48 protein-coding genes and 1 pseudogene (1 of these 49 cut by a window edge) are annotated in these 57,061 nt (G+C 68.9%); 14 read left to right on the top strand and 35 right to left on the bottom strand.

The window, feature by feature from the left end:
- The 14 genes from tssC to ACTOWL_RS18195 all read right to left on the bottom strand — a co-directional run.
- Positions 1-1,164: the 5' portion of a type VI secretion system contractile sheath large subunit gene (gene tssC / locus ACTOWL_RS18260; RefSeq protein ID WP_441322689.1), read on the bottom strand. 327 nt of this gene lie to the left of the window's left edge; only the first 1,164 of its 1,491 coding nucleotides appear in the window; its start codon is at positions 1,162-1,164; its stop codon lies off the left edge, out of view.
- Between the two features lie 30 nt (positions 1,165-1,194).
- Positions 1,195-1,689, bottom strand: coding sequence for a type VI secretion system contractile sheath small subunit (tssB, locus tag ACTOWL_RS18255; protein WP_441322688.1), 495 nt, complete (start codon positions 1,687-1,689; stop codon positions 1,195-1,197).
- Between the two features lie 21 nt (positions 1,690-1,710).
- Positions 1,711-3,300 (bottom strand): type VI secretion system protein TssA, encoded by a 1,590-nt coding sequence (gene tssA / locus ACTOWL_RS18250; RefSeq protein WP_441322687.1) that lies wholly within the window; start codon positions 3,298-3,300, stop codon positions 1,711-1,713.
- A complete protein-coding gene (locus tag ACTOWL_RS18245) occupies positions 3,288-4,175 on the bottom strand; it encodes a serine/threonine-protein kinase (RefSeq protein ID WP_441322686.1) in 888 nt (295 codons plus the stop codon). Before ACTOWL_RS18245 ends, tssA begins: the two co-directional genes overlap by 13 nt.
- Positions 4,159-7,782, bottom strand: coding sequence for a type VI secretion system membrane subunit TssM (gene tssM, locus ACTOWL_RS18240; RefSeq protein ID WP_441322685.1), 3,624 nt, complete (start codon positions 7,780-7,782; stop codon positions 4,159-4,161). Before tssM ends, ACTOWL_RS18245 begins: the two co-directional genes overlap by 17 nt.
- On the bottom strand, positions 7,779-8,618 hold the full coding sequence (gene icmH, locus ACTOWL_RS18235) for a type IVB secretion system protein IcmH/DotU (RefSeq protein WP_441322684.1): 840 nt from the start codon (positions 8,616-8,618) through the stop codon (positions 7,779-7,781). Before icmH ends, tssM begins: the two co-directional genes overlap by 4 nt.
- 1 nt (position 8,619) lies before the next feature.
- The gene (tssK, locus tag ACTOWL_RS18230; RefSeq protein WP_441322683.1) at positions 8,620-9,942 is read right to left on the bottom strand and encodes a type VI secretion system baseplate subunit TssK; all 1,323 of its coding nucleotides are present in this window, start codon (positions 9,940-9,942) and stop codon (positions 8,620-8,622) included.
- Positions 9,943-9,954: 12 nt separating this feature from the next.
- Positions 9,955-10,434 carry a type VI secretion system lipoprotein TssJ gene (gene tssJ, locus ACTOWL_RS18225; protein ID WP_441322682.1) on the bottom strand — a complete coding sequence of 160 codons (480 nt, stop codon included), beginning with the start codon at positions 10,432-10,434 and terminating at the stop codon, positions 9,955-9,957.
- Positions 10,434-11,825, bottom strand: coding sequence for a type VI secretion system-associated FHA domain protein (locus tag ACTOWL_RS18220; protein ID WP_441322681.1), 1,392 nt, complete (start codon positions 11,823-11,825; stop codon positions 10,434-10,436). The genes tssJ and ACTOWL_RS18220 overlap by 1 nt, the downstream gene beginning before the upstream one ends.
- A 409-nt stretch (positions 11,826-12,234) precedes the next feature.
- Positions 12,235-13,143 (bottom strand): hypothetical protein, encoded by a 909-nt coding sequence (locus ACTOWL_RS18215; RefSeq protein WP_441322680.1) that lies wholly within the window; start codon positions 13,141-13,143, stop codon positions 12,235-12,237.
- Positions 13,140-13,748 (bottom strand): ABC transporter ATP-binding protein, encoded by a 609-nt coding sequence (locus ACTOWL_RS18210; protein ID WP_441322679.1) that lies wholly within the window; start codon positions 13,746-13,748, stop codon positions 13,140-13,142. Before ACTOWL_RS18210 ends, ACTOWL_RS18215 begins: the two co-directional genes overlap by 4 nt.
- A gap of 63 nt (positions 13,749-13,811) precedes the next feature.
- Positions 13,812-15,038, bottom strand: coding sequence for an ABC transporter permease (locus ACTOWL_RS18205; protein ID WP_441322678.1), 1,227 nt, complete (start codon positions 15,036-15,038; stop codon positions 13,812-13,814).
- A gap of 35 nt (positions 15,039-15,073) precedes the next feature.
- Entirely contained in the window at positions 15,074-16,912 is a 1,839-nt protein-coding gene (locus ACTOWL_RS18200) for a hypothetical protein (RefSeq protein WP_441322677.1), read from the bottom strand.
- Positions 16,913-16,965: 53 nt separating this feature from the next.
- On the bottom strand, positions 16,966-17,694 hold the full coding sequence (locus ACTOWL_RS18195; protein WP_441322676.1) for a hypothetical protein: 729 nt from the start codon (positions 17,692-17,694) through the stop codon (positions 16,966-16,968).
- A 325-nt stretch (positions 17,695-18,019) separates the two neighbouring features.
- Here ACTOWL_RS18195 and ACTOWL_RS18190 point away from each other — a divergent pair, with 325 nt between their 5' ends.
- A complete protein-coding gene (locus ACTOWL_RS18190; protein WP_441322675.1) occupies positions 18,020-18,472 on the top strand; it encodes a hypothetical protein in 453 nt (150 codons plus the stop codon).
- 27 nt (positions 18,473-18,499) lie between these two features.
- Here the strand turns inward: ACTOWL_RS18190 and ACTOWL_RS18185 are convergent, their stop codons facing one another.
- On the bottom strand, positions 18,500-19,516 hold the full coding sequence (locus ACTOWL_RS18185) for a helix-turn-helix domain-containing protein (protein ID WP_441322674.1): 1,017 nt from the start codon (positions 19,514-19,516) through the stop codon (positions 18,500-18,502).
- A gap of 359 nt (positions 19,517-19,875) precedes the next feature.
- Entirely contained in the window at positions 19,876-20,883 is a 1,008-nt protein-coding gene (locus ACTOWL_RS18180) for a helix-turn-helix domain-containing protein (protein WP_441322673.1), read from the bottom strand.
- A gap of 429 nt (positions 20,884-21,312) precedes the next feature.
- Here ACTOWL_RS18180 and ACTOWL_RS18175 point away from each other — a divergent pair, with 429 nt between their 5' ends.
- Positions 21,313-22,650 carry a spinster family MFS transporter gene (locus ACTOWL_RS18175; protein ID WP_441322672.1) on the top strand — a complete coding sequence of 446 codons (1,338 nt, stop codon included), beginning with the start codon at positions 21,313-21,315 and terminating at the stop codon, positions 22,648-22,650.
- 51 nt (positions 22,651-22,701) lie between these two features.
- Here the strand turns inward: ACTOWL_RS18175 and ACTOWL_RS18170 are convergent, their stop codons facing one another.
- Positions 22,702-23,580: a polysaccharide deacetylase family protein gene (locus ACTOWL_RS18170; protein ID WP_441322671.1), complete on the bottom strand. Its 879-nt coding sequence runs from the start codon at positions 23,578-23,580 to the stop codon at positions 22,702-22,704.
- 100 nt (positions 23,581-23,680) lie between these two features.
- On the opposite strand from ACTOWL_RS18170, the gene ACTOWL_RS18165 reads away from it, so the two are divergent.
- The 3 genes from ACTOWL_RS18165 to ACTOWL_RS18155 all read left to right on the top strand — a co-directional run bounded on the left by ACTOWL_RS18165 (position 23,681) and on the right by ACTOWL_RS18155 (position 25,525).
- Positions 23,681-24,577: a LysR family transcriptional regulator gene (locus ACTOWL_RS18165; RefSeq protein WP_441322670.1), complete on the top strand. Its 897-nt coding sequence runs from the start codon at positions 23,681-23,683 to the stop codon at positions 24,575-24,577.
- A gap of 95 nt (positions 24,578-24,672) precedes the next feature.
- Positions 24,673-24,978: a PadR family transcriptional regulator gene (locus ACTOWL_RS18160; protein ID WP_441322669.1), complete on the top strand. Its 306-nt coding sequence runs from the start codon at positions 24,673-24,675 to the stop codon at positions 24,976-24,978.
- Between the two features lie 34 nt (positions 24,979-25,012).
- Positions 25,013-25,525 (top strand): arsenate reductase ArsC, encoded by a 513-nt coding sequence (locus tag ACTOWL_RS18155; RefSeq protein WP_441322668.1) that lies wholly within the window; start codon positions 25,013-25,015, stop codon positions 25,523-25,525.
- Between the two features lie 74 nt (positions 25,526-25,599).
- Here ACTOWL_RS18155 and ACTOWL_RS18150 read toward each other — a convergent pair.
- Together ACTOWL_RS18150 and ACTOWL_RS18145 are read right to left on the bottom strand one after the other, a co-directional pair.
- Positions 25,600-25,692, bottom strand: a pseudogene (locus tag ACTOWL_RS18150) (hypothetical protein); the annotation flags it as partial.
- Positions 25,693-25,745: 53 nt separating this feature from the next.
- Positions 25,746-28,091, bottom strand: coding sequence for a calcium-binding protein (locus tag ACTOWL_RS18145; protein ID WP_441322667.1), 2,346 nt, complete (start codon positions 28,089-28,091; stop codon positions 25,746-25,748).
- A gap of 185 nt (positions 28,092-28,276) precedes the next feature.
- Here ACTOWL_RS18145 and ACTOWL_RS18140 point away from each other — a divergent pair, with 185 nt between their 5' ends.
- Positions 28,277-29,236 carry a hypothetical protein gene (locus ACTOWL_RS18140; protein ID WP_441322666.1) on the top strand — a complete coding sequence of 320 codons (960 nt, stop codon included), beginning with the start codon at positions 28,277-28,279 and terminating at the stop codon, positions 29,234-29,236.
- 106 nt (positions 29,237-29,342) lie between these two features.
- Here ACTOWL_RS18140 and ACTOWL_RS18135 read toward each other — a convergent pair whose 3' ends face one another.
- Positions 29,343-30,425 (bottom strand): transporter substrate-binding domain-containing protein, encoded by a 1,083-nt coding sequence (locus ACTOWL_RS18135; RefSeq protein WP_441322665.1) that lies wholly within the window; start codon positions 30,423-30,425, stop codon positions 29,343-29,345.
- A gap of 244 nt (positions 30,426-30,669) precedes the next feature.
- On the opposite strand from ACTOWL_RS18135, the gene ACTOWL_RS18130 reads away from it, so the two are divergent.
- The 4 genes from ACTOWL_RS18130 to ACTOWL_RS18115 all read left to right on the top strand — a co-directional run bounded on the left by ACTOWL_RS18130 (position 30,670) and on the right by ACTOWL_RS18115 (position 35,943).
- Positions 30,670-32,454, top strand: a complete 1,785-nt coding sequence (locus ACTOWL_RS18130; protein ID WP_441322664.1) for an adenylate/guanylate cyclase domain-containing protein — start codon at positions 30,670-30,672, stop codon at positions 32,452-32,454.
- Between the two features lie 136 nt (positions 32,455-32,590).
- A complete protein-coding gene (locus tag ACTOWL_RS18125) occupies positions 32,591-33,727 on the top strand; it encodes a lactonase family protein (protein WP_441322663.1) in 1,137 nt (378 codons plus the stop codon).
- 96 nt (positions 33,728-33,823) lie between these two features.
- Positions 33,824-35,086 (top strand): type IV toxin-antitoxin system AbiEi family antitoxin, encoded by a 1,263-nt coding sequence (locus ACTOWL_RS18120; RefSeq protein ID WP_441322662.1) that lies wholly within the window; start codon positions 33,824-33,826, stop codon positions 35,084-35,086.
- Positions 35,071-35,943, top strand: coding sequence for a hypothetical protein (locus tag ACTOWL_RS18115; protein WP_441322661.1), 873 nt, complete (start codon positions 35,071-35,073; stop codon positions 35,941-35,943). Before ACTOWL_RS18120 ends, ACTOWL_RS18115 begins: the two co-directional genes overlap by 16 nt.
- Before the next feature lie 216 nt (positions 35,944-36,159).
- On the opposite strand, the gene ACTOWL_RS18110 is transcribed toward ACTOWL_RS18115, so the two are convergent.
- Both ACTOWL_RS18110 and ACTOWL_RS18105 read right to left on the bottom strand, forming a co-directional pair.
- Complete coding sequence (locus tag ACTOWL_RS18110) at positions 36,160-36,345, bottom strand: efflux RND transporter permease subunit (protein WP_441322660.1); 186 nt, start codon at positions 36,343-36,345, stop codon at positions 36,160-36,162.
- 14 nt (positions 36,346-36,359) lie between these two features.
- On the bottom strand, positions 36,360-37,253 hold the full coding sequence (locus tag ACTOWL_RS18105; protein ID WP_441322659.1) for a LysR family transcriptional regulator: 894 nt from the start codon (positions 37,251-37,253) through the stop codon (positions 36,360-36,362).
- Between the two features lie 93 nt (positions 37,254-37,346).
- Here ACTOWL_RS18105 and ACTOWL_RS18100 point away from each other — a divergent pair, with 93 nt between their 5' ends.
- A complete protein-coding gene (locus ACTOWL_RS18100; RefSeq protein WP_441322658.1) occupies positions 37,347-38,330 on the top strand; it encodes an aldo/keto reductase in 984 nt (327 codons plus the stop codon).
- A 53-nt stretch (positions 38,331-38,383) separates the two neighbouring features.
- Here the strand turns inward: ACTOWL_RS18100 and ACTOWL_RS18095 are convergent, their stop codons facing one another.
- Both ACTOWL_RS18095 and ACTOWL_RS18090 read right to left on the bottom strand, forming a co-directional pair.
- On the bottom strand, positions 38,384-38,788 hold the full coding sequence (locus tag ACTOWL_RS18095; RefSeq protein WP_441322657.1) for a DoxX family protein: 405 nt from the start codon (positions 38,786-38,788) through the stop codon (positions 38,384-38,386).
- A gap of 66 nt (positions 38,789-38,854) precedes the next feature.
- The gene (locus ACTOWL_RS18090) at positions 38,855-39,082 is read right to left on the bottom strand and encodes a DUF4287 domain-containing protein (protein WP_441322656.1); all 228 of its coding nucleotides are present in this window, start codon (positions 39,080-39,082) and stop codon (positions 38,855-38,857) included.
- Between the two features lie 115 nt (positions 39,083-39,197).
- Here ACTOWL_RS18090 and ACTOWL_RS18085 point away from each other — a divergent pair, with 115 nt between their 5' ends.
- A complete protein-coding gene (locus ACTOWL_RS18085) occupies positions 39,198-40,091 on the top strand; it encodes a LysR family transcriptional regulator (protein WP_441322655.1) in 894 nt (297 codons plus the stop codon).
- Positions 40,092-40,119: 28 nt separating this feature from the next.
- Here the strand turns inward: ACTOWL_RS18085 and ACTOWL_RS18080 are convergent, their stop codons facing one another.
- The 3 genes from ACTOWL_RS18080 to ACTOWL_RS18070 are packed head-to-tail and all read right to left on the bottom strand — an operon-like array spanning position 40,120 to position 47,853.
- On the bottom strand, positions 40,120-43,392 hold the full coding sequence (locus ACTOWL_RS18080) for an efflux RND transporter permease subunit (protein WP_441322654.1): 3,273 nt from the start codon (positions 43,390-43,392) through the stop codon (positions 40,120-40,122).
- Positions 43,389-46,493 carry an MdtB/MuxB family multidrug efflux RND transporter permease subunit gene (locus tag ACTOWL_RS18075; protein WP_441322653.1) on the bottom strand — a complete coding sequence of 1,035 codons (3,105 nt, stop codon included), beginning with the start codon at positions 46,491-46,493 and terminating at the stop codon, positions 43,389-43,391. The genes ACTOWL_RS18080 and ACTOWL_RS18075 overlap by 4 nt, the downstream gene beginning before the upstream one ends.
- A gap of 31 nt (positions 46,494-46,524) precedes the next feature.
- Entirely contained in the window at positions 46,525-47,853 is a 1,329-nt protein-coding gene (locus ACTOWL_RS18070; RefSeq protein WP_441322652.1) for an MdtA/MuxA family multidrug efflux RND transporter periplasmic adaptor subunit, read from the bottom strand.
- A gap of 163 nt (positions 47,854-48,016) precedes the next feature.
- Between ACTOWL_RS18070 and ACTOWL_RS18065 the strand changes: the two genes are divergently transcribed.
- Positions 48,017-49,333: a hypothetical protein gene (locus ACTOWL_RS18065; protein ID WP_441322651.1), complete on the top strand. Its 1,317-nt coding sequence runs from the start codon at positions 48,017-48,019 to the stop codon at positions 49,331-49,333.
- Positions 49,334-49,336: 3 nt separating this feature from the next.
- Here the strand turns inward: ACTOWL_RS18065 and ACTOWL_RS18060 are convergent, their stop codons facing one another.
- From ACTOWL_RS18060 to ACTOWL_RS18040, 5 genes are all read right to left on the bottom strand, one after another.
- The gene (locus ACTOWL_RS18060) at positions 49,337-49,933 is read right to left on the bottom strand and encodes a hypothetical protein (protein ID WP_441322650.1); all 597 of its coding nucleotides are present in this window, start codon (positions 49,931-49,933) and stop codon (positions 49,337-49,339) included.
- Positions 49,930-50,511 (bottom strand): hypothetical protein, encoded by a 582-nt coding sequence (locus tag ACTOWL_RS18055; RefSeq protein WP_441322649.1) that lies wholly within the window; start codon positions 50,509-50,511, stop codon positions 49,930-49,932. The genes ACTOWL_RS18060 and ACTOWL_RS18055 overlap by 4 nt, the downstream gene beginning before the upstream one ends.
- Entirely contained in the window at positions 50,508-51,071 is a 564-nt protein-coding gene (locus ACTOWL_RS18050; protein WP_441322648.1) for a hypothetical protein, read from the bottom strand. Before ACTOWL_RS18050 ends, ACTOWL_RS18055 begins: the two co-directional genes overlap by 4 nt.
- A 117-nt stretch (positions 51,072-51,188) precedes the next feature.
- A complete protein-coding gene (locus ACTOWL_RS18045) occupies positions 51,189-53,297 on the bottom strand; it encodes a pyridoxamine 5'-phosphate oxidase family protein (protein WP_441322647.1) in 2,109 nt (702 codons plus the stop codon).
- A gap of 28 nt (positions 53,298-53,325) precedes the next feature.
- A complete protein-coding gene (locus tag ACTOWL_RS18040) occupies positions 53,326-53,955 on the bottom strand; it encodes a glutathione S-transferase family protein (protein WP_441322646.1) in 630 nt (209 codons plus the stop codon).
- 108 nt (positions 53,956-54,063) lie between these two features.
- Between ACTOWL_RS18040 and ACTOWL_RS18035 the strand changes: the two genes are divergently transcribed.
- Positions 54,064-54,966, top strand: a complete 903-nt coding sequence (locus tag ACTOWL_RS18035; RefSeq protein WP_441322645.1) for a LysR family transcriptional regulator — start codon at positions 54,064-54,066, stop codon at positions 54,964-54,966.
- Here the strand turns inward: ACTOWL_RS18035 and ACTOWL_RS18030 are convergent.
- The 3 genes from ACTOWL_RS18030 to ACTOWL_RS18020 form a co-directional block, all read right to left on the bottom strand.
- Positions 54,963-55,826 carry a DMT family transporter gene (locus ACTOWL_RS18030; protein ID WP_441322644.1) on the bottom strand — a complete coding sequence of 288 codons (864 nt, stop codon included), beginning with the start codon at positions 55,824-55,826 and terminating at the stop codon, positions 54,963-54,965. The genes ACTOWL_RS18035 and ACTOWL_RS18030 overlap by 4 nt on opposite strands.
- Positions 55,823-56,320, bottom strand: a complete 498-nt coding sequence (locus ACTOWL_RS18025; protein WP_441322643.1) for a MarR family winged helix-turn-helix transcriptional regulator — start codon at positions 56,318-56,320, stop codon at positions 55,823-55,825. Before ACTOWL_RS18025 ends, ACTOWL_RS18030 begins: the two co-directional genes overlap by 4 nt.
- Before the next feature lie 110 nt (positions 56,321-56,430).
- The gene (locus ACTOWL_RS18020) at positions 56,431-56,994 is read right to left on the bottom strand and encodes a class I SAM-dependent methyltransferase (protein WP_441322642.1); all 564 of its coding nucleotides are present in this window, start codon (positions 56,992-56,994) and stop codon (positions 56,431-56,433) included.
- Positions 56,995-57,061: the final 67 nt, after the last annotated feature.

Raw genomic sequence — 57,061 nt, 5'->3', positions numbered from 1 at the left:
CTTGTAGTTCAGCTCGGCCTGCTTCCCCTCCTGGTTGTTGCCGAAGAATTTCGGCTTCTGCGCCGAGTTCGCCGAGAAGAACGCCGCGTTGTCGCTGCCCTTGCGCATGGTCAGGGCGATGAAGCCCTGCTCGGCGAGCTCGTATTCGCGGCGATCGGAGATCAGCGTCTCGGTCGGGATCTTGGTTTCGGTCTGCCCCATCGCCTCGAAATTATAGGTCGGCAGATCCTCGACCGCGCCGCCGCTCTGCGGCCCGATGATGTTCGGCGTCCAGCGGTATTCGGCGAAGCTGTGGTTGAGATTGGCCGCGAAGGCGAAGGCGGCCTTGCCCCACAGGTAGTTGCCGGTCTCGCCGCCGGGGCTCTCCTCGAAGTTGAAGGTCTTCACCGGCACCGTCGACTGGCCGTAGGGCAGCCGCAGCAGGAAGCGCGGCAGGGTGAGCCCGACCGACCGGCTGTCCTCGCTCTCGCGGAAGGACCGCCACTTGGCGTATTTCGGCCCCTCGAAGATCGCCTCGAGATCCTTCAGGTTGGGCAGGCTCTCGAACTTGTCGACGCCGAAGAACTCCGGCGCGGCCGAGCCGATCAGCGGCGCGTGCGCCATGGCGCCGACCGCGGCGCCGAACTGCATCAGCTTGACGTCCTGCGCGCCCGGTCCGAACTGATAGTCGGTGATCACCGCCGCGAAGGGCTTGCCGCCGAACTGGCCGAATTCGTCGACATAGACGTGCTTGTAGAGGCCGGACTTCACGACCTCCGGCGCATCCTCGAAATCGGCCAGCAGATCGCCCTTCGAGACATTGAGCATCTCGATCCGGATGTTCTGGCGGAAATCCGTGCGGTCGACCAGGAACTTCAGGCTTCGCCAGCCGGATTCCAGCGTCTGGAAGCTCTCGTGATGCAGGATCTCGTTGAGCTGGGCGCTCATCGTCTGGTCGATCGCCACGATCAGGCGGTCGACGGCGCCGGTGTGGATGCGCTCTCCCGCATTGGCCGGCTTGACCAGCTCCGCCAGGAAGGCGGCGACGCCGCGGCGGGCATCCTCGTAGCCTTCGTCCGACGGTGTCAGCTTGGTCTCGGCCAGCACCTGGTCGAGCAGCGAATCCGTCACGGTCTGTGTGGCGCCCGCGTCGGGGGCGGCAGCGCCCTGGGTCGGATCGGACATTGTCTTATCCCTTTCTGAAAACGGCCGGCCTCACGCCTTGGGCGCGGCCTCGATTTCGGCCATCACCTGCTGGCGCAGGCTCTCATCCGCGAGGATGCGTTCGATGGTCTTGCGGAAGTTCGGAAGGTTGCCGAGCGGCCCTTTCAGCGAGACCAGGGCGGTCCGCAGTTCGAGCAGCTTCTGCATCTCCGGAACCTGTGCGGCGACCGCCTCGGGCTCGAGGTCCTTGAGCGTGCCGACGCGCAGGCTGAGCGCCAGATCGCCGGCGTCGGCATCCGGGTCCAGCCGGTTCTTGACCTTGAGGTCGAGGGTCAGGTTCTGGCTGCGCATGACATCGTTGAAGTTGTCCTTGTTGATGTCGGCGCGCTTGCGCTCGCCCAGCGGCGTCTCGTCCGCGCGCTGGGTGAAATCACCGATGACGAGCAGCTTGTGCGGGAGCTCGACCTCCTCGCGCGCATCGCCGGTCGCCGGCTTGTAGCGGATGTTGACCCGTTCCTTGGGGGCTACGGATGCTTCCTTGGCCATGTCGTCCTCCTTCGTTCACTCTCAGTTGCGTTGCCGTTTCGCCGTGCGCTGCGCCGCCATCGGGTCCGCCCGGGCGAGACGGGCGAACGCGGCCTGGGCGATGCCGGATCGCTCCGCCTCCGCCAGGGTTTTGGACAGTTCGGGGGCCGCCACGCAGCGGATGAGGGAGGTGGCGACCTCGGCCGCGGCGGCCGGCTCCCACGCCTCGAGCCCCTGTCGTTCGACCAGATCGTCGAGCTGGCGCAGGATCGGCAGGGCGACCGGAGCCGCCCCGGTCTCCAGGCACAGCCGGGCCAGGCCGAGCCGCCAGAAGAATCGCGCCCGGCCGTCCGGCGCCGCGGAACCGGCGTCGGCGAGGCCGGCGAGCGCCTCCTCCCCCTGCCCCGCCAGCGCCTTGCCGCGCGCCTCGACGAAGGCGGCGGTCCAGGGCGCGGCCTCGGCCCCGCCGCCATCGGCGCCGGCCGCGGCGGGCCGGATGGTTTCGAGCCAGCCGCGCGTTGCCGCGTCGGCGAAAGGCGTGCCGTCGGAAAAAGACAGGTCGGCCAGGCCCGGCAGGCGATCCAGCAGATCGATGACGCCGCGCGCCACCGCCCGGGCGCAGCCGGCATGGGCCGGCCCCATCTCGGCCAGGGCCGTCGCGGACAGGCGCTGCCCGTCCAGCCAGAACAGGCCGGAGCCCGAGCAGAACTTCTCCAGGGCCAGCACCAGTTCCGGACGGTTGCCGGCGCCGGCGAGCGCATCGAATTCGCTTCGCCGCATATCCGGCGGCGCGAGCAGCTCGGTCCGGCCGTCCCGAGCCGGCGGCAGCTCGGTCACGGCGAGCCAGGTCACGGCCCGCAGAAGCTGGTAAGCGCGCGGCTCGGCCGGGTGGGCCTCGAGCAGCTGCAGCGCCGTCGTCCGGATCCCGTCCCGCAAAGCGGACAGCACCCCCTCCGGGTCGCCGCCGGCGGCAGCCAGATCCGGCAGCACCGGACCTGATACTGGCCCCGGCGCCGGGGCCGCCGCGGTGGCGGCCGGGGCGGTGGCCGCCTGTTCCGCCCGCCGCTGGCGCTCCTCCGCCAGGCGGCGCTGGTCCGCGGCCAGGCTGCGCAGCGGGCGCAGCAGGTCGAGCAGCGCGGCGCCGGCGTCCGGCAGATGCTCGCCGAGGAAGCGGTCCAGCGCGTCGAGCTCCTCGAACGCCGCGATGACGGCGTCTCCCTGATCGGCAGAGACCTCGGCCGGCATCGCCCCCGCGGCCCGTCCGGCCAGCCATTCCAGGGCGCCGATGCGGGCCCGGGGGCGGGCCGGGAACAGGCCGTCCCAGAACTGCTCGACGGTGTCGCGCAGCACGGCCAGCCCGACCGCCAGCCCCTTCAGCCCCTCGGTCTCCTGCAACGCGAACACGAACCAGGTCAGGACGCCGAGATCCTTGGATCGGGTCGTGAGGATGGCCTGCGCCTGCCGCAGCACCTCCGGCCACTGGACCTCGGCGGGGCCGAGCCGTTCCAGCTTGCGGATCTCGGCGTCGAGCGCCTCATACTCCGCCTCGTAGCGGAATGCCTCCGGATTCGGCGCGTCCGGCGGCAGCGCCGCCGTCATGGCGGCAATCCTGGCGTCCTCTAGCCGCGCCATGACGAGAACCTCCGCAGCAGTCGGACGATCGGGAAATCGGCGAGCAGGGCGACGGCGAGGCCGCACGGATCGTCCGGCCGGGCGGTCCGATCGGCGGCGAGCGCGTCCTTCAACCAGGACCAGCCGGACCGCCCGACCCCCGCGGGCCGGATCGGGATCTCGCCCGGCAATGGCGGCCGGCCGGCGAAGGGGGGCTGGCCCGCCATCAGCTCATAGGCCACGACCGCCAGGCCATAGGTGTCGTCGGCCGGCATCGGCGGCTCGCCGCGCATCAGTTGCGGCGAGGCATAGGCCGGGGTGACGATGCGGTCCGGCGCGGCCCCCGACCCGCCGCTCGGCACCCAGCCGGTGGGACGGGCCGTGCCGAAGTCGATCAGCCGGGCGACGCCATCGTCGCCGCACAGCAGGTTGCCGGGCTTCACGTCGGCATGGACGAAGCCTCGGTGATGCATGAAGGCCAAGGCCTCCGCCGCGCCCCCGAGCAGATGGCCGATCCCGATGGGGGAGATCGGTCGCCGCGACCGGCGGGACCCATGGTCGAGACCGCGTCCCGGAATCATCTCCATCACCAGGAACGGGAGACCCTCCACCGACCCCGAATCCTCCAGGCGCGGGATGTATCGGTGCCGGAGCGCCAGCAGCGTCTCGCCTTCGATCTTCAACGCGTTCCGCTCGGCCCGGTCATCGACGAGTTCCGGACGCAGGACCTTGATCGCGAGCCGCGGCACCGCCTCCGCCCGCAGTTCGAGCCGCCGATCGTCCGCCGCATACACGATGGCCGTCCGGCCGTGGCCGACGATCCGCAGCAGCCGGTACCGCCCTTGCAGCACGGCCCCGGGTGCGAAGGGCAATGTCTGGCTAGAGCCGCGGGACACAGCGAAATCCTTCGAAATCCCGGTTGGAGAACGGATTGGCGACGCTGCCGGCGCGCAGCGTGTAGCTGACCTTGGTGTCGTTGATCTGGAAGGTCAGCTTCAGGCGGTCGCCACCGCCGGTCGCCGCCGGCTGCGCGGTCCGCAGCAGGCGGAACAGTGCCCATGGCCCGGATGCCTGGGTCCCCGGCGTCTGGCCGTCGGTCATCGACAGGGTCAGGGAGGCGCCGTCGGAGCCGTCCGCGGACGGCCACTGGAACGCACCTTGCCTGGGCGGCTCGTGGCGGTAGGTCAGCGATGTCGGCCCGACGGTGAGGGCCGCCGACAACACGCGCGGATCGAGATAGCTTGGCGTCAGGGTGAAGGCCACCGAGAGGTTGCCGTTCGTGTCGAAGAACAGGTCGCGGATGCGCCGCGCCCGATTGATCTGGGACAGCGCGTCCCGCGACAGGTCGAGCGTCAGCCCGCCCTGGGACGTCAGGGTCAGGGTGCCGTCCCGTCCCGGGGTGGTGAAGGCCGCGAGGTTGTCCGCGACGAAGGTGTCCATGATGCCGCGCGGGGCAAAGACATCGGCGAAATCGCGGAGGCCCACATCCAGCGTCGTCGGATCACCCGGATCGGCGAACGGGAAGCGCCGCGAGATCGACTGCTCGCAGACCGGCGCGACCGATTTCGACCAGACCGCCTGGATGCGGCTGCGCGTCAACTGCAGCAGCACGTCCCAGATGTTCTGGTACAGGCTGCGGATGATGCCGTCGACCGGTCGCGGCAGGGACACGGCCTGCACCCGCAGACCGATCAGCGGGTCGCCCCCCTGGCCGGAGATGACCTTTGCCGCCACCTGCTGGGCGGCCGCATCGGGATCCTGCGCCGACGCGATGCCCGACATGACGCCGTAGGCCGCGGTCAGGCTGTCCTGAATGCGCAGGACCGGCGCCCGGCCGTCGCGGCTGGCGATCAGCCCCTGCAGGGTCGCGAAGGGGGTGCGGATCGCGTCGCCCGGCCATGCCTGGGTGCCGAGCGGATTGCCGGCCGGCTGTGAACCGACGCTTGCCAGAACGGTCTGCGCCGCGCCGGCTGCCGCCGGCCCGGCCGCCGGCACGGCCCCTTCGACCGCATTCGTCACCTGGCCCAGGATCGACGCTTCCGGCGCCGGTGCCGGCACCGGAAGGTCGGTGTGGGTCGTCACCAGCTGGATGAACTGCACCAGCGGCGAATCCGGTCCGGCCAGGGTCTGCAGGCCGCTCACGATGCTGGGCAGGTCGGGCAGCTCACGCAGGGCCATCTGCCCGACGATCGACTGCCAGGCCTTCACGTAGTCGCGGACATAGGCATCGGTCACCCGCGCGAGGATCTCGGCGCGCTCCGCCGCATCCCCGCCGTCGGTGTGCCCCAGCACCCAATCGGTCTCACCGGCGTTCCGCACCAGTCGCGGCGCCTGCGGCACGAAGATCTTGTAGAAGCCGTCGCGCGTGTAGAAGCCCGGCACCGACACGGGAAGGCCGGCCTGGGATCGCAGCATCAGCAGCTGCGAGCCGGCAGGGCCGAGCGCCTCGACCACATCGATCGGACTGGCATCGCTGCTGTTCAGGGCGAGGTTGCGGAGCTGGGCGTAGATCCGATCGGCATCGGGGCGCTGCCGCAGCAAGGAGCGCGCATTGCTGATCAGGGCCTGGTCCAGGCTGACCGGCACCGGCATCAGGTCGAGCAGGCTGGTGAAGTGGTCGAGCGCCGCCTCCCTGCGCTCCGGATCCAGGCCGTAGGCCGCATTGATGACCCCTGCGCCCCAGGCCGAGACATCCTGCCTGGCGTAGTGTTCCGGCTCGCCCATCATGAGATAGACGGCCAGCAGCGACCGGATGGTGCCGGCATCCGAGCCCGCGGAGACGGCCTGGCGAAGCTGGCCGCTGAGCTGGGCGAGGACCGCCGGCAGGTACTGGCTGGTGAGAATCCGCGAATAGGCGCTGCGGGCCGCATCCCGCGTGCCGGCGATGATGCCCAGGGGGCTGAAGCCGACGAATCTCTCGATCGCGACGCCGCTGGGATTCAGCATGGACACTTGTCGGGCTTCGTCCAGAAGTGGCTGCTGACCCGCCATCCCGCTCGAAGGCGCTAGGCTCCGCTCGAGCGCCAGCTCCCTTGCCGCGCCCTGGAGGAAGAGCTCGAGACGAGCCCGGTGGGCGGCGCTTTCGGTGAACCAGAGAAGGCAGGATGCGACGAGCCCGGTCAGGCAGGCGATATAGCCGGCGGCATGCATCATCGCCATCCGCCGCTCGACCTTCGGGTTGCGGTCGGCAAGACCCGCCTCGGGGAAGATGCAGTCGCGGAACAGGCCGGTGACGAAATAGCTTCGATCGGATTCGCCGCTGCCGGCCTGGCGGCGGCCTTCCGCCGGTTGGAGGCTCAGCCCCATCGGCCGGGAGAAGCGGCTGCCCCAACCATCCACCAACCGGCTGTCGGCGGGTTCGGGCCCGCCGGAGGCCGTGAAGAAGACGCCCCGAAGCATGGGTGAGCGGTCGCGCCGGCCCGAGCGCACGAGTTCGACGGTGAAGGCAACCGCCGCCGCTGCCGCCGCCGAAAGCTGTTCCGGCAGCCCGACGATCAACGCCCGCCGGGCCGGATCACGCTCGGTCGCCGCGACGAACGGCACCAGCCGCGAGACCGCGTTCAGGCTGGCCGACAGCTCGCGCAGGAGCAGGGTTCCGACATCCGCGGCGGGGGCCCGATCGCGGTCGACGGGCAGCAGGGTTCCGACCGCGCGGGCCCGCTGGGTCTCGTCCAGCGACCAGAACGTCTCCTCGAATCCGGGGAGATGGTCGCATTTGCTGACGACGACATAGATCGGCAGCCGGGCGGAGAAGGCCCGCATCGCGTCCTGCAGCCTGGCGCGCAGATTGGCCGCCAGCCGCGCGCCGCGGCCGGTCAGCAGCGTATCGACGTCGACCACGACCACGATCGCATCCAGCGGCCGGCGCGGCCTGTGCTTGGACAGGAAGGCCAGCAGGCCATTCCAGGTCGCCGCCCCCGCCTCCTGCGCCTCCGACTGCTGGTCGTCGCTGCCCGCAGTGGTGATCAGCAGCCCGTCCTCGGCGAACCACCATCGGGTCCGGCGGCCGCTGACCTGCATGTTGAGGCCGCCGGTTCCGAGGCGATCCTCGATCGGCATGCGCAGACCGGATCGCGCCACCAGCGACGACTTTCCGGCCGATTGCGGGCCGATCAGCAGGTAGAACGGCAACGCGTAGAGGAAATCCTGGGCCAGGCCTCCGCCGATCTTCTCGGACCGCAGCAGCTCGAAGGTCCTGTCGAACTGCTCCTGCATCTCCGTCTGTTCGGCCAGGTTCGTGCCGTCCGGGGAGGCCGCCTGGTCCCGTTTCAGGGAATCCAGCATCCGGGCGTTGTTGCGCCGCCGGCGCCAGAACGAGATCGCCTCGATCGCAAGCCAGATCGAAATGACGGCCGCGATCGCCAGCAGACGCGCGCCGACGCCGGCCAGGACGGCGCCAAGCAGCTGCGCCCCGAAGAACCAGATCAGCAGGCAGGCCGCGACGATGCCGACGAGGACCCCCAACCGACGCATCGACAGCATCGATCGCATGAGCGACATCATGGCGAGGCCGCTCCCGGCGATGGCGAGGCGACCGCGTCGAACTGCTGCGCGACGGCGTCCGCGCTGTGCTTCAGCTCATAGTCGAGCCAGGCGAACACCACCGCGGACAGCAGCACGCACAGCAGCGCGACCGACCAGACCGGAACGTAGCGCAGCAGCCGGCGGGCGCGGGTGACCGGCTGCCTGGCTGGTTCCGGGAAGGCCGGCTTCTGGCCATAATGCGGCCGCAGGGTCTCGAACAGCCGCTCGCGCAGGGCGTCGACGCTGGCGGTGCCGTCCCGTTCGAGCCGGAACTTGCCCTGGAAGCCCAGCACCAGGACCATGTGGAAGAGCTGCAGCAGGCCGTCGGTGCGGTTCGGCGCCGCCAAGGCGCGCTCGATGAAGGTGAAGACCTTCTCGCCGCCCCAGGTCTCGCCGTGGAAGATGCTGAGCAGGCTGCGCAGGGCCCAGCCGGACTCCGCGCCCCAGCCGGTGGTGACGACGGCTTCGTCGATCGCGGTGCACAGCGTGTACCGTGCGATGGCGATCTGCCGGGCATCGAGGCCCGCCGACAGCGCGGCCTGCTCGAAGGCCCTGATCTGCTCGGCAGCCGCCTCCTTCAGCCGCTCCGGCCGCTCCGCCACGGCCCCTGCGGCAAGCCGCCAGAGCATGGCCAGCAGCGGCCAGGCATGGACCAGGAAGGGTCCTGCGCCGGCGGGTGGCGGGGGGGATGCCTCGGCCGCGCGCTCGCCGCCGCCGCCGGCCGCGACCGGTGGCAGGCGGCGCGTGGATCCCGCTTCCGCCGCCCCGCCGCCGCGGTCGTCGAACAGGGGAAATGTCCGCGCCGTGTCTGCCATCTCAGCCCAGCCGTATCGCCCAGAACTCGAGCACGAGCCCTGGGAATTCACTGCCGATATGCAGGACGAAGGCCGGCGACTGCTGGAGCTGGCGCCACAGGTCCGAGGTCCGGTCCAGTTCGAAATAGACGGAGCCCGAACGATAGGGGATTTCGCGGGGCGCGACCGGCATCGGCCGCAGCGCTATGCCCGGCAGCTGCAGATTGACGAGGTCGCGGATGGCCTCGGCCGGACCGATCTTCGCCTGCGCCGGCAGGCTGCTGCGCAGCTGCTCCGGATCCACCGAAGCGGACACGACCAGCACGAAGGTCGCACCGGACAGCAGCGGGCGGTCGGTGATCGGCGACACCCACACGCCCTGCCCGCGGGGCTGCAGCGGCAGCGAGATCGCGGTGTCGGTGGACAGCTGGCTGATCAGGTCGCGGATCACCTCGGCGAGGGCGGCGAGGCACGGGCCGGGGTCGTCGTGCCGCCAGTCCGGCAGAGGAGGCGGCCGGCGGCCGGTCCGCGAGAAGGTCGCGAGCGCGCCGGCCAGGCGCAGCGCCTCGTGATACAGCGCATGCGGGCCCAGCTCCACCGAGCGGGCGAGCGAGGCGAAGACCGGCTCATGGCCGTTGATCAGCTGCAGGAGCGTGAAGTCGACCATGGTCGCGACCCCGAATCCGGCCCGGGCCGGATCGACGCGCCGCGAGAGGCTGTTGCCGTGGCCGGACAGCATGCCTTCGATCTCGCGGGCGAAGGCGACGAAACGGGGATGCGCCCCGAGCCTGAGGGAAGGCGGCACGAAGCTGGCATCGATCAACACCCGGCCCGCCGGATCCACCCGATCGATCCGCAGCAGCGGCAGGCACACCAGCTCGTCTTCCGGGTCGCCGTCCAGGATCAGCCGCAGGGTCGGAACGCCGATGGCGATCTGGGCGGGCTGGCTCTCCCCCGTCGTGTTGCGCACCGGCTGCTGCTTCAGCCGGAACCGCGAAGCGGCCGTGCCGACCTCCAGCTCGTCCGCGGCGCGGGCGGGGATCGCCAGCTTGACCACGCGGTTGGCGGTTTCGGCAGGGATCGTGATCGGGGCCGGCCTGTCGTCCTTGGCCGGGATGTCGATCGGCACGCCGTCCGGCAGGATGGCGCGGCAGCTCTCGATCCCGATCTTGCCGAGCGGCAGGAGGGAGCCGTCGAGTTCGAGCGCGGCAACCCCCCAGGAGAAGGGGCTGACACCGCCGATCCGGTCCTCGATCATGGCCTCCAGCCAGCGCTGCAGCTGCTGCAGGTGCTGAGGCCGGACGAGCTGGCCTTCGAACCAGAGGGGTCTTGCGCGGAGTGACACGGGCGTTGCGCCTCAGAAAAGACCGAAGAAGAAGCCGCCCGACGGCCCCTTGGCGACCGTCAGGGACGATGGCGCCAGGTTGACCTGGATCGGGTTGTCGTCTTCCGCTTCGACCGGGAGCGTGCCGCGCCACTGCGTTCCCTGTGGCGTGCGGAACCCCGCGACGACGCCGACGAAGCCGGTCCCGGCTTCCGCGGTCCGGTCCACGGTGACCGTCTGTCCCGGGAGCACCTCGACCTCTTTGCGGCCGAGCAGATCCGCCCCCAGCGTCGTCGTGTCGTTGTAGAAGAGACCGTCGAAGGTCGCCGCGTTGAAGGCATCGGCGGATTTCAGCTCGTAGATCCTGACCACGGTCGGCGACGGCTGGTTCTCGGAATTCGGATTGAGCTGTTCGGAAGCGGCCAGGGTCAGGGCCACCTGGGTCGGCGACGACCCGCATCCCGCCATCGTCGCCCCGACCGCGACGGCGATGCAGAGGCCGACGGCGCGCATCACAGCTCCTCCCCGTCGACGCCGCGGTAGGTCGGGCGATGCGAAGTGCCGCGCAGGCGCTCGGCAAGCTCTCTCTGGAACACGGCCTCCGCGAGATCGACGAGCTCGCTCTCCATGGCGCTGAACAGGTGCCAGAGCTCGGCTCGGCGAGAGCGTGGCCGGCGCGATCGCAGCGTCGCGCCGAATCGCTTTTCGATCGAACTGGCGGCAATGCTCTGCGCCATGCGGCGGATGCCGGACCGGACTGCGGCCCCGTAAGCCTGGTCGCGCTCCGCAATCCGGACGAAGACGTCGCGCACCGCGTCGTCCAGCGGCAGCATGCCATCGGGGCGGCCATTGATGTATCGGCGGAGGTTGCCGTGACCGCCGGCGAAGGGATTGCGCACAGCCCCCTCTTCACCGCTCGAGGTGCGCAGCACCGCGGCGAAGCTGTCCGATGCCTCGCGGAGCGCCGCCCCGAACTCGGCCATGACGGCCACGAGATCGTCGGGACGGAGCGACCTCGGGAGGATGCCGAGGCCGTGCCAGAATGCGGCCAGGGCTTCGATCGACAGGTCCGCCCGGCTCACCACCGCCTGCGCGGTGGGCATGTCCGGGGCAGCCAGGAGGGCCGAGTCACGTGACGGGTCCGCGGGCCATGACAAGGGCGGCATGCCCGCCGCGGGCGGGGCCTCGGCCGGGTTGGGCCGGACAGGTGCCTCGGCCCCGGGGAACGCCTCTGCCGCATGCGCATCCCGCGCATGGAAAGGGCCACCGATCGATGTCGCGTACGGGTTGTCGCCGAAGAAGCGATCGGCAGATCGATCCCCGGCGGCATTCGTCGTCGAGGTCGGCGGCACCGGCGCGCCGGTGCCGCCGATGAGATCGGAGATAAGGGCTCCAAGCGGGTCGGAGTACAGAGGCTGCATGGTCTTCGTGGCCTCCGGTTGCGGGCCGGCGCGGGAGCCGAGTCCGAGATCGGACAGAGGGTCTCCCGTCCATCGCATGGTGGTGTCGGTCCCGTGCTCGGCCGCGGCGCCCGGCGCGTCCGCCGGCAGGGGAACCGGCGCCTCGGTCGAGGACCGGCGGACCGCGACCGCAATATCGAAGAGCCCGACCCGGAGAGTGTCGCCGTCGGCCAGGCGCTGGCGCTGGCCATGTTCCATCCGCGCCATGCTGCCGTTCAGGAACGTGCCGTTCGTGCTCTGATCGGACAGCCAGAACGCACCCTTGGCGTAATCGATGCGGGCATGCCGCGATGATATGAACTGGTCCGCGTCGTCGATCGCCACCTCACATCCGCGATCGCGCCCGATCCAGCCGCCGGCGGGGCCGATCTCGAAGGTCCGCGGCCGGTCCCAGCCCGGTGTGGTGACCGTCAGGGTCAGACGATCGCCGGACGTCACGTCCATGGCGCCACACTCCCGCGGCTTCCGGCGTCGCTCCTCGGGGAGGCGGAGCCGATCCGCGGCCGGGGTTTCGAGGCCAAGAGTCCAGTCAGTATCCCACGGCCCGGTTCGATCGAAATTTCGCCCAGCGCCCGGCCGCTCCGGACCGTGATCGAATGCAGGAACAGTCGCGTCGTCGTTTCGATTTCACCGCTCAGAGCATTCACCGCCCTTGTCTCCATCGTCGTGCGGCCGGGTGCTTCGGTTTTGCCCGGGCACTCCTGCGGTTCTTCATGACGACGGCCGCAGTCGTGATGTTGTATCTGCTGGCGGCCGATCATGTTTTGCCGGGAATCTCAAACCGGTGTGCAGGTCGTCTCAATGCTTCGGCGCACGCGCCCGCCGGAGCCCATGAGCGCGCCGCAGGCAGCGGTCAGTGCGGCGGCATCGGGATGAAGACCGGCGGCGTTCCGGAGAAGTTCGACCGGCGCCGGATCGCTTCGTCGTCGGCGCCTTGCGGCTTGAGATAGACGTAGAAGCGGTTGTCGCGCTCGACGATGTCGTCCTTCGGCTCGCCGCTGCGGCTGATCAGCATGTCGTTCTCGATCCGCACATGCATGTAGCCGGGGATGAGCTCGGCCCAATCCTCGGCATCGGCCTGAAACAGCACCTGGACCTGCCGCGCGTCGTCGAGCCGAACGACGCCCCAGCCGGACCCGCTCGCGGCCTGCGCCGGGACCTCCTGCCAGGTCAGGCCCGACTGCACGAACACGCGCATCGGATTGAGCATCGCGTAAAGCGGGCCGTCCGGGTTCAGGTTCTGCATGTTGACCGTGGCGCGGTAGGATTTGCCGTCGGGCTCATAGCGGATCTCGGTGAGCTCGGCGAAAAGCCCGGCAAAGGCTGCATTCTCGAGCTCGAGCGCCGCGCGTTCGCGCAGCTCGGTGGCGTGCAGCTGGTATCGGCCGACACCGAAATCCGCCAGGAAGCCGAAACCGATCGCGACCAGCACCCAGAGCAGGATCTTGGACTCGCCCCAGCCGAGCCCGCGCCCAAGCCCCCTCCGCTTCGTCGCCGGGCCTTGCCCGCGGCGGGACGGCGTCGTCCGCCGGATGCGGTCGCGCAGGTCGCCGGCCGACACCGCCGACGGCCGGCCGCGGCGGTTCGCATCGGCATTGCCGACCAGGCCGCCGGCGCCGACCGGCGCCTCCTCCCCATCGGCCGTCTCCGTCGCGGCCAGGGTCTGCCACAGGCTGACGATCAGCTCGTCCTTCTGCGCGTCGGTGAGGCGGCCGAGATCAGGAAGTCGCGGCAGGCGCTGCTCGGCAGGGCGGCCGGTCACGGCACGAGCCTTCCGTCGGCGACCTGGACCACCTCTTCCGCCCCGGCGGCGAGCGCGAGGCTGTGCGTGACCAGCACAAGCGTGGCCCCGTGCCGGCGGGCGGCGCCGAGGAGGTGCGACATGACCTCCCGCTCCGTCTGTTCGTCGAGGTCGGAGGTCGGTTCGTCGGCCAGCAGCAGCATGGGGTCGTTGATGAGCGCCCGGGCGATCACCGCGCGGCGCTGCTCGCCGGCCGATATCTCGGATGGGTAGGCGTCGGCATGATCGGCCAGGCCGACGGCGTCCAGCAGCTCGGCGGCACGGCCATGGGGGTCGACGGCCGTGGACCGGCGGGCGAGCAAGGCGGGCAGCGCGACGTTGTCGATCAGGCGCAGCGTCGGCAGCAGGCTGGCGAACTGGAAGACATATCCGATCCGCTGGCTGCGGAAGTGTGCCAATGCGTCGTCGCGGAGCGACCAGATGTCGGTGCCGTCGATCCGGATGCCGCCGGCGGTCGGACGGCTCAGCCCGCCGATCATCGCCAGCAGCGATGATTTGCCGGAGCCCGACCGGCCGATCACCGCCGCATACCGTCCGGCGGCGATGTCGAGATCGATGCCGCGCACCGCTTCGACCGGCCCCCGCTCGGAGCGATAGGTCTTCCCGACGGCCCGGCAGCTCAGCATCGCTCAGCCCTCGCCGCGGATCAGCTCATAGGCATCATGCCGGCTGGCACGCCATGCGGGGGCCAGCGCGCCGATCCCCCCGATGACGGCCGCGGCGGCGATGCAGCCGATCGCGATCGCGACCGTCGTCGCGGTGTCGAGCCACAGGAAGGGGATGCCGATCTCCCTGAGGGAATAGACCAGGGAGCGTTCGAAGGCGCGCAGCAGCAGCACCCCCATCGCCACGCCGATGGCGCTGCCCGCGGCGGTCGCGACCATCGCCTCGATCAGCATCATGCCGACGATCTGCCCCCGCCGCGCCCCGATCGCCTTGAGGAGGCCGAGCTCGCGGCGCCGCTCGGCGACGATCGCGGAGAACAGCACGCTGACCATGATCGCCGTGCTGGCGAACATGATCGCGACCAAAGCGAGGGTGCCGCCGAACAGGGAGGTCAGGCCCTGCCGGATTCCCGTCAGCATGGCGTCGCCGACCACCACCTTGATGCCCGGGAGCCGCGACAGCAGCGCGAAGCGGATCTGAAGCTCCGTCGCGCCGGGCGCGAGCTCGACCAGAAAGCCCGAAACCTTTCCGGGATCGAGCACCGGCGGCACCGCGCCGGTGCTCGCGCGGATGGCGGGGGCGAGCGCGAGCAGGCTCGACGACGGCATGAAGATGCCCCGCTCATGGGTGCCGACGCCGGTGCGCGCGAGCTTCGCCCAGACGCGGAAGGGCTCGCCGAACAGCACCACCTCGGAGCCGAGGGGCAGGTCCCGCGCCGCGCCGAAGATCACGTCGCCCGGCTGCATCGGACGGCCGAGACGATCGGAGATCCACGGCTGGACGGTGAAGTCGCGGTCGGGATCGAAGCCGATCAGGTCGACGCTGTCGTCATGGCCGGTGAGGCCGGATCGGTCGGTGCGGAATATCCGCTGCGGCGCAATGCGGGCGATGCCGGCGAGGTTCGAACGGTCGAGCAGGCCGGCATCGAGCGTCAGGTCGGTCGGCTCGACCGTCAGCAGGGCGGCCGTGATGTTGGCGAGCGTGCCCTCCTGGACCACCATGAGGTCGGCGCCGAGCCGGCTGAACCCGATGGCGGTGCTGGTGCCGATGCTGCGCATCAGCACCGCGCCGGTGAACACGATCGCACTGCTGATCGCGACCGCCGCCAGGAGCAGGGCCGTGCGTGTCTTGCGCCGGCCGAGATTCTGCAGGGCGAGGCCGACGAGAAGATGGCTCGGTCGGACCGGCATGGCGCATCAGGTCCGCTTCGATCGGGGACGGCCCGTCACAGCGTGCATGACCGGGTGTGCTTCATGTGCGCGAGCTCCGTCGGGATGATCACGCAATCGTGATGCCCGCCGGTGCTCGGCAGGATGCCGATCAGGGAATCGGTGGCCGTGTCGATCACGGCGATGCCGCTCGACAGCCGCTGGAAGCCGCTGAACGGCACCAGGACGTATTTGCCGTCATAGGTCAGGGCCGGGGTCTGCAGATCGGGTCCGATGCCCTGGATCTCCTTCAGGATCGTCCAGGTCTCGGTGTCGACCACCATGACGCCGCTCGCGGCCGGGGCCGGGTGCAGCACCGACAGGTACAGCTTCTTGGAATCGAGCGAGAACACCATGTGGAAGGGATTCGGATACTTGCCCTTCCACAGCGGATCCTCGACATGCGCGATCTTCTTCCATTGGCGCGGATCGGGGTCGGCGCAGGAGAACACCGAGCAGTTGTTCTCCCTGAGGTTGTTCATCATGCACAGGAAGCGCCCGTCGGGCGAGAATCCGATCTCGTGGCCGGGCGAATGGATCTTGTCGAACGTCACCTCCCAGTGGTCGTCGTCACGCTTCACCATCGGGTACTGGTCCTGGGAATCCTTGTTGAACTGCAGGAAGGCGATCGGCTCGAAGCCGTTCTCGGCGTCGAGGATGGCGATGCCGCCGCAGAGGCGGACGACCGTCGCCGCCCAGCGGCCGCTCGGATGCCAGATCGTGCCGTCGGCGCCGGTCAGGCCCAGCGCATCGTCGCCGGGCAGCGTTCCCTCCTCGACGAAGAGCTCGCCCATCGGCACCATCTCCCATTCGATCTTCTGGCCCTTGGTGCCGAGATAGTCGTATTTGCCGGTGCCTTGGTCCGGATAGATCTTCGAGATCTTGAGGATGCCGCCATCCTGCCAGGCGCGCGACAGCATCGTCGAGTTCGGGATCCAGTCGAATTTCAGGGCCGCCTTGACCCGCGAGGTGTTGCGGTCGAAGCAGGCGGCGATGTCCTTCTGCCCGTCGGTGACGAAATAGGACTGGGCGTCCTTCGGATTGACGGTGACGTGGACCCCCAGCCCGAGGCCGGTCGCCTCCGACACGTTCTCCATGAGCTGCATCTGCGCGCCGTCGTAGCGGACGCGGTAGATGTTGAAGCCCGGCGCCGGCTCGGTGATGTTGGTCGGAATGCCGTAGATCAGGCAGTTCTTCCCGCCCTGGGTGCTGTTGACGAATTCGAAGCCGTTGTAGGGATCGGCGCTGGGGAAGGCGCAGAGATGGTGGGAGATCGGGTTGTAGTCGCCGTAGTTCCAATACCAGATCGAGGCCAGCACCCGGTTGCTGTTCAGATCGAGAGCATAGGTGCCGCCGCCCAGCTTGGTCGGCAGCAGGGCGATCCATTTGCCCAGGCTGCTGCCGCGGATGTCGGCCCTGGAATCGATCAGCTCGCGGACGATCGGCTGGCTCTGCGCGTCGGCGGCGGCTGCGTTGGCCTGGCCCCCGGCCGGACCAGCGGCGGCGCCGTTTCCTCCGGCCTGCATGGCGGCGTAGCCGAGCGCCGCCGCCTCGCCGGCGATCGCGGTCCCGATGGCGACCTTCAGCATGCTGCGGCGGCCGACCTGCGGCGCCGGCTCGGCCGGCGCGGCTGCGGCCTCGGCCCGGGCCGCCAGGGCGCGGGCCTGCTTCTGGCGCAGATAGTCCTGGAAGACCTCGTGGTCGGATCTGGCGACGTCGGCGCGGCGGTCGATGAACGCGTCGATCTGCGATCGCGTCTCGGCGATCGGGGGCCTGGTCGCGTCCGCTTCTGGCGGGGACGACAGGCCGACCTTGTCGGTGTCCGGCGCGGATTTGGGTGTCTCGAACTCGTCCATCTTCCCCTCGCTTCGCATTTACGTGCCGCGGCCATGCAGGGACCGCGGCGCCTTCAATCGGTCTGGGCCCGATCCATCGGAGACCTCGTCGCTTCCGCCCGGCCGGCACCCCGCCTGGGCCCGCCGACCTTGCGCCCGGCCTCGGCCAGCAGGACGTCCTTGGCCAGGTTGATCTTGGCGGCGAGATAGTTGGAGCCGCCGCGGTCGGGATGCACCAGTTGCACCAGACGGCGATGGGCGGCGCGGATCGAGGCCGCTTTCGCGCCCGGCTCGAGCCCGAGAATCGCGCAGGCCTCCTCGACATCCATCATCGCGGCCGACGGCGTCGGAGGGGCCGGCCTGGCCTGCCGCCGGCGGTCGTCGACCCGGGCGCCGCGCCCCGCACCGCCGGCATGGGCCAGATAGTCCTCCAGCACGATCGTGGCGCGGCGCACGAGCTCCGGATCCGGCGGCGGGCCGAGTTCGCCCATCATCGGCCGGCCGGGAGGCTGGGCCGGGTCGCCTTCCAGCCACATCGGCCGGAACACCGCACGCGGGAGAATCGAGCGCCAGCCGAAGACGCTCGGCACGATCAGCATGCCGGCGCCGAACAGCATCGCCAGCACCCATTCCTGATAGACCAGCGACACCGCCAGCCCGGGGACCGAGGCGACGACGAACAGGAACAGCAGCCATCGGCCGACCCGGATCAACGACCGCGGGTCGGCATGGGTCCAGTTGTCGGCGAGCGTGAGCACGGATACGACAACGGACACGCCGATCGCGATCGAACTCAGGATCATCGCGACATCCATGTCCAACGGTCCTTGTCGGGGCGGGGCCGGACGCGTCGTGAAATCGGAGTTCCCAAGTGCCTCTCCTCGTGTCCCAAGACCCAGTTCTTCACGACAGAGCGACGTCTCTTATAGGAGTCGGGGCAGGGCCGGACTTTGCTTGGAATCTCAAAGTCATTGATAGGGCGTCTCAGCTTTCGGGCCGGCCCTTGAAGTGCGGCTGCCCTTCAATTTATTGATGAGTCGCACCGCATCGGCGAAAGGGCCAAGCGGTCTTCCGGGCGCAGAAAAGGCAATTTATGTGTCGGATCGGATGGAACGACGGAGCCTCCCGATGAGGATCAATGTCCGATTGGCCGCCGCCCTCGCCCTTGCCGCCGCCGGGCTGGCGGCAGGCCTCGCGACAGGCGGCGACGCCTCCGGCGGATTCGGCACCGCCCGCCCGCCGGCCACGGCGTCGAGCGACGGAGCCGCCCCGGAAGCCCTCTCGGACCGGCTGGCGGAGATCCGGCGATCACTCGCCATCCGCCCGGACCAGGAGGCCGCCTGGCAGGACTACGCCGACGCCATGCGCTATCTCGACCAGGCGACGCAAGACTTCGAGCAGCGGCAGGCGGAAGGCGGCGCGCAGGACGATCGGATGGAGCGCAGCCGCCACGCGCTGCTTCTCGGCGCCGCGATCGGCGATCTCCAGAAAAACCTGTCGCCGGACCAGTTCGCCCGGGCCCGCCGCCTGACGGAGGATCTGGCGAGTTCGGTCACATGCGTGGGGCTGAGGGGTATCTAGCGGACCCGACCGGCGGCCTTCGGCCCCTCAGGCGATCCGCCGCGCATCGGCCCGGGCGACGCGCCAGTCCCCCGGCGGCACGCCGAACTGCCGCTTGAACGCCTTGCCGAAGGCCGACAGGTCGGTATAGCCGCAGTCGAATGCGATCATGGCGATCGGCTCGTTCGACAAGGTCTCGAGCAGCTGGCTGGCGCGACGCAGCCGGGCCTCCCGCAGGCAGTCGCCCACCGTTTGATCCCTTTGGGCGAAGATCCGGTACAGGCGGGCGCGAGAGCAGCCCACACCCGCGGCAATCCTATCGGCGGTCAGATCGTAGTGCCCCAGATTCGCCTCGATGTACCGCCGGGTCGCGGTGAACACGGCGTCATCGAGCGCTTCACCGTCAGCGACGCCCCGGGGATTCAGCCGCGACAGAAGCGTCAATGCCATGTCGCTCGCAGCCCGCATTGCGGCCATGCTTTCGGCCGGGGGGAGATGCTCGCCATGCGAGGCCATCGTGTTGAGATGAGCTTGCAGGATCGGCGAGAGCCCATGGTTCGGGAGAAACCGCATGGCCTGTCCGCGCGGCACTGCATCGCCGCCCATGGCCGCGGTCACGACCGAGCGGGGCAGCGCGAGATAGCTGAGGTCGTGACTCGTCGCAGACGAGACGGACGAGATGGCGGGTCGATCGCTATCAAACAGCATGAGACCACTTCGCGCATCCAAGATCGCGGTGTCGTCGTTTCCATGCCTGTAGTGGAGAACGCCCTGATGCACGGTAACCAGCGTTATGATGTCGGAGCCTCGCTTGCCGAACGTGCAGATCATCGGATTGGCATGGAGATTTGTGAATGCAATGCCGTTGTGGTCAGCGGCCCTGAGCATCTTGCCTCGAAAATCATTCGCCCATTCCGAACGATCTCGATCGACAAGTACGGCCATGAACTGGGTTCTCCAGTAGTCGAACCGCTCCTTCGCTGGGATGGAGAGGATGTCAAGGCTGCTGAAAGGATGAGGGCGCACCGTCGGCCGATGAGAATCTTGTTGAACCTTCCTGTCCATGGATGTTGGCCTTCGTTGTCTTCTTCGCCCAAACGTCATTTTTTCTTGCAATAAAAATTTCTATTTCTGCTCGCACCTCGTGTTGTAACGATCAAAGAAAGACTGCCAAAGGATGTGACAAGTTCCGCCAGTTGAGCCGCGCTGCCGCAAGATGACAATCGGCCGTTCGGCCGGCCATTGCGACACCTCGGACAGCACAAAGAGGGCTGGATATCCGAGTAGGATAATTTACCATATTATTCATCATTTCATTAGACAAGATGTGCCTCTGGCGCCGGGCCGCATCCAGCCCAGCGCGAAACGAGCGGGGATTGTGCGATGCCCAACTCGGCTTGATCGGATCTGCTGCCTCCGGCCCCTCAGGCGATCAGCCGCGCATCGGCCCTGGCGACGCGCCAGTCCCCCGGCGGCACGCCGAACTGCCGCTTGAACGCCTTGCCGAAGGCCGACAGGTCGGTGTAGCCGCAGTCGAACGCGATCAAGGCGATCGATTCCGTTGGCAAGGTCTCGAGCAGCCTGCTGGCGCGACGCAGCCGGGCCTCCCGCAGGCAATCACCCACCGTCTGATTCCGTTGGGCGAAGATCCGGTACAGGCGGGCGCGAGAGCAGCCCACACCCGCGGCAATCCTCTCGGCGGTCAGATCATGGTGCCCCAGATTCGCCTCGATATACCGCCGGGTCGCGGTGAACATCGCGTCATCGAGCCCTTCACCATCAGCGATGCCCCGAGGATGAAGCCGCGACAGAAGCGTCAAGGCCATGTCGCACGCCGCCTGTACGGCGGCCACGCTTTCGGCCGGCGCAAGATGCTCGCCATGCGAGGCCATCGCGTCGAGCTGGGCACGCAGGATCGGGGCGAGGCCCTGGTTCGGGAGCAGCCGCATCGCCTTGCCGCGCGGCGTCGGGTCGGCCCCCATGGCCGCGGTCACCACCGCGCGAGGCAGCGCCAGATAGGTGAGGTCGTACCGTGTCGAACTGGTGATGGCGGGGCGATCGCAATCAAACAGGATGAGGCCGCTTCCAGCATCCATGGTCGCCGTGTCGTCGTTTCCCTGCCTGACGCCGAGTGTGCCTCGACGCACCGTGCCCAGCAGGATGAGCCCCGAGTCCCGCTTGCCGAACGTACAGATCAGCGGATCGGCCCGAAGGTTGGCGAATGTAATTCCATTGTAGTCGGTGGAACTGATCATCTCGCCTTGAAAATCACTCGCCCATTCCGACCGGTCGCGATCGATAATCGAGCCCAGGAAAAGATGCCGCCAATAGTCGAACCGATCCTTTTGGGGGATCGCTGACGTTGCCAGATTGTTGAAGGGATGCGGACGAACGGCCGGTCGATGGGGTTCGCGCTGCGAGTTCCGATCCATGATCGTTGACGTTTGCTGTCTTTGTTAAGCAGACATCGGCTGGTCGCCAGAAACAGGGCCAGATTCTCGGTCACTCACAGACGACAGCAGAGAGCGCGCAGCAAAAGGCATGGCAGGCTCCTGGTCGGCTCCGCGCCTCGGACCCGACGCCTCCAGCAGCCGGCGAAGCCCGGCTGCTACAGGAAGATGATCCGCCGTCCGGTCCTGTCGCGATGCCGGGCCGTGTTGGTGTTATCGTCCGACAACCTACGATATTATGTGTCGTTTGTTCGGGCAAGGCGCATGTCTGAGCGTCGGCATCGGCATCCCGGTTCAGGCCTTGCTCGATGCTCGCGATCACCACGTCCATCCTTGCAGATGTGAACGGACGGAATTCAGACCTAGGCGACTCCTGCCGCAAGCCGGAGGCGTCGACGATGCGAGGCCCCGATGCAAGACCAGATGGTCGCGAACGCTTGGCGTGTGCTGGCGCTGCTCTTCCTGGCGAATCTCCTCAATTTCTTCGATCGCGTCCTTCCGGTGATCGTGTCCGAGCCGATCAGGCACGAATGGGGATTGAGCGATACCCAGCTCGGCTTGATCGGGACGGCTTTCACCGTCGTCTACGCGATTGCCGGAGTGCCGCTCGGCCGTTGGGCCGACAGCGGCTCCCGCAAGGCGATCATGGGGCACGGGCTCGTTCTCTGGAGCCTTTTGACAGGAGCGACCGGCCTTGCCTGGAACTACACGTCGTTTTTGTTGGTTCGCCTGGGCGTCGGCATCGGAGAGGCCTGCTATACGCCGGCGGCGACATCCCTGATCGGGGATCTGTTTCCGTCCGACAAACGGTCCCGCGCGATCGGGATCTTCATGCTCGGGTTGCCCATCGGCCTGGCCCTGGCGCTCTTCTCGACCGGGGCGATGGTGCAGGCCTTCGGGTCCTGGCGCGCTCCCTTCTTCATCGCCGTGGTGCCCGGACTCGCCGTGGCCGCCCTGATCTTCTGCATCAAGGAGCCGCACCGCGGCGCGGCCGAATCGTGGCGGCCGCAAGGCGATCCGGGCCACCGCCCCATCCGCAGGATCCTCCGCATCCGCACGATGTGGTGGATCATCCTCGCCGGGGTCGCGGCCAATTTTTCGGCCGCCGCCGCGAACAGCTTTCTGGTCCCGATGCTTCAGCGCTATTTCGGATTGCCCTTGGGAGACGCGGCCATGGCGACCGGCGTGATGGTCGGGTTGACCGGCCTGGTGGGATTGACCGCCGGCGGGTGGGCTGCCGACAAGATCCATCAGCGCGCGCCGAGCGGACGGCTGGTCGCCGGCGTCGTCAGCCTCTCCCTCGGCGCGGCCGCGACCTGGTGCGCCCTGGCCCTGGGCCCGACGGAGGTTGGAATGTTCACGGCGATCTTCAGCATCGGCTGGCTGCTGCAATACGGTTTCTTCGTCTCGGCCTACCCGGCGATCCACGATGTCGTGGAGCCACGGCTCCGCGGCACCGCGATGGCGCTGTATTTTGCGGTGAACTATCTGCTGGGTGGAGCGGCGGGGCCGTTCGTCACCGGCTATGTCTCGGATCGTTACGCCGAAGCTGCGATGGCATCGGCGAAGGCGCAGACGATGACGGAGCAATTCAAAGGGATCGGTCTGCACGACGCCATGTATCTGGTCCCCGCGTCGCTGCTTCTCTCGGCCCTTGCGCTGCTGCTCGCGGCATGGAGCTTCCGGGCGGACGCGGCGACGATGATGCAGTCTGCAGGTGCTCCGCCAGCAGCGCCTGATCCGATCTGACATATCCCGGCGTCAGCCTTCGAACGTCAGCAAAGGCGACAAACCTGCCGCTCATATCCCTCCGTAGTTCGTCCGGTACCAGTCGGCGATCTCGCTGCCGGTGGCGAGCCAGACCTCGTCATGCGCGGCGATATGGGCGAGCGCTGCGGAAAAATGCCGGGCCCGGTGCGGGTGGCCGATCAGGAACGGGTGCAGGGCGATGCCCATCACCCGGCCGGTCGCGGCGCCGTCCTCGTACAGGACGTCGAACTGGTCGCGGATCGTCTGTGCGAACTGCTCGCCGGTCTGGCCCTGGAACAGGAAGGCGTTGAAGTCGTTGATCTCGATCGAATAGGGCAGCGACAGCATCGCGCCGGACGTCACCCGCATCGGATAGGGCTGCTCGTCATTGACCCAGTTGGCGACGTAGTCGATGCCGGCCTCGGCCAACAGGTCGAGCGTGCGGTGCGATTCCGTCAGCGCCGGGCTGAGCCAGCCGCGCGGCCGCCGGCCGGTGGCCTGCTCGATGGTCTCGACCACGCTGCGGACGATCCGCCGCTCCTCCGCCTCCGGCTGGGCGTGGATCAGGGTCGAGTTGGTCTCGCCATGGCCCATCCATTCCCAGCCCAGCGCCTGCCCGGCCTCGATGATGCGGGGGTAGTGCCGAGCGACATCGGAGTTGAGCGCCACCGTGCCCTTGACGCCGTGCTTCTCCATCACCTCCATCAGCCGCCAGATGCCGACCCGGACGCCGTAGTCGCGCCAGGAGTGGTTGAGCACGTCGGGGACCAGGTTGGCGGTGTGCGGGTTGATCGAGCTCGACGGCCGGTCGAACAGGAAATGCTCGATGTTCGGGGTGACCCACACCGCCACGCGGGCGCCGTTCAGCCAGCGCAAGGGCGGACGGTCGACGATGGCGGAATACGGGAACCGATCGTGCTGCTGCGGCATGTCTGCCTCCTTGTGTCCGTCACTGCCGACAAGGTAAGACCGCCGTGTATTCCGGAGAATTAAGCTATAGTTCTGGACACTTAGGATCTAAATGTCCGGAATGACGATGCGGCACACCGACAGCCTGGGCGCGCTCGACGCCTTCGTCCGCGCCGCCGAGGCGCGCAGCTTCACCGCGGCGGGGCGGCAGCTCGGAATCTCCTCCTCCGCCGTCGGCAAGGCGGTGGCGCGGCTGGAAGAGCGGCTGGGCGTGCGCCTGCTGCACCGCTCGACCCGCTCGGTGACACTGACGCCGGAGGGGGCGCTGTTCCTGGAGCGCTGCCGGCGGATCTTCAGCGAGATCGAGACCGCCGAGACCGAGCTGGCGCAGACCCAGGGCGCGCCGCGCGGCCGGCTGCGCGTCAGCCTGCCGCTGGCCGGCATGCTGATGATGCCGACCCTCGGCGCCTTCATGCGGGCCTATCCCGAGATCGAGCTGGACCTCGACTTCACCGACCGGCTGGTCGATGTGATCGAGGAGGGCTTCGATGCGGTGATCCGCGCCGGCGAGGTGAGCGATTCCCGGCTGATGAGCCGGTTCCTGGGCGGGTTCCGGCTGCAGCTGGTGGCCGCGCCCTTCTATCTCGCGCGCCGCGGCGTGCCGCGGAGCCCGGAGGATCTGGCCGGCCATGCCTGCCTGCAGCATCGCTTCGCCACCAGCGGCAAGTTCGAGCCCTGGCCGCTGCGCGGCGGGGCCAAGGAGATCGCGCTGCCGAGCATGGCGGTGGCGAACACGATCGAGCCGCTGATCGCCCTGGCCGAGCAGGGCTTGGGCATCGCCTGCCTGCCGGATTTCGCCATCCGCCGGCAGATCGCCGAGGGAAGGCTGGCGGTGGTGCTCAAGGACCACACCGAGCATGAGGGCATGTTCCGCCTGCTGTGGCCGTCCAGCCGCTACCCCTCGCCCAAGCTGCGGGTCTTCGTCGACTTCCTGGCGAAAAACCTGTTCCCGACATAGGGTCAGCCCGTTGACTCTTGTCCCACGAGCCTTAAGCTCGGATCTCGATATCGAAGTTCGATTGCGTGACTCCGAGCACCAGATGAACAGCGAGCATGGAGCACCAAGACCTGCTGAGCGGCCTGATCCGGCTGCACGTCCTGCACCACGCGGTCGAGGGCGAGCTCTACGGTCAGTGGATGATCGAGGAACTGGCGCACCACGGCTACAAGCTCAGCCCCGGCACGCTGTATCCGATGCTCCGAGCCATGGAAAAGAAGGGCTACCTGGTCTCGCGCGAGCATCGCGTCGGCCGGTCGATCCGGCGCGTCTATTCGGCAACGCCGCTGGGCCGCGAGGCCCTGGTGATGGCCAGGGGCAAGGTTCGGGAGCTGATCGGTGAGCTGATGGAGCACGACTGACCGTTCAGCCACCAACTTCGAGAGGGGGGCGGTGATGTCTGAGAAAGTCTACGGCGTGCTGTTCCTGTCGCGTCGGAATTCGGCGCGGAGCATCCTGGCCGAGGCCATCCTGAACAAGGAGGGCAAGGGCCGGTTCCGCGGTTACAGCGCGGCCGTGGAGCCGGCCTCGGCGCTCGATCCGCACACGATCGCCCTGTTGCGGCAGGCCGGATTCCCGGTCGAAGGCCTACGGCCGAAGCATGTCCGCGAGTTTGCGGACCCGGCCGCACGGCCGCTCGACTTCGTGTTCACGCTCAGCGACACCGCCGCCGGGGAGAAACAGCCGGAGTGGCCCGGTCACCCCGTCACCGCGCATTGGAGCAATTCGGATCCGGTCCTGGCGACCGGTGCGGAATGGGAGCGATTGCAGGTCTTCGTTCGCGTGCTCGGCGAACTCGAACGAAGGCTCCGCATCTTCATGAGCCTGCCCTTCGACACGCTCGATCGGATGAGCCTGCAGACTCGCGTCGACGAGATCGGCCGAAACCGGTCCTCGGAAGGGAACTGAGGGACGAAACTTCGTCGATCGGGTTCGCTGCGCGCAAAGCCGACAAGACTGGAGCGTGACGCCCTGCCCCGCCCCTAAGACTTGCCGAACCAGCGCTGGCGCAGCTCCTCGTAGCTGCCGTCCTGGCGCATCGACAGCAGAGCGGCGTCGACATCGCGGCGCAGGTCGCTGTCGTTGCGGCACCCACGCGGCGTTGATCATGTCGGCCTGATGCCGGCCGCTACAGCACGAAATCGGCGGCCGCCAGGGCAATGGCGCCGGTCAGCTGGATGTGGAAGTCGGAGGCGCCGTCGCCGTTGACGTCGCCGGCGATGGTGGTGACGCCCGCCACCTGGCTGTAGCGCAGCTGGCCGGCGACGCCGGTGTAGAGGCCCGAGCCGATGAAGGCGAAGGCCTGATTGCCAGCGACGGCAGTGTTGGAGTCGATCACCGACAGGTCGATGCGGTCGCCCTGGGCACGGGTGAAATCGGTGATCCGGTCGGCATTGGCCCCGACCACGCTCTGGGCGGCGCTGCCATAGACGAAACGGTCGGCCCCGGCGCCACCGGTCAGCGTATCCTTGCCGTCGACTCCGGTAAGCACGTCGTTGCCGTTCCACCCCTGCAGGACATTGGCGCCGGCGTTGCCGTAGAGGCTGTCGCTGGTCTGGCTGCCGGAGACGTTCTCGATTCCCACCAGGGTGTCGCCCTGGGCCTCGCCGCCGCTGCCGGTGCCGGCCGTCAGGTTGACCGACACCCCGACCGAGCCGGTGTAGTAGCTGGCGGTGTCGACGCCGTCGCCGCCATTCAGGGAATCTGCCCCGGCCTCGCCGCGAAGGATGTCATTGCCGGCGCCGCCTTTGATCGCGTCGTTGCCGTCTTTGCCATTGAGGTTGTCGTCGCCGTCGCCGCCGTCGAGCGTATCGGTGCCCTTGCCACCGTCGAGGGTGTCGGCGCCAGCCGCCCCGTTCAGGGCGTCGTTGCCGTTGTTGCCATTGATCACGTCGTTGCCGCCGGCCCCGGTGATGGTGTCCCACCCCGACCCGGCATTGTAGGTCATCCGCTCCATGTTGATCGCGCGGTTGCCGTCGCTGCCGGTGGCACCGTTCAGGGTGAAGACGACCCCGACGGTGATGAGGCTGCGATCGGCGGTCAGCGTGTCGGTGCCCGCGCCGCCATCGACCATGTTGACCCCGACGCCGGTGCCGACGGTGATGTCGTCGTCGCCGTCGCCGCCGTTCAGGATATCGTCGCCGTCGCCGCCGCTGATCCTGTCATTGCCGCCCAGGCCGGAGATCGTGTCGCTGCCGGCCTCGCCAGAGAGAGTTTCGGCGCTGGCCCCGCCGATGATGGTGTCGTCACCGTTGCCGCCGGTGGCCACGCCGCCGTCGCCGGTCTCGATCCGGTCGTCGCCGTTGCCGCCGTTGAGGATGTCGACCCCAGCGGCCCCGCGCAGCACGTCGTTGCCATCATTGCCGTCGATCCTGTCGTCGCCGCCGACGCTGGTGATGGTGTCGTTGCCCGACCCGGCATTGTAGACCATCCGCTCGATGTTGATCGCGCGGCTGCCGTCGCTGCCGGCGGCGCCGTTCAGGGTGAAGACGACCCCGGTGACGGTGCTGCCGCGGTCGACGGTCAGCGTGTCGATGCCGGTGCCACCATCGACGAAGTCGACCCCGAGGCCGGTGATGATCTGGTCGTCGCCATTGCCGCCATCGATGGTGTCGTCGCCATTGCCGCCATCGAGGCTGTCGTTGCCGTCGCCGGCATTGATGGTGTCGTTGCCGTCGCCGCCACTGATGGTGTCGTTGCCGGCGCCGCCATTGCCAATATCGTTGCCCGCCTCGCCACTGAGGGTGTCGGCGCCAGCCATCCCATTCGCGACGTCGTTGCCTTCAAGGCCGATGATCCTGTCGTCGCCACCGGCCCCGGTGGTGGTGTCGTCGCCCTTTGAGGCAAAGTAGTCCAGCCGCTCGACGTTGATCGTGCTGCTGCCGTCGCTGCCGGGGCCGCCGTTCAAGGTGAAGCTGACCCCTGTGGTGGCCGAGGAGCGACTGGCGAAGAGCACGTCGGTGCCGGCGCCGCCATCGATGGTAAAGACCCCGATGCCGGCGTGGATTTCGTCGTCGCCATTGCCGCCATTGAGGGTGCCGTTGCCCTCGCGGCCATTGCAAATGTCGTTGCCGTCGCCGCCATTGATGGTGTCGTCGCCCGCACCGCCATTGAGATTGTCGTTGCCGGCCGCCCCGGTCAGTGTGTCGTTGCCGTCATTGCCGAGGAGCGTGTCCTCGCGATCGCCCCCGGTGAGGATGTCGTTCCCCGATCCGGCAAAGAAGGACACCTGCTCGATGTTGATCGTGCGGTTGCCGTCGATGCCGGCGGCGCCGTTCAGGGTGAAGACGTACGTGACGGTTTCGCCCCAGCGACTGAACTCCACTGTGTCGAAGCCGGCTCCGCCATCGATGAAGTCGGCTCCCTCGAAGCTGGTGATGGTGTCGTTGCCGGCGAACCCTTCGATGACGTCGGCGCCGTTGAAGAAGGTGTCCATCAGGGTGTCGTCGCCTTGTGTGCCCTGTATGTTGGCCATGACCGTGCCTCCCCTTTCAAACCACGTGATTCGCCCGCCGATCCCGGCAGGACTTCATCAATTCAAAAACATTCCTCACAGAAAACCGGTTCTGGGCGTATAGAATTTTATGTCTTTTCCTGGAAAACCTGCCCTGGAAAATCGCAGTCGCCGTTGGCGGCAGGGCCATTGGAGGAAGGGAGGGTGTGGCGCGGGATATCGATCGGAAGCTGCGAGTGACGGCTGCTGTCCTGGGCGCGGTGACGGCCAAGGACCTCGCGGCAGCGTTCCGTCGCGCCAACCCGGTGACGTCGTTCGATGTCGATCGTGCCCACAAATGGATCCAGGGGCGTGCCCGCCCCCGCGAGTCCCGGCTTTACGAGGACTGGGCGAAAGTCGTGGATCTCGATCGCCCCGGAGCCTGGATCGCCGATTGCGAGCTCGACGACTTCATCGAGGTCATCTGCGCCCGGCACAATTGCGACCGCGACATGCTGGAGCGGCGGCTCGAATCGTCACGGCGTCCGACTGCAGGGCAGCGGCAGGAGCGGAACCCGTCGCTCGCAGGGACCTACGCCTGCTACTCGCATGCCTGGTCGCCCTATTTTCGCGGCCAGATCGTCCGGGGAGAATTCTCGATCGCGCAGCAGCAGGGCTCGCAGGGGCTTCTCGCGTGCTATTCGGAGCGCCTGCCGACCAGCCGATTGCATCTTGAAGGCCCGCTGGAGGTGACAGGACGGGCCATGCACCTCGACCTGCGCGAAACCGACGGCAATGCGCATATGCTGTTCTGCCTGTTCTCGCCGACGCCGCCGGCGAGCGTGCTGGCCGGCTTCATGTGCGGCGCGACGATCATCGATCCCGACGCACAGCCATCGGTGACCCGAATGGTGATGGTCCGGCTTCCAGGACCGAGCATGCGGCTGCGCTCCGCGACTGCGTACCTGCCGCCTCAGACCTCGGTTGCCGCCGATCTGGCTTCACTGGGCCTGCCGATTCCGAATCTGGCCGCGGTCGACCACGGCGTCGGCGGGTTTCTGGCGGGTAACCAGAGTGGCGGGCTCGACCAGGTCGACTCACATTCCTACAGAGCGTTGATCGACCTGTTCAATCCGATCTGGCTCGCCGGCGCGACAGCGATGCGGGGGCGTGTCGGAGAGGCCTAGTTTCCGGGCGCAGTGGCCAGCGCGGAAACGTCGGGTTTTGGGGCAACCCGGCAGATCGGCGAAGGTCCGCTTCCGGACCGGACGCGGTCGGCGCCCTGCCCCGCCCCTACGACTTGCCGAACCAGCGCTGGCGCAGCTCCTCGTAGCTGCCGTCCTGACGCATCGACAGCAGGGCGGCGTCGACGTCGCGGCGCAGGTCGCTGTCGTTGCGGAAGACGAAGCCGTAATCCTCGGGCTGGAACACCGTCCCGACCAGGCCGGCGCGCCCCAGCCCCTCATGCGCGGCGATGTATTGCAGCACCGGCGCGTCGTAGACCACGGCGTCGACCTGGTCGTCCATCAGGGCCGCATAGGCGTCCTGGGCATTGGCGAAGGTCACGGGCTGGATGTTGGCGGTGCCGAGATAGCGGGCCGAGGTGGTGCCGCCGACGGTGCCGACCGCCTTGCCCGGCAGGTCGCCGGGGCCGTTGATCTCCTGCCGGATCTGCTGGACCGTCAGGCTGGCCGTCAGCGTCGCCGTGTAGAAGGCGACGAAGACCACGCCGGTGAACATCCACAGCACCGCGACCCCGCGGGACAGCCAGTGGCGCGGCATCGCATCCGCCTGGGTGGCCAGGGTGCCGAGGCCCCAGAAGAAGGCCTGGAGGATCCCGGGGAAATACCGCGTCGTGCCGATCAGGCCGTCCGGCTGCCCGCGTTCGATGAACCAGACGATATGCGCCGGGATGATCGTCAGCAGCCCGGCGATGCCGAGCCAGACCAGCACCGCCGGCGACAGCAGCAGGTGCAGCAGGCTGCCGAAGGCGGTGGCCTCGCGCCCCGGCCGCTCGCTGCGCGTCAGGATGCCGAGGCCGGCATTCAGGATCGGCTGCGAGAAGTCGTAATCGGTGATGCGCTCGGCGGTGATCGAGATCGCGCCGACGCCGACATCGGCCGTCCGGCCGGACACCGCGGCGAGCTGGGCCTGGACGCTGGGCACCACGGTGAACTCGGTGGTCCAGCGGCGGCGGCTGGCGATCGCGTTCCAGAGATCGATGCTGAAGCCGCTGAGCTGGCCGTTGGTCTGTTCGACCATCGGCGGGATCACGCGCACCGCCACCGGCACCACCCGCTGCGGCTCCTGGGCCGCGGCCGGCAGGGCCAGGGCCGCCGCCGCCATGATCGTCAACACCCATTGCCTTGCCGACACCGCGTTTGCTCCCCGGGACGCCGAGACTGCATCCTGGCGGCGGCGCCGGCCCTGGGCCCAATGCCTTCGCGTCATGGTGCCAGATCGCCGGCACATGGTGGGGTCGGACCGGACCACCCCTGATCGGGCCATCGACGACTCAATGTTCAAGGGTCAAAGGGATTTGAGGCGTATGCTGCATATGAATTTATGGCAGCGGCGTCCGTCGGCTTGCTGCCTCTGAGGGAGGGGTGGAGCTGACCCCATGAGCGACCATCGCAAGCTGGCGGCGATCCTGGCCGCCGACGTGGTCGGCTTCAGCCGGCTCGCCGGGGCGGACGAAGACCGCACATTGGCGCGGCTGCGCGCCTTGCGCAGCGACCTGATCGATCCGACGATCGCCGTGCACCAGGGGCGCGTGGTCAAGCGGACGGGCGACGGGTCGCTGGTCGAGTTCCGCAGCGTCGTCGACGCCGTGCGCTGCGCGATCGAGGTGCAGCGCGCCATGGTCGAGCGCAATGCCGGCGTGCCGGAGGACCGGCAGATCGTGTTCCGGATCGGCGTCCATCTCGGGGACGTCGTCGAGGAGAGCGACGGCGACCTGATGGGCGACGGGGTGAACATCGCCTCGCGGCTGCAGAGCGTTGCCGCGCCCGGCGCCATCTGCCTGTCCGAGGACGCCTATCGCCAGGTCAAGGCGCGGCTCGACCTTTCGGTCAGCGATCTCGGCAGCACGCAGCTCAAGAACATCGCCGACCCGATGCGGATCTACTCGCTGCAGGTCGGCGCCACCCCGGGCGCCGATCCCGCGCCGCAACCCAGGCCGGCCGCGCCCGCCGCGGCGGCGCCGCTGTCGGGGAAGCCGTCGATCGCGGTGCTGCCCTTCACCAACATGTCGGGCGATCCGGAACAGGAATACTTCGTCGACGGCATGGTCGAGGACATCATCACCGCCCTGTCGCGCTTCAACCAGCTGGCGGTGATCGCGCGCAATTCGACCTTCATCTACAAGGGCCGGGCGGTCGATGTGCGCCAGGTGGCCCGCGAGCTGGGCGTGCGCTACGTGCTCGAAGGCGGGGTCCGCAAATCCAGCAACCGGCTGCGCATCACCGGCCAGCTGATCGACGCGGCGACCGGCGCCCATCTGTGGGCGGAGCGGTTCGACGGCGACCTGCAGGATGTGTTCGATCTGCAGGACAAGATCACCGCCAGCGTCGTCGGCGCGATCGAACCGACGGTGCTGAAGGCGGAGATCGAGCGCGCGCGCCGCAAGCCGACCGAGAATCTCGACGCCTATGATCTCTATCTCCGGGCGCTGCCGCATGTGTACGCCATGCGCCCGGACGAGAACCTGCTGGGCTATGGCCTGCTGACCCAGGCGATCGATCTCGAGCCGACCTTCGCCCCGGCGCTGGCCCATGCCGCGTGGTGCCTGGAGCAGCGGCTGTCGCGGGCGTGGCCGGCCGTCGGCGCCGACGATCTGGGGACCGCCATCGCGCTGGCCCGCCGGGCCGCCGCCGCCGGCAGCGACGATCCGCTGGCGGTGGTCCTGGCCGGCTTCGTCCTGGTGATGGCGGGGCGGGACTATGGCGCCGGTCTCGACAGCGTGCGCCGCGCGGTCGAGCGGAACCCCGGTTCGGGGCAGGTCAACTTCCTCGCCGCCACCGCGCTGGTCTGCGGCGGCGATCCCGAGGCCGGCGTGGCGCTGGCGGAGCGGGCCATGACGCTGGGTCCGCTGGATCCCGGCTATTTCATGTTCCTGACGGTTGCCGGGCTGGCCCATCTGTTCAGCGGCCGCCCCGCCGAGGCCCTGGAGCTGGCGCAACGGTCGGCCGCTCTCAATCCCGGCTGGGACACGGCGTACTGGGCCCTGGTCCCCGCCTATGTCCAGCTCGACCGGCTGCCGGAGGCGCAGGCGGCGCTCGGCAAGTATCTCCCCTTGGCACCCGGCATGACCGTTTCGGCGCTGCGGGAGTGTCTGCCGCTCAGGGACGCCGCGTCCCGGGACATGGTTCTCGACGGTTTCCGGAAGGCCGGCCTGCCGAAGTGAGCCGGCCCTGTGGCGGATCGATGCGCAGGCCGCATCGATCGATACCCGCTTCGGCTTGGACGGCGCGGTCGGGTCCATAGACCCTGCCGAGGGTGAAAGAGGCACCGAGGTGCCCGTCGCCTCTCGGGGAGGGATCATGCACAGTACGTTGCGGCTGCTGGCAGGAGTGTTCGTCATGGCGTCATCGCTCACCGCATCCGGCGCGGCGCCGGCTGCCGCGAAATCCTTCGTCTATGTCTCCAATGCGGATGACGGGGACATCGACGGCTACGCCCCGGACCAGGCGACCGGCGCGCTGACGTCGCTCGGCAAGACCCCGGCCAGGATGAAGGTGATGCCGATGACGGTCAGCCCGGACAAGCGGCATCTCTACGCCGTGGTCCGGTCGGAGCCTTTCGCGGTCCTGACCTATGCCATCGATCCCGCCAGCGGCGCGCTGCGGCAACAGGCGACCGCGCCGCTGCCCGACAGCATGGCCTATGTGTCGACCGACGCCACCGGCCGCTTCCTGTTCACCGCCTCCTATGGCGGCGACAAGGTCGCGGTCAGCCCGATCGATGCGGACGGGCTGGTCAAGTCGCAGGCGAGCCAGGTGATCCCGACCGGCAAGAACGCCCATGCGATCCGCGCCGACCGGACCAACCGCTTCGTCTACGCGACCAATCTCGGCAGCGACCAGATCGTCCAGTTCCGGTTCGACGCCGCGACCGGCCGGCTGACGCCGAACGACCCGCCGGTGGTGAAGACCACGGCCGGCAACGGCCCGCGCCACCCGGTCCTGTCGCCGGACGACAAGCATCTCTACGTGCTGTGCGAGCTGTCCGGGAATATCATCCATTTCGCGGTCGACCAGGAGACGGGAACCCTGACCCTGCTCGACAGCACCGGCACGGTGCCGGCGGAGGCCGGTCTCGTGCCGGGCACGCCACCGGGGGCGCCGGCCGACGACAGTCCGAAGATCTGGGCCGCGGACCTCCAGGCCACGCCCGACGGCCGGTTCCTCTACGCCACCGAGCGGACGACCAGCCGGATCGCGCTGCTCTCGGTCGACCCCGGCACCGGGAAGCCGACCTATGTCGGCAACTATCCCACCGAGACGCAGCCGCGCGGCATCCGGATCGATGCGAGCGGAACCTGGCTCGTCGCGTCGGGCGAGAAATCGGACCGGCTGTCGGTCTATCGGATCGACAAGGCGAACGGCGCCCTGACCCCGGTGGGGCGGTATCCGGTGGGCCGCGATGCGAACTGGGTCGAGATCGTCGATCTGCCGTGATGGTGGGCCTCTCGAATAGTGCGTAGGGTGAGCTCGCGGCACTCGAACCCAACACGACGGATGCCATAGAGGCAGTCGAGATGTTGGATTCGCCGAATGCGGACCCACTACGCGCTCATCATTGAGCTAAAGGCAGGGTCCAGCCGGTGTCGGCGCCGGAAGCCAGCTTATATCGATAGTTTCATTCAATTTGCCCCTTCAGCGCGCGGTGAAAGTCACCTATATGGTGAAACACACCTTGACGCCTTTCAGGCCAGAGCCTATTTTCAGCATATGCTGAAACCCATTGATCCAGTGAAACTGGAGCATGACGCCGCAGATGGTCTGCGCCGGCTGTTGGCTGAAGTCCCCGAGACAAAGACATTCCCTCCGAAGTTTTCGGGTGGAGGACGCGCGGATGAGGCCATCGACTTCCTGTTGAGGATTCGCTCTGGGGACAGGGTTCATGTGCTAGCGTGCGAAGTTAAGACGAACGGTCAACCTCGCCACGCGCGCGCAGCAATCTCGCGCCTTCACGACTATGTCGCAAACGCGAATATCAAAGCATCACCCGTCTTCATCGCACCATTTCTCTCTGAGGAAGTCCGCAGCTTATGCCGTAAGCACAAGGTCAATTACTTCGACCTGCTGGGAAATTGTCGACTAGTCCTTCCTGGTCTCTATATCGACCGGCGCAGTTCGGAGATACCCGCTGCCGAGCGCCGGGAACTAAAATCGCTTTTCAGGCCGAAATCGGCTCGGGTCCTCCGGCTCATGCTGAGCGAGCCGCAACGCACGCTCAAATTAACTGAGATGTCGGAAAGGGCACAAGTCAGTCTAGGACAAGCCCATAACGTGAAAGAAGCATTGTTGGCCCGCGGCTGGGTGGAAGCGGGTAATGACGGATTCCGGCTCACGGACCCCGATTCTCTCCTAGATACCTGGAGAGACAACTATGATGGGCCGCCAGGACACGCGTTCACCTATTACACCATAATGCACGGCAAAGAGTTAGAAGTAGCTCTGCGAGAGTTCTTCCTGCGAGACGGCAATAGGAGAGGAGCGGCGCTCTCATCATTCTCCGCGGCGAAGTGGCTAGCACCGTATGTCCGCAATGAAACGCGCTTCTTCCACGCCAATGCCAATGGCCTGGCGCGGCTGCAAGACGAGTTGGATCTCGATGACGTAGCGAAGGGAGCGAATGTCGTCGTTACCGTGGTCGACGACGATGGCCCTCTCCTTGATGCGGTGGAGCCAGCTCGCGGCATTCGTGTGACCAGTCCCGTCCAGACCTATCTTGACCTCGCGATTGCAGGTGATCGAGGACAGGAAGCTGCTGAGCATCTTCGTCGGGAGTGCCTGCAATGGCGGAACGAATAAACACGGACCCGAAACCGGCAGACTACGACGATCGCACCACGGCGGCGGTCAGGGCGGTCCTCTTGGAAATCGGCCAGATTCTTGGCAGCTATCATGGAAAGTTTGTTGTCATCGGCGGCACTGTTCCTTGGCTCCTGCTCGACAACGAAGACATGCGCCACATCGGCTCGTTCGATGTCGACCTCAGCCTTGATCCAGTTGCTCTCGCAGGTGGCGAGTACGCCATGCTTGTCGATGAGCTGAAACGACACGATTATCAACAGAGCGATGACCTGAAGAAGTTTCAGATGGTTCGAGCGGTGCCTGTCGAAGAAGGACCGCCAATCCGTATTGTGGTTGATTTCTTAATGCCGCGCGATGCCAAGATCGAAAAGAATGACCCGCCACTCGTCGGGAATTTCGCCGTTCAGAAGGCAGATGGTGCCGCGCTTGCGCTTCGTTGGTTTGAGACAATCAAGATCGAGGGCCGGATGCCTCAAGGCGAGCACAATCGCGTCGAACTGGCTGTAGCATCTATCCCTGCTTTGCTCGCGATGAAGGGATTCGCGCTAAAAAATCGCATGAAGACGAAGGACGCATACGACGTCTACTATTGCATCCGAAATTATCCGGGCGGTCCCGTGGCATTGGCGACCCAATGCAGGCAAATCCTGGAGAGTCCTGAAGCCGTCAAAGGCTTCAAACACATCGCCGAAAAGTTTGAACGACAAGATGGCGTAGGACCGGCTTGGGTTCGTAGGTTTGCGGAAGACGCCGGAATTCTGGATGGTCGGACGCCAGACCAGTGGGAGCAAGATGCGCTGGGGCAGGTAAGCGCCTGGGCAAAGGCGCTGAACCTCGAATCGAAGATGAAATAGCGCGGCCATCCACAGGCGTGCTCGCCAAATGATTTTCCATAATTATAATTTTCCGCAGATATTCTGTAAATAAATTCTGACGCACGGGCTATATGATCGGCCGACCGCCGGCGGCACTGCCGGAATGCGCACACTGCCGCAATCAGGACGACGCCCGTTCGGCTGTACGGTGTCGAACTTCGGCTTCGGGTCGAGTGCGGCCGGCCGTCCCGCCCTCTACTCCGCCGCCCCCGGTGCAAGGTCCCGCCAGGCCCGGGCCCACCGACCCCGCGCCCAGCGCCGGAAGCGCTTGAGCACCAGGTACAGCACCGAGGTGGTCCAGAGGGTCAGCACCTGGCTGACAATCAGCCCGCCGACGATGGCGACGCCCAGCGGCCGGCGCACCCCGCTGCCGAAGCCCACCACGGCCTTCGGTGTCAGCCCCGGTGGCGCAGGGCGTCCACCAGCAGGGCGAAGGCGGCGGAGGATTGGCGCCGGCTCGGGTAGTACAGGTGATAGCCCGACCAGGGCGGGCACCAATCCTCGAGCACGCGCTGCAGGCGGCCCCGGGCGAGGTGAGGCTGCGCCAGGTCCTCCGGCACATGGGCCAGGCCGAAGCCGGCCAGCGCGGCGTCGAGGATCTGGAAGATGCCGTTGAAGACGAGCTGGCCTTCCACCCGCACCCTGACCTCGCGGCCGTCCCGCTCGAACTCCCAGGCATAGAGTCCGCCATGGGTCGGCAGGCGCAGATTGATGCAGCTGTGCCCGACCAAATCCTGCGGCGTCCGGGGCGGCGGCCGTTTGGCGAAGTAGGATTTCGCGCCGACGACGGCGAAGCCGAGATCGGGCCCGATGCGTACCGCGATCATGTCCTGGGCCACCTGCTCGCCCCAGCGCACGCCGGCGTCGTAGCGCTCCGCGACGATGTCGGTCAGCCCGTAGTCGATGACGAGCTCGACCTTGATGTCGGGATATCGGGGCAGGAATTTCTCCAGCTTCGGCCACAGGATCGACCGGATCGCATGGTCGCCGGCGGTGATCCGGATGGTGCCGGCCGGCTTGTCCCGCAGCTCGCTGACCGCGGCCAGCCCGGCCTCGATCTCCTCCAGCCGCGGGGCCACGGTGCGCAGCAGGCGCTCCCCCGCCTCGGTCAGCCCGACGCTGCGCGTGGTGCGGGTCAGGAGCCGGATGCCAAGCCGGGCCTCGAGCTGGCGGATGGTCTGGCTCAGCGCCGATTGCGAGACGCCCAGCTGCGCCGCCGCCTTGGTGAAGCTCCGTTCCCGCGCGACGGCGACGAGAGCCACGAGATCATCCAGGCTGCCGCGCTGCATTCAGTGGTCCTGCTTATGGGTCCTTGCGGATTATAGCGCCTAGTCGCTGGCGAGCCACGCCTTAGACTCCGGCTCAACTGACCGGAGGACGACATGCAGACGCGCAAGCTTGGACAAGCCGGCCTCGAGGTCTCGGCGCTGGGACTGGGCTGCATGGGCTATGGCCCGATCGCGGACCGGCAGGCCCTGATCACCCTGATCCGGGCGGCCGCCGAGCGCGGCGTCACCTTCTTCGACACCGCCGAGACCTATGGTCCGTTCACCAACGAAGAGATCGTCGGCGAGGCCCTGGCCCCGGTGCGGGACCGGGTGGTGATCGCCACCAAGTTCGGCCACGACATCGACCTGGAAACCGGCAAACGCCTCGGCCGCCTGAACAGCCGCCCCGACCACATCAAGGCCGCGGTCGAAGGCATGCTGCGGCGGCTCCGGACCGATCGCATCGACCTGCTGTATCAGCACCGGGTCGATCCCGACGTGCCGATGGAGGATGTCGCCGGGGCGGTGAAGGAGCTGATCTGGGAGGGCAAGGCCCGGCATTTCGGCCTGTCCGAAGCCGGCGTGCGGTCGATCCGCCGGGCGCATGCCGTCCAGCCCGTCACCGCGCTGCAGAGCGAATACTCGCTGTGGACGCGGGAGCCGGAGGCCGACGTGATCCCGGTGATCGAGGAGCTCGGGATCGGCCTGGTGCCCTACAGCCCGCTGGGCAAGGGGTTCCTGACCGGCAGGATCGACGACGCCACCACCTTCGACAGCACGGATCTGCGCAGCCGCATTCCGCGGTTCGAGCCAGAGGCCCGCCAGGCGAACCAGGCCCTGGTCGAGCTGCTCCGCTCGGTCGCCGGCCGCAAGGGGGCGACGCCGGCGCAGGTCGCGCTCGCCTGGCTGCTGGCCCAAAAACCCTGGATCGTTCCGATCCCGGGCACCCGGAAGCTCGATCGGCTGGAAGAGAATCTCGGCTCGGTCGCGGTCGTGCTGACCGCCGACGACCTGCGCGAGATCGACGAGGCCGCCTCCGGGATCGAGGTCCAGGGGGCCCGGTATCCGGAGGATATCCTGAAGCTGTCCGGCCGCTGAGCCGCAGGCCAGCGATCGACGGAAGGACCATCATGAGGTGGACGTGAACGAGTCTAGCGACGGTACGGGATGAGCCGCCGCAGGCGGTCGTCCCTGAGATAGAGGCCGCCCCAGAGCACGATGCCCAGATAGACGCCGAACAGCGTGTGGCTGAACAGAGGGCTGCCGATGCGCGCATGCGTGGCGACGGCGCCGCCGAGATAGGCCGTGAGGAGCACGGCGCCGAGCACGGCCGTTCGCGGAAACGCATAAAGCGCGGTGCAGATCAGCAGGAGGATCCCGAGCGGCACGACACTCGCCGCCGGCCAGCCGATCTGCGCGGTCGTCTCGACCACCACGGGCAGCCGCAGCAGCTTCATCGTCGCATCCATCAGCAGGAAGAGGATCACGAGCGTGTTCAGACCATGGCCCGCCCAACGCATCCGTTTCGGGGCGGTGTCTGCGGCCGTGGCGGTCATGTGTCTCCTCCATAGGCGATGCGGGCCTGATGCCGGCGCTCGATCGAGCAGCCTCCATCGAGATCCCTATGTCTTCCCGGCATCCAAGCCCTTGAGGACGGCGTAGATCGCCATCGCGTGACCGTGGCCAAGCTCGAAGTCATCCTTGAGCCACGTCACGATCTCGCCCGCCTTGACGCCATCCTTCAACTTGCCGTGTTGAGTGAAACCCTTCTGGTCCGCGAGTTTCTTGAAATCGTCGGCGCTCTTGCCGGTCTTTGCCCTGATATTGTCGAGATAAGCCTGGAACGACATCGATCACCCTCCTGATTTACGGGGAACCCCTCGGACTGTGCCAATGTAGGCTATCCCGAGTTTGCTGATAATACGATATGTGGTCTATACACTCTCCAGCAAATCGGGAGAATGGATGGGCCGCCTCCAAGACCTGGAGACCTTCATCGCCATCGTCGAAAGCGGCAGCCTGACGGCGGCCGCTCGTCGGTTGCGGCGTCCGCTTCAGTCGGTCAGCCGATCGCTCTCCGTGCTGGAACGCAGCATCGGCGTCGAACTCGTCCACCGCACCACGCGGCAACTGAATCCGACGGAAGCCGGACTCGAGTTCTATAGCCGCGCGAAACCGGCAGTATCGGAAATCAACGAGGCGACGCTTCAAGCCGGCAATCGCCGGATCGAGCCCGCGGGCCTGCTGCGCATCGGCGCACCGGTGTTCTTCGCCCCCGCCTATATCGTGCCCGTGGCGGCGGACTTCGTTGCGCGGCACCCGCTGGTCGAACTCGACCTGAAGCTGTCCGACACCTTCGTCGACCTGATCGAGGAGCAGCTCGATCTGGCTGTCAGAATCGGAGAGCTGCGGGATACAGAGCTGAAAGCCAGACGCCTCGGCGAACTCCGCCGCGTCTTCTTCGGCGCGCCCTCGTATTTCGCGAGGAACGGCCGGCCCGATCATCCGACCGCCCTGCCGCGGCATCAATGCGTCGTGCGGACCGTTGGGCCGAACGACAGCCGCTGGCCGTACAAGGACGGAGACACGGTCAGGACCGTGCAGGTGACGGGCCGGTTTCGAGCCGACCACGGCGCTTCGATGTATGCCGGCGTCACCGCCGGAATGGGGATCGGCTTCACGCCGCTGTGGCAGATTCGCCAGCTCGTCGACGAAGGGCAGGTCGAGCTCATTCTCGTCGACCACGAGCCGCCGCCGGTGCCGATTCAGGTGGTGTGGCCGGGCAGCAAGCTGATGCCGGCGAAAACCAGGCTGTTCATCGACCTCCTCGCCGATCATCTGAGGAATGCGCGGCTCTAGCGGCTGCGCCGTATCGACCGGCGCCCCGTCACTCCGCCGCCCCCGGCGTCCCGCCGGCCAGGCGCGGGAACGCCCGGCCCCATCGGCCGCGCGCCCAGTGCCGGAAGCGGTCGAGCACCAGGTACAAGACCGGGGTGGTGTAGAGCGTCAGCACCTGGCTGACCACGAGGCCGCCGACGATGGCGATGCCGAGCGGCTGGCGCAGCTCGCTGCCGCTGCCGAAGCCAACCGCCAGCGGCACCGCCCCGAAGATCGCCGCCATCGTCGTCATCAGGATCGGCCGGAAGCGCAGCAGGCTGGCCTCGAGGATCGCCTCGCGCGGGGCCAGGCCGCGGCTGCGCTCGGCCTCCAGCGCGAAGTCGATCATCATGATCGCGTTCTTCTTGACGATGCCGATCAGCAGGATGACGCCGATCATCGCGATCAGGCTGAACTCGGTGTCGAACAGCATCAGCGCCAGCACCGCCCCGACCCCGGCCGAGGGCAGGGTCGACAGGATGGTGATCGGGTGGATCGTGCTCTCGTACAGGATGCCGAGCACGATATAGACCGCCGCCAGCGCCGCCAGGATCAGGATCGGCTCGTTGCTCAGCGAGCTCTGGAACACCTGGGCGGTGCCCTGGAAGCTGCCATGGATGGTGGCCGGCATGTGCAGCGCCACCATCGCCTGCTGCACCGCCGCCGCGGCGTCGCCGAGCGACCGGCCCGGCGCCAGGTTGAACGAGATCGTGGTCGCCGCGAACAGGCCCTGGTGGTTGACCGACAGCGGCGTGTTGCCCGGCCCGTAATGGCTGATCGCCGACAGCGGCACCATCGTCTCCGACGCCGTGCTGACCGCGGCGCCGCTGGAGGTGCCCTTGCGGCCGGCATTGGCCAGGGCGTTGGTGTTGGCGTTGGCGGCCGACTGCGCCGCCAGGCTGGCGACGCCGGTGCCGGTGGCACTGGCCGGCGCGTTGGTGCTGGCGGTGCCGCTGGCGCTGCCGCCGGAGGTGCTGACGTACAAGGACTTCAGCGTCTCCGGGCTCTGCCAGTATTGCGGCGCCACCTCCATCACCACGTGGTACTGGTTGATGGCGCTGTAGATGGTCGAGACCTGGCGCTGGCCGAAGGCGTCGTACAGGGTGTTGTCGATCTGCGACGGGGTGATGCCCAGGCGGGCGGCGGTGTCGCGGTCGATGACGATGTCGGTCTCCAGCCCCTTCTGCTGCTGGTCGGAATTGACGTCGGCCAGGGTCGGATCGGCCTGCAGCGCCTGGGTCAGCTTCGGGCCCCAGTCCTGCAGCTCCTGCGAGGAATCCGACTGCAGCGTGTACTGGTAGGCGGCGTTGCTCTGCCGCCCGCCGGCGCGGATGTCCTGGGCCGAGACCAGGAACAGCTGGCAGCCCGGCACCACCGCCAGCTTGCCGCGCAGCCGGGCGATCACCTCGTCGTCGCCGATTCCGCGTTCGGACAGCGGCTTCAGCGTGACGAAGACCTGGCCGGTGTTGGTCTGCGACCGGCCGCCGCCCCCGCCGCCGGTGAAGCCGACGACGCTGTCCACCGCCGGGTCGGCGCGGACGATGTCCATCAGCTGCGCCAGCTTCTGCTGCATCAGCTGGAACGAGATGCTCTGGTCGGCGACGATGCCGCCGACCAGCCGGCCGGTGCTCTGCTCCGGGAAGAAGCCCTTCGGGATGATCGCGAACAGCGCGATGTTCAGGCAGACCACGCCGAACAGCACCAGGACCACGAAGCCGCTGTGCCGCAGCGCCCAGCCCAAGGTCCGCTCATAGACCCGCATCACCCGGGCCAGCGGGCCGGGCCCGCTTTCGGGCCGGCGCGGCCGGCGGCGCAGCAGCAGGGCGCACAGCATCGGCGTGGTGGTCAGCGAGATCACCATCGACACGCCGATGGCGATCGACAGGGTCAGCGCGAACTCCCGGAAGATCCGGCCGACCAGCCCGCCCCTCAGCAGGATCGGAATGAACACCGCGACCAGCGAGATGCTGATCGACAGCACGGTGAAGCCGACCTCGCGCGCGCCGCGCAAAGCCGCCTGGCGCCGCGGCATGCCCGCCTCGACATGGCGCGAGATGTTCTCCAAGACCACGATGGCGTCGTCGACGACGAAGCCGGTGGCGATGGTCAGGGCCATCAGCGACAGGTTGTCGAGGCTGTAGCCGACCAGGTACATCACCCCGAAGGTGCCGATGATCGAGACCGGCACCGCCACCGCCGGGATGATCGCGGCGCGCGGGTCGCGCAGGAAGGCGAACACCACCAGCATCACCAGCGCGACCGAGATCAGGAGGGTCAGCTGGGTGTCGTTCAGCGAGGCGCGGATGGTGCCGGTGCGGTCGGCGGCCGGGGTGATCTCGATGTCCCGGGGCATCGCCGCGCGCAGATGCGGCAGCTCGGCGTTCACCCGGTCGACCGTGTCGATGATGTTGGCCCCGGGCTCGCGGAACAGCAGCACCAGCACGGCCGGCTTGCCGTCGGCCAGGCCGGCGTTGCGCAGGTCCTCGACCGAATCCTGGACGTCGGCGACGTCGGACAGCCGCACGGTGGCGCCGTTGCGGGCCGCGATCACCAGCGGCTTGTAGTCCTCGGCCTTGCTGGCCTGGTCGTTGCTGTAGATCTGGAAATGCCGGCCGGCCTCCTCGATCGACCCTTTCGGGCTGTTGGCGTTGGCCGCGGCCAGCGCGGCGCGGACATCCTCGAGCCCGATGCCGTATTGCGCCAGCGCCTGCGGGTTCAGCTCGACCCGGACCGCCGGCAGGGCGGCGCCGCCCAGGGTCACCTGGCCGATGCCTTCGATCTGCGACAGCCGCTGCTCCAGCACATTGCTGGCGGCGTCGTAGATCTGGCCGCGGGTCAGGGTCTTCGAGGTCAGCGCCAGGATCAGCACCGGCGCGTCCGACGGGTTGACCTTGCGGTAGGTCGGGTTGCTGCGCAGGCTGGCCGGCAGGTCGGCCCGGGCCGCGTTGATCGCCGCCTGCACGTCCCGCGCGGCGCCGTCGATGTCGCGGTTCAAGCCGAATTGCAGGGTGATGCTGGCCTGGCCGACCGAGCTGCGCGAGGTCATCTCGGTGACGTCGGCGATGGCGCCGAGATGCCGCTCCAGGGGGCTGGCCACCGTGGCCGCCACCGTGTCCGGGCTCGCGCCGGGCAGCGTGGCCGAGACCGAGATGGTCGGGAAGTCGACCTGCGGCAGCGGCGACACCGGCAGCTTCAGATAGGCGAAGAAGCCGGCCAGGACGATGCCGAGGGTCAAGAGCGTCGTCGCCACCGGCCGGGCGATGAAGGGGGCGGAGAGGTTCACGCCCCCTCCTCCGTGATGGCGCGGCGGCCGCCGCGGACCCGCGATGCCAGCCGGTCGAAGGCCAGGTAGATCACCGGGGTGGTGAACAGGGTCAGGAGCTGGCTGACGATGAGCCCGCCGACGATGGCGACGCCGAGCGGCCGGCGCAGCTCGGACCCCATGCCGGTGCCCAGCATCAGCGGCAGGGCGCCTAGCAGCGCCGCCATGGTGGTCATCAGGATCGGCCGGAAGCGCAGCAGGCAGGCCTGGAAGATGGCCTCGCGCGGCGGCTTGCCCTCCTCGCGCTCCGCCTGCAGCGCGAAGTCGATCATCATGATCGCGTTCTTCTTGACGATGCCGATCAGCAGGATGATGCCGATGATCCCGATCACGTCGAGCCCGTCCCCCGCCGCCATCAGCGCCAGCAGCGCGCCGACGCCCGCCGAGGGCAGGGTGGACAGGATCGTGACCGGGTGGATGAAGCTCTCGTAGAGCACGCCCAGCACGATGTACATGGTCGCGATCGCGGCCAGGATCAGCAGCGCCTCGTTCGCCAGCGAGGACTGGAAGGCCGCGGCCGAGCCCTGGAAGGCGGTGGTGAAGCTGTCGGGCAGGCCGACCTCGGTCTCGACCTGCTGGATCGCGTCGACCGCGGCGCCGAGCGACGCGCCCGGGGCCAGGTTGAACGAGATCAGCGTCGCCGGGAACTGGCCGAGATGGGTGATCTGCAGCGGCCCGGCCCGCTGCTCGACCTTGACGATGGCGGAGAGCGGCACCTGCCCGGTCGAGGACAGCGAGGACGGCAGGTACAGGGCCTTCAGCCCGTCCAGCGACTGCTGCACCGACGGGTCGGCCTCCAGGATCACGCGGTACTGGTTGGCCTGGGTGTAGATGGTCGAGACGATGCGCTGGCCGAAGGCGTCGTACAGCGCGTTGTCGACCGTGGCCGGGGTGATGCCGAAGCGGGCGGCGGTGGCGCGGTCGATCACCAGGTCGACGGCCAGCCCCTGCTGCTCGTAGTCGCTGGCGACGTCGGCGATCTCCGGCACCTGCTGCAGCCGCTGCATCAGCCGCGGCACCCAGTCCTGGAACTGGCCGAGATCGGCGTTCTCCAGCACGAACTGGTACTGGGTGCGGCTGACGGTGGAATCGATCGTCAGGTCCTGCACCGGCTGCATGTAGAGGGTGATGCCGGGCACGCCGGCGACCTCGCCGCGCAGCCGGTCGATCACCTCGCCGGCGGTGGCCTTGCGCTGGCCGAGCGGCTTCAGGCTGATCAGGAAGCGGCCGCTGTTCAGCGTGGTGTTGGTGCCGTCGACGCCGATGAAGGAGCTGAGGCCGGCGACGTCCGGATCTTTCAGGATGGCCTCGGCCAGCGCCGACTGGTGCTTCGCCATCTCGGCATAGGAGATGGTCTGTGCCGCCTCGGAGATGCCCTGGATCATCCCGGTGTCCTGCTCCGGGAAGAAGCCCTTCGGGATCACCACGTAGAGCGCGACGGTCAGGCCCAGCGTCGCCACGGCGACCAGGAGGGTCAGCGGCTGGTGGTCGAGCACCCAGCCCAGCGCGCGGCCGTACTGGCCGATGATCCAGTCGAAGGCGCGCTCGGCGCCACGGTCGAAGCGACCGCGCTCGGCCGCCGGCCGGTGCCGCAGCAGCTTGGCGCACAGCATCGGCACCAGGGTCAGCGACACCACCGCCGAGATCACGATGGTGACCGCCAGGGTGACCGCGAACTCGTGGAACAGCCGGCCGACCACCTCGCCCATGAACAGCAGCGGGATCAGCACAGCGATCAGCGACACGGTCAGCGAGATGATGGTGAAGCCGATCTGCTCCGCCCCCTTCAGCGCCGCCTGCAGCGGCGGCTCGCCCGCCTCGACGAAGCGGGCGATGTTCTCGATCATGACGATGGCGTCGTCGACGACGAAGCCGGTGGCGATGGTCAGCGCCATCAGCGACAGGTTGTCGAGGCTGAAGCCCAGCAGGTACATCGCCGCCAGGGTGCCGACCAGCGACAGCGGCACCGACAGGCTGGGGATGATGGTGGCCGCCGCGGTGCGCAGGAACAGGAAGATCACCAGCACCACCAGCGCCACCGACAGCATCAGCTCGAAGCCGACATCGGCGACCGAGGCGCGGATGGTGACGGTGCGGTCGCTGAGCACCGCGACCTCCGCCGCCGCGGGCAGGCTGGTTTCTAGCTGCGGCAGGATCGCCTTGATGCCGTCCACCACCTCGATCACGTTGGCGCCGGGCTGGCGCTGGATGTTGACGATGATGGCCGGCGTCATGTCGGCCCAGGCGGCGAGCTTGCCGTTCTCCGGCCCGCTGACCACGGTGGCGACGTCGGACAGGCGGATCGGCGCGCCGTTGCGGTAGGCGACGACCACGTCCCCGTAGTCCTGCGCCTGGGTGATCTGGTCGTTGGCATTGATCGTCGACGACCGGGTCGGCCCGTCGAAATTGCCCTTCGGCGTGTTGACGTTGACGTTGCCGAGGGTGGTGCGCACGTCGTCGATGGCGAGGCCGTAGGCGGCCAGCGCCTGCGGGTTCACCTGGATGCGCACCGCCGGCCGGGCGCCGCCGCTGAGGCTGACCAGGCCAACGCCGGGCTGCTGCGAGATCTTCTGCGCCAGGCGGGTGTCGACCAGGTTCTGCAGCTCGGTCAGCGGGATCGTCTTCGAGGTGACGGCGAGCGACAGGATCGGCGCGTCGGCCGGGTTGACCTTGGCGTAGATCGGCGGCGCCGGCAGGTCGCCCGGCAGCAGGTTGCCGGCGGCGTTGATCGCGGCCTGCACCTCCTGCTCCGCCACGTCGAGGCTGAGGTCGAGGTTGAACTGCAGGGTGACGACCGAGGCGCCGGCCGAGCTGGCCGAGGTCATCTGGTTCAGCCCCGGCATCTGGCCGAACTGCTTCTCCAGCGGGGCGGTGACCGAGGAGGTCATCACCTCCGGGCTGGCCCCCGGATAGAAGGTCTGCACCTGGATGGTCGGGTAATCGACCTCCGGCAGGGCCGACAGCGGCAGGAAGCGGTAGGCCACGGCGCCGACCAGCAGGATCGCCGCCATCAGCAGCGAGGTGCCGACCGGCCGCAGGATGAACAGACGGGACGGGTTCATGGCCGGCCTCCGCTCCGCGATCCGCGGGCGCTCATCCGTTCGACGCGGGCTGCTGGGTCTGGTTGTCGCGGCGGCGGTGCTGGCCCTGCCCGCCGCCCTCGCCGGTGCCCTGGCGATGGCGTGGCTGGACGGCCTGGCCGTCCGCCGGGGTCGTAGGAGCGGCCTGCCCTGCACCGTCGCCGCCGGCCACGGTGACATGGGCGCCGTCGCGCAGGCGGTCGGTGCCGTCGACCACCACCCGGTCGCCGGGCTGCAACCCATCCGTGACCGCGACCATGCCGCCATCCGAGGCGCCGGTCTTGATCGGCCGCACCGCCACGGTGCCGTCGGCGCCGACCAGATAGACGAAGGCGCCCGGCGCGCCGTGCTGGACCGCAGCGGCAGGCACCGTGACGACATTCTGCTGCGTGTCCACCAGCAACCGGGCATTGACGAACTGGTTCGGGAACAGCGTCTCGTCGGGGTTGTCGAAGCCGGCGCGCAGCTTCACCGTGCCGGTGGTGGTGTCGATCTGGTTGTCGAGGGTCGACAGCGTGCCGGTGGCGATCTGGGTGGTGCCGGAGCGGTCGAAGGCGATCACCGGCAGGCTGGCGCCGGCGCGCAGCCGGGCCTGGATCTGCGGCAGGTCGTCCTCGGGCAGCGAGAACACCACCGAGATCGGCTGCAGCTGGGTGACGATGACGAGGGCGTCCCCGACCTGCACATAGTTGCCGGCATCGACCTGGCGCAGCCCGACCCGGCCGTCGACCGGCGAGACGATGTGCGCGTAGTCGAGATTCAGCTTCTGCGCGTCGATCTGCGCCTGGTCGGACTGGATCGTGCCCTGGTCCTGCTGCACCAGGAAGGCCTGGTCGGTGACCTGCTGCTGCGACACCGCGTTCTGCTTCAGCATCTGCTGGTAGCGCCCCAGGTCGCTCTGGGCCTGGGCGAGGACCGCCTGGTCCTTGGCCAGCTGGCCCTGGTCCTGCTCCAGCGCCACCTGGTAGGGGCGCGGGTCGATCTGGGCCAGGAAGTCGCCCTTCTTCACCAGCTGCCCTTCCTGGAAGCCGACCTCGGTCAACTGGCCGGCGATCTGCGGCTTGACCGTGACGGTGGCGAGCGGGGTGACGGTGCCGAGCGCGTCGAGCGTGATGCGGATGTCGCCCTTGCCCACGGTGGCGACGCCCACCGGCTGCGGCGCGGCGTCGGCGAAGCGGCCGCCGCGGGCCGGGGGCGCGCCGGGGGTGGTGACCACGTGCCAGGTGGCGACGGCGATCAGCGCGGCGACGACAAGGCCGAGCCCGCCCCACACCAGCCGCCCGCGGCGCGGCCTGTCCTTCTGCTCGACCGGCCGCTGTCGGTCCTCGACGCGAGCATCCATTGATCCGTCACCTTGAGTCTGCGTCCGGCGCCCCCCTCCGCCCTGCTACACGGCCGGACGGTCCGGGTCCGTCGGGCGGACGGATCCAGGCCGGATAGGGCACAAAGACGCAGGTCGCGCGTTACTGTGCCCGTCGGAAGATTTAGGGCTTCGTGGGGTGGGGATGGTTCGCGAGCTGCTGGCGCCGCTGGTGCTGACCGGGAAGCTGTGGTGGCGGTTCTGGCCGCAGCTGACGCTGCTGGTGCTGATCGGCATGCTGCTGAACGACCAGCTGCTGCTGCTGTCCGCCAAGATCGGCTTCGTCGACCGGTCGCTCGGCTTCGCGGCGCTCACGCTGGTGGTGCTGACCAAGCTGGTCGTTACGGTCCTCAGCTTCATGATCATGCGGCCGGCGCTGCCGGCCATCGCCGCCGCCCAGGCCCTGTCGTCCGGAACGGCGGTGCCCATCACCGGGCCGGAGGATGCCCCGGCGCCCACGACACGCCGGCAGCGGCTGGCCGGCTTCGCCACCACCCTGACCATCGCCCTGGTGCCCTTCTTCGCCTATTACGCCGCCTGGGGCTTCCTGGGCGACACCATCCGCGAGTATTCGATGCTGGGGCTCAGCCTCGCCCCCTTCGGCGAAAGCGGCAGCCTGCTCGACGCCATCGGCGCCCGCTGGCTGGTCGTCTCGGTGGTCGGCACCTGGATCCTGCGCCGGTTCTTCAAGCTGATGCGCGACCGGACCGACGCCCCGATCTGGAAGCTGCTGATCGTGCTGTGCGAGACCAACTGGGTCTTCATCGGCCTGTTCGTGCTGTCGCAATGGAAGGACGAGGCCCTCGCCTGGGTGGCCAGCGGCGCCGCCTGGACCTGGCTGAACGGGGTCTGGCAGGCGGTGCTGACCCCGATCTCCACCGCCTTCGCCGCGGCCGAGCCGGTCGAGCAGGCGCCGCCCGACGCGACGAGCGTTGCCCTGGGCCTGTTCTTCTACGCCCTGCTGCCCCTGATCTGGCTGGTGATGGCGGCCTTGATCTACGGCCACGACCTGGGCGGCGACCCCGGCTGGATGCGGCACCGGCGGCTGGAGCGCATCGGCAGCCGCTATGCCTCCCTGCCGAAATTCCTGCGCGACTTCATCGGCCATTTCATCGCCGGCTATCGCAGCCGCTACCTGCCGATCGCCAACAGCATCCGGCTGGCGCTGCACGCCGATCTTTTCCTGCTCCTGATCCTCGTCCTCGGCTGGCGCGGGCTCGGCTGGGCGGCCGACTGGCTGTGGATCGGCGCGACGCATCTGATCGGGCCGCATCCGCTGCCCCTCTGGCAGGTGCTGGGCGACGGCCTGGCGCTGCTGCTGGGCAGCCCATCCGGCACCACGCCCGGCATCCTGGTCGAGCCGCTGCGCATCTGCCTGATCGCCGCGGTGCTGGAGATCGCCTTCGCCCGGTCGCAGGCGCCGGCCGAGCCGCGGGCCGACGAGGCAGCGGCGAAGGCGTAAGGCTCAGCCGCCGCGCCGGAAGCGCAGGTAGGACGGCCGCTCGCCATCCATGCTGACGGTCGGCTCCACGATCGCGGCTGCGTCATGCGGGACGGTGAAGTCGTGCTCGATCCGCAGCACCGTGCCGGGCGCCCGCGGCTCCAGCGTCGCGGCGCCGCAGGTCATCGCGCCCTCGGTCGAGCGCGGGCCGCCGAAGCTGCCGGCCGACCAGCGATGCCCCTGGTCGTCCCGCAGCAACACCCGGCAGCGCCGCCACAGCACGTCGATCCCAAGGTCGCGCACGGTGACGGCGAAGCGAACCCGGACGGGCGTGCCCTGTCCCTGCCGGCGCGGCCATCCCGACTGCTTCAGCGGCAGGACCTCGACCGTCTCCAGCCGCCAATCGGCGCCGGCGAAGCGGATCTCGGACCCGGCGGGCACCGACTGCTCGAACAGCTCCTGGCCCTGCCACCACTCCTCCAAATCCCCTCTGGCGGACAGCAGGAAGGTGACGGGCAGCGCCACCAGCAGCCCCCAGAGGCTGAGACGGCGCCACCGCCGCTCGCCGCGGTCGGTCGGGACGAGGGCGGTGTCCTCGTCCGGCTGTTCGACCGTGGTCATTCGATCGTCCCCGGCGTGCGGTCGAGATCCAGGCTGTCGAGGATCGGCAGGGCGCCGTCGCCGCCGGTGCCGAGCCTGACGCGGACGATGGAATCGAGCGGGATGAGGCCGGCATTCGGGGCCACGAAGGTGGCGCCCCGGGCCTGGTCCTCGCGGATCTCGAAGATGAACCAGCCGCGCCGCGGCAGGCCGGGCTGGAGCAAGGCGCCGGCCAGCAGCGGCCTGACGCCGGACAGCCGGTTGCTGTGGGAATAGAGCAGCCCGGTCGGCCCCTCCCAATAGGCGTCGTTCACTGTCATGGTCTCGGACCGCGCGGCCAGGGTCGCGGTAACGATCGCCCAGAGGCCGGAGGTGTCGCGCACCTCCTCCTTGCCATAGGCCTCGAAGCGCAGCTGCCGGGCGAACTGGATCGTCTCGATCCGGATGGTGAACTTCCGGGCCGCGACCGTGTCGCCGATCTGCCCGCCGGACGGGATCGCCGCGATCATCTCGTCATAGAGAGGCGTGGTCCACTGCATCGCCAGCAGCAGGAGGGCGGCGACCAGCAGCGCCGCCAGTCGGCCGAGCCACCGCATCATGCCGGATCCGGCGCCTGGACGGGCAGGTCGAGGGTGCCGAGCACATGCCGGTTGTACCAGCCGGAATGGCCCCAGAGATTGTCCCGCCGCTTGTAGTCCGAGGTGTGGACCGCGAAGGTCAGCACCGGCGGCAGGGCCGCGCCCTGCGGCATCGTCCAGACCGCGGCCACCCGCTCCGTCATGTCGGGGTGCAGCTCCCACAGCAGGTCCTGGTCGCGCAGCAGCATGTAGGTCGGCCGGTCCTCGGCGCCGACCGAAGGATCCAGGGCCAGCAGGCGGGCAAAGCTGTTGCTGGAGGCGGCGGTGCGGTTGGTCAGATCCATCTCCACCACCAGGGCCTTCCGGCCGTCCCGGACCTTCCGCCCGTCCGGGGTGGTGGTGGCGATCCGCGCGGACAGCGGCACGACGCGCCATTCGCCGGCCTCGATCGGCGCGCCGGGGGACAGCTTCGGCACCGGCTGGTCGGTGCGGTAGGAGGCGATGGTCATGACCAGGACCAGCCCGGCGGCCAGGAAGCCGCCGACGCCCGTGGTCAGCCAGACCACGGTCCTGCTCTTCAATCCGCCGAGCCTTTGTCCGAGCGACATGCCGATGCGCCGAAGGCGCTCCCCCACCCACAGGACCGATCGAACGCATGAGGGCAGGATTTGGTTCCGGATTTGAGAGGAATGCCTGGCCTACAGCTCCAGCACCACCCGGCCGCTGGCGGGCATGGCGCAGCAGACCAGCGCCTCGCCGGGCCGGGGCGCGCCGGCCGGCGGCTCAGCATAGGTCACGGCGCCCTCCGCCACCCGCGCGGCGCAGGTGCCGCAGAGGCCGGAGCGGCAGCTCCACGGCGCCTCGATCCCGGCTGCCTCGGCGAGGTCGAGCAGCGAGCCCTTGGACGGGTCCCACGCGACGCGGCGGCCGGAGGCGCGGAACTCGACCTCGGCGGTGGCGACCGCGGGAGGCAGGGCCGCGGCATCCGCCGGCGCGGCCGATCCGGCGGCGAAGGCCTCGCTGCGGATCCGCTCCGGCCGCACGCCGAGGGTACCCAGGATCTCGCGCATCGCCTGCATGAAGCCGGCGGGACCGCAGAGATAGACGTCGTAATCGTCGAGCGGCAGCAGCCGGCGCAGCAGTTCGGCGTCGATATGGCCGGCGCCGTCATAGTCGCGGCCCGGGACGTCCTGCGGCCGCGGCCGGCTGTAGCGGACATGGACGGTCAGGGTCGGCGCCCGCGCCGCCAGCGCCCGCAGATGGTCGGCGAAGGCATGCTCCGCCCCGTCGCGCGCGGCGTGGACGAACCAGAGGCCGCGGCCGGGATGTCGCAGCCGCTCCGGATTGCGGCCGATGAGGTGGTTCAGCATCGCGATCATCGGCGTCACCCCAACGCCGGCCGAGAGCAGCAGCACCGGCCGGCGGCTGTCGGCGTCGAGCCCGAAGTCGCCGCGCGGCGCCAGGGCGCGGATGGTGTCGCCGACCCGGACATGGTCGTGCAGCCAGTTGCTCGCCAAACCGGGCCGGTCGCCGGCCGCGGCCGCGCGCTTGATGCTGATCCGATACGCCCGGCCGTCCGGCGCGTCGGACAGGGTGTAGGTGCGCCGGACCGGCTGGTCGCGGCCGGGGATGTCGAGCGCGATCGGCAGGAACTGGCCCGGCTGGTGGGCGACGACGCTGCCGCCATCCGCCGGCTCCAGCACGAAGGAGCGGATCGTCGCGCTCTCCTGCACGATCCGGGTCACGCTGAAGGGCTGCAGCGTGTTGCGCGCCGCCTCGGCCTTCGCCGCCCGGCCGGCCTCCTCCCAGGTGCCGGTGGCGGCGAGCTGCGACGCCTGCTGCGGCGCCGACCAGCGCAGCGGCACAGCATCCTCGATCCACCGCCCCTCCTCCACCCGGACGCGCAGCAGCCGCTCGGCCCCGGCGAAGGCCGCGACCTCCGGCCCGTCCCACACCACCTCGGCGGTGCCGGTCAGCAGCAGCACGCCGCCGGTGTCGAAATCGACGAAGACCAGGCCGGCGCGCGGGTCGGCCTCGATGTTGCCGAAGGTGTTGAAGTAGAAGTTGCCGACGAAGTCCGGCGCGGTCAGCACCGTCTGCCCGTCCTCCTCCGCCACGCGGACGAAGCCAGGCCGGCCGCCGCGATGCGAGACGTCGACGCCCTCGGACGGCGCGTCGCTCTGCTCGGCGTCAGCCGAGCGGGTGGCGATGAAGAAGGTGTCGGAAGCCGCGACCAGCGCCGTGGCCCTCTCGGAGAGCACCGGTCCTTCGGCATGCACCGGCCGCGGCGTGCCCAGGCTGTCCGGTTCGGCGACGAAGCTGGGCCGGCGCGCCTGGATGTATTGCGGGCAGTTGCCGAAGCTCTGCCCGACCGTGACGGCGAAGCGGCCATCGGCCCATTCGCTGACCGTGCCGTTCATCCGGTTGCGCCGCCGCGTCTCCAGCTGGATGCCGAGCAGCCCGACCGGCGCGCCGGCGGCCAGGTTGTCGCCCAGCGGGTCGCCATAGGCCGGCCGCGCCGCCACGGTCAGGGTGCGCGGGTCGGGCGAGCGCAGGAAGCCCGGTCGGCCGGACAGGATCGAGGCCCAGGGCCGGCCCTGCCGGTCGAGGCTGCCGACCACGACGAAGGGCAGCATGGCGAAGAAGTCGCGATGCTGGTCCGGCATGATGCCGCGGATCGCCCGGCGGCCGGCCGGCGCCATGCGCTCGCGCACCCCGGCCCGGGCCTGGGCGGCCAGCTCGCCGGGATGGAAGGTCGGCTCGTCATGCGGCCAGCCGGGCAGCGGCGCGGGGGCGGTGTCGGGCATGGTGCACCTCGGCGATGCGGAGCGGCCTTCAGGCGGCCACGGCGGTGCGCGGCATCGGCACGAAGCCGGGCAGCGCCTCGACCCGGGCGAGCCAGGCGCGGATGTTCGGGTAAGTCTGCAGCGAGACCCCGCCCTCCGGCGCCACCGCGGTGTAGGTGTAGTTCGCGATGTCGGCGATGGTCGGCCGCGGCCCGGCGAGGAAGCCGCCCCGGGCCAGATGCGCCTCCATCACCCCGTAGAGCCGGGCGGCGATCGCCTTGGCACGCTCATGGTCGAGCTGGGCCTTGAACACGGTGACCAGTCGCGCCACCGCCGGGCCATAGGCCAGGAAGCCCGCGGCGACCGACAGCCAGCGCTGCACCTCCGCCGCGGCCAGCGGGTCGCGCGGCAGCCAGCGCCCGGCCTCGTCGTAGCGGCCGGCGAGATAGACCAGGATGGCGTTGCTGTCGGCCAGGGCGACATCGCCATCCTCGATCGCCGGCACCTGGCCGAAGGGGCTGCGCACCAGGAAGCCCGGGGTCTTGTGCGCGCCGCCCGGCAGGTCGACGTCGATCGCCTCGAAGGGCAGGCCCAGCAGCGACAGGAACAGCTCGACCCGGTGGGAATGGCCGGACAGGCCGAAGCGGTAGAGGCGGATGGGCTGGGCGGGAACAGGCATGGCGGCGGCCTTTCGGATGAGAATTCGCCTCACCAAGATGCCCATTCCTTCATTCGTGGAGAATGTGCGCGCTTGACAGATCACCGTTTCAATCAGCGGAATAATCCGATGGACCGGCTGGACAGCATGCGCATCTTCGTCGCCGTGGCCGAGGCCAGCGGCTTCGCCCCGGCGGCCCGGCGCCTGGCCCTGTCGCCGCCCGCGGTGACCCGGGCGGTGGCGGCGGTGGAGGAGCGGATCGGCGCCCGCCTGCTGCACCGGACCACCCGCGTGGTCCGGTTGACCGAGGCCGGCACCCGCTTCCTGGAGGATTGCCGCCGCATCCTGGCCGAGATCGAGGAGGCCGAGGCCGCCGCGGCCGGGCTGCATGCCGAGCCGCGCGGGCCGGTCGCGGTGACGGCGCCGGTGCTGTTCGGCCGGCTGCATGTGGCGCCGGTGCTGTTCGACGTCGCCGGCCGTTATCCGGGGCTGGTGGTGCGCAGCTTCTTCATCGACCGCATCGTTCCCCTGGCCGAGGAGGGCTACGACGTCGCCGTGCGCATCGCCGAGTTGCCGGATTCCGGCCTCAGCGCCATCCGCGTCGGCTCGGTGCGGCGGATCGTCTGCGCCGCGCCCGCCTATCTGGCGGCGCATGGCACGCCGCGCAGCCCGGCCGAGCTGGCGGAGCACGAGGCGATCCCGTTCTTCCAGGGCTCGACGCTGCGCGACTGGACCTTCCATCGCGGCCATCAGACAGAGACGATCACGCCGCAGGCCCGGCTGATCGTGAACCAGGCCGATGTCGCGGTGGCGGCGGCGGTGGCGGGGCGCGGCCTGACCCGGGTGATGTCCTACCAGGCGGCGGCGGCGATCCGGGCCGGAGAGCTGGCGGTCTTGATGGAGGAGTTCGAACCGCCGCCGATCCCGATCCATGTCGTGCACCAGGAGGGCCGCCGCGCCTCCGCCCGGGTGCGGGCGCTGGTCGATGTCCTGGCCGAGGGGCTGCGGGCCGACCCGGCCCTGCGGGGCTAGCCCCGCAGCACCAGCACGTTGCCGCAGAGGATCGCGGCCGCGCCGAGCAGCAGGCCGGGGCCGAGGGCGAGGCCTTCGAAGCCGGCCGACAGCGCCAGGGCGACCACCGGCACCAGCGCCAAAGTGTAGGCGGTGCGGGCCGGGCCGATGCGGCGGACCAGGTCGAAATACATCAGGAAGGTGATGCAGGAGGCGGCGATGGCGAGATAGGCCAGGCTGCCGAGATAGCGCGCCGAGGTGTCGATCGCGAAGGCCGATCCGGCCGCGGCCGACCAGGCGAAGGCGGCGGCCGCTCCGGTCAGGGCGCCCCAGCCCATCACCGCCGAAATCGGGATGCCGCGCCGCTGGTTGCGGGCGCCGAGGATGGTGCCGCCGGCGGTGGCCAGCGCCGCCATCGCGGCCCAGGCGAAACCGATCAAGCTGCGCCCGTCCGCCGCCACCGCGCCGAGATCGCCGCCGAAGACGATGGCGAGGCCGAGCACGCCGCAGCCGAGCCCGGCCCAGAGCCGCGGCGTCAGAACGGTGCCGAGGAAGACGCGGCCGAGCAGCCCGGCGAAGACGGCGGAGAGCGACAGCACCAGCGCCGCCAGGCCGCTCGGGATCAGCCTTGTGGCCTGGTAGAAGGCGATGAAGGCGAGGCCGAAGAGCAGCACGCCCTGCAGCAGCACCCAGGGCAGCTCGGCCCGGGCCAGGCGCAGCCGGGCGCCGGTCAAGGCGCCGAGGGCCAGCATCAGCAGGCCGGCCGCGGCCATGCGGTAGCCGACTGAGACGGTGGCGGCCACCGGCCCGGCCTGCAGCGCGGTGGCGAGCGCGCCGCCGCCCCAGAGCAGCGCGGTGGCCAGGAACAGGACCGCGGTCACCGCCCTGTCTCCGCCTCGGCCAGCAGCGCCCGCCAGCCGGCGCCGACAAGCTTGCCGCTGGCGGTGTCGAGCCGGTCGAGGGCGCGGTCGAGCGCCGCCCGCTCGGCCTCCGGCAGCGCCGCCAGCAGCCGGGCCTCGATCGCCCGCGCCAACGCCGCGATCTCGGCGAAGGCGGCCTCCCCTCCGGCCGTCAGCGTCACCGAGGCGTAGCGCCGGTCCGGCGCCCCGGCCTCGCGCCGGGCGAAGCCGAGGGCGACCAGCTGGGCGATGCCGCGGCTGACCGCGACCGCGTCGAGGCCGCAGGCCCGCGCGATCTCCCGCGCGCTGACGCCCGGCCGGTCGGCCACCACCGCCAGGATGCGCCAGGCCGGCAGCCCCAGGCCCCAGCGTGGGCCATAGAAGCTCTCCAGCAGCTCCGCCACCCGGCCGGCGATGACGAACATCCGATAGGGCAGCCAGCGCCCGAGCTCCAGGACGGGGGCGGACGAGGCCATGGTGCGCTCCGATCGCAAAATGATTTCTTTATGAAATCATATCGGAAGCGCCTGCGCCAGATCCCGATGCTGTCATTGCCCGCGCAGCGAAGGGTTGCCGGCGGCCAGGCTCAACCGGCGCGGGCGATGATCTCGACCGGCGCGATCAAGCCGCGCTCCACCGCCGCCATGACGTTGGCGACACGCTGCGGCGCCCCCGGGCCCATCAGGAGATGGGGGCCGAGCGGCGAAGGACCCCGGGTGGCGGCCCGTTCGCGCGCCTCGCGGCCGAGGCGGAGCGCCAGCTCACTCCGATCGTGCTCCGCCTCGATGGTGAAGCCGGCCTGCCGCAGCAGCCGGCGGTAGGTCTCCGGCGGCTCGACGAAGCTGGTCTCCGGCGCCGCGGCCCAGGGCATCGGATAGGGCAGTTCGCCCTCCGCCATCCGCATCACCTCGTAGACGCCGAAGCGCGCGCCCGGCTTCAGCTTCAGCACCCGCCGCACCTCGGCGAACAGCGCCGCCTTGTCGGCGATGTTCATGCCGACATGGATCAGCGTGGCGGCGTCGAATGTGGTGTCCGGGAACGGCATGGCGAGAGCGCTGCCTTGCCGAAACGATACCAGATGGGCCAGGCCGCAGCGAGATCGGGACGAACAGGGTTTCCATAAGAATTCTCCGACCGATCGTTCGGTCAATCTCGGCTGCCGAGGACGGGCACGCGCAGGCCGCGCTGCACGGCGGGCCGGGCGGCGACGGCGTCGT

It is taken from the genome of Inquilinus sp. CA228, from assembly GCF_052078665.1.
Classification (GTDB): domain Bacteria; phylum Pseudomonadota; class Alphaproteobacteria; order DSM-16000; family Inquilinaceae; genus Inquilinus.
Note: the sequence above shows the minus strand (reverse complement) of the source record. Positions and strands in the feature narration are given on the sequence as shown.

Coding starts and splice junctions, on each gene's coding strand:
- tssB (WP_441322688.1), bottom strand. CDS start 1,689: ATGGCCAAGGAAGCATCCGTAGCCCCCAAGGAACGGGTCAACATCCGC.
- tssA (WP_441322687.1), bottom strand. CDS start 3,300: ATGGCGCGGCTAGAGGACGCCAGGATTGCCGCCATGACGGCGGCGCTG.
- tssM (WP_441322685.1), bottom strand. CDS start 7,782: ATGATGTCGCTCATGCGATCGATGCTGTCGATGCGTCGGTTGGGGGTC.
- icmH (WP_441322684.1), bottom strand. CDS start 8,618: ATGGCAGACACGGCGCGGACATTTCCCCTGTTCGACGACCGCGGCGGC.
- tssJ (WP_441322682.1), bottom strand. CDS start 10,434: ATGCGCGCCGTCGGCCTCTGCATCGCCGTCGCGGTCGGGGCGACGATG.
- ACTOWL_RS18220 (WP_441322681.1), bottom strand. CDS start 11,825: ATGGACGTGACGTCCGGCGATCGTCTGACCCTGACGGTCACCACACCG.
- ACTOWL_RS18205 (WP_441322678.1), bottom strand. CDS start 15,038: ATGCCGGTCCGACCGAGCCATCTTCTCGTCGGCCTCGCCCTGCAGAAT.
- ACTOWL_RS18200 (WP_441322677.1), bottom strand. CDS start 16,912: ATGGACGAGTTCGAGACACCCAAATCCGCGCCGGACACCGACAAGGTC.
- ACTOWL_RS18195 (WP_441322676.1), bottom strand. CDS start 17,694: ATGATCCTGAGTTCGATCGCGATCGGCGTGTCCGTTGTCGTATCCGTG.
- ACTOWL_RS18190 (WP_441322675.1), top strand. CDS start 18,020: ATGAGGATCAATGTCCGATTGGCCGCCGCCCTCGCCCTTGCCGCCGCC.
- ACTOWL_RS18185 (WP_441322674.1), bottom strand. CDS start 19,516: ATGGACAGGAAGGTTCAACAAGATTCTCATCGGCCGACGGTGCGCCCT.
- ACTOWL_RS18180 (WP_441322673.1), bottom strand. CDS start 20,883: ATGGATCGGAACTCGCAGCGCGAACCCCATCGACCGGCCGTTCGTCCG.
- ACTOWL_RS18175 (WP_441322672.1), top strand. CDS start 21,313: ATGCAAGACCAGATGGTCGCGAACGCTTGGCGTGTGCTGGCGCTGCTC.
- ACTOWL_RS18170 (WP_441322671.1), bottom strand. CDS start 23,580: ATGCCGCAGCAGCACGATCGGTTCCCGTATTCCGCCATCGTCGACCGT.
- ACTOWL_RS18165 (WP_441322670.1), top strand. CDS start 23,681: ATGACGATGCGGCACACCGACAGCCTGGGCGCGCTCGACGCCTTCGTC.
- ACTOWL_RS18160 (WP_441322669.1), top strand. CDS start 24,673: ATGGAGCACCAAGACCTGCTGAGCGGCCTGATCCGGCTGCACGTCCTG.
- ACTOWL_RS18155 (WP_441322668.1), top strand. CDS start 25,013: ATGTCTGAGAAAGTCTACGGCGTGCTGTTCCTGTCGCGTCGGAATTCG.
- ACTOWL_RS18145 (WP_441322667.1), bottom strand. CDS start 28,091: ATGGCCAACATACAGGGCACACAAGGCGACGACACCCTGATGGACACC.
- ACTOWL_RS18130 (WP_441322664.1), top strand. CDS start 30,670: ATGAGCGACCATCGCAAGCTGGCGGCGATCCTGGCCGCCGACGTGGTC.
- ACTOWL_RS18125 (WP_441322663.1), top strand. CDS start 32,591: ATGCACAGTACGTTGCGGCTGCTGGCAGGAGTGTTCGTCATGGCGTCA.
- ACTOWL_RS18120 (WP_441322662.1), top strand. CDS start 33,824: ATGCGGACCCACTACGCGCTCATCATTGAGCTAAAGGCAGGGTCCAGC.
- ACTOWL_RS18115 (WP_441322661.1), top strand. CDS start 35,071: ATGGCGGAACGAATAAACACGGACCCGAAACCGGCAGACTACGACGAT.
- ACTOWL_RS18105 (WP_441322659.1), bottom strand. CDS start 37,253: ATGCAGCGCGGCAGCCTGGATGATCTCGTGGCTCTCGTCGCCGTCGCG.
- ACTOWL_RS18100 (WP_441322658.1), top strand. CDS start 37,347: ATGCAGACGCGCAAGCTTGGACAAGCCGGCCTCGAGGTCTCGGCGCTG.
- ACTOWL_RS18095 (WP_441322657.1), bottom strand. CDS start 38,788: ATGACCGCCACGGCCGCAGACACCGCCCCGAAACGGATGCGTTGGGCG.
- ACTOWL_RS18090 (WP_441322656.1), bottom strand. CDS start 39,082: ATGTCGTTCCAGGCTTATCTCGACAATATCAGGGCAAAGACCGGCAAG.
- ACTOWL_RS18085 (WP_441322655.1), top strand. CDS start 39,198: ATGGGCCGCCTCCAAGACCTGGAGACCTTCATCGCCATCGTCGAAAGC.
- ACTOWL_RS18075 (WP_441322653.1), bottom strand. CDS start 46,493: ATGAACCCGTCCCGTCTGTTCATCCTGCGGCCGGTCGGCACCTCGCTG.
- ACTOWL_RS18070 (WP_441322652.1), bottom strand. CDS start 47,853: ATGGATGCTCGCGTCGAGGACCGACAGCGGCCGGTCGAGCAGAAGGAC.
- ACTOWL_RS18065 (WP_441322651.1), top strand. CDS start 48,017: ATGGTTCGCGAGCTGCTGGCGCCGCTGGTGCTGACCGGGAAGCTGTGG.
- ACTOWL_RS18060 (WP_441322650.1), bottom strand. CDS start 49,933: ATGACCACGGTCGAACAGCCGGACGAGGACACCGCCCTCGTCCCGACC.
- ACTOWL_RS18055 (WP_441322649.1), bottom strand. CDS start 50,511: ATGATGCGGTGGCTCGGCCGACTGGCGGCGCTGCTGGTCGCCGCCCTC.
- ACTOWL_RS18045 (WP_441322647.1), bottom strand. CDS start 53,297: ATGCCCGACACCGCCCCCGCGCCGCTGCCCGGCTGGCCGCATGACGAG.
- ACTOWL_RS18040 (WP_441322646.1), bottom strand. CDS start 53,955: ATGCCTGTTCCCGCCCAGCCCATCCGCCTCTACCGCTTCGGCCTGTCC.
- ACTOWL_RS18035 (WP_441322645.1), top strand. CDS start 54,064: ATGGACCGGCTGGACAGCATGCGCATCTTCGTCGCCGTGGCCGAGGCC.
- ACTOWL_RS18025 (WP_441322643.1), bottom strand. CDS start 56,320: ATGGCCTCGTCCGCCCCCGTCCTGGAGCTCGGGCGCTGGCTGCCCTAT.